Annotated in this window: 43 protein-coding genes and 2 tRNA genes (1 of these 45 cut by a window edge); 42 read left to right on the top strand and 3 right to left on the bottom strand. The window is 67.0% G+C overall.

The window, feature by feature from the left end; translation table 11 throughout:
* The 10 genes from E6K76_02300 to E6K76_02255 form a co-directional block, all read left to right on the top strand.
* Positions 1-400: type II secretion system protein (locus tag E6K76_02300; GenBank protein TMQ60483.1), on the top strand; the 400-nt coding region annotated here is incomplete at its 5' end.
* A 165-nt stretch (positions 401-565) separates the two neighbouring features.
* Complete coding sequence (locus E6K76_02295; GenBank protein ID TMQ60482.1) at positions 566-1,609, top strand: ABC transporter ATP-binding protein; 1,044 nt, start codon at positions 566-568, stop codon at positions 1,607-1,609.
* On the top strand, positions 1,606-2,373 hold the full coding sequence (locus E6K76_02290; GenBank protein ID TMQ60481.1) for an ABC transporter permease: 768 nt from the start codon (positions 1,606-1,608) through the stop codon (positions 2,371-2,373). The genes E6K76_02295 and E6K76_02290 overlap by 4 nt, the downstream gene beginning before the upstream one ends.
* Positions 2,370-3,032 (top strand): hypothetical protein, encoded by a 663-nt coding sequence (locus E6K76_02285; protein TMQ60480.1) that lies wholly within the window; start codon positions 2,370-2,372, stop codon positions 3,030-3,032. Before E6K76_02290 ends, E6K76_02285 begins: the two co-directional genes overlap by 4 nt.
* Positions 3,032-3,805 carry a prepilin peptidase gene (locus tag E6K76_02280; protein TMQ60479.1) on the top strand — a complete coding sequence of 258 codons (774 nt, stop codon included), beginning with the start codon at positions 3,032-3,034 and terminating at the stop codon, positions 3,803-3,805. Before E6K76_02285 ends, E6K76_02280 begins: the two co-directional genes overlap by 1 nt.
* A gap of 168 nt (positions 3,806-3,973) precedes the next feature.
* Positions 3,974-4,507: a prepilin-type N-terminal cleavage/methylation domain-containing protein gene (locus E6K76_02275; protein TMQ60478.1), complete on the top strand. Its 534-nt coding sequence runs from the start codon at positions 3,974-3,976 to the stop codon at positions 4,505-4,507.
* Positions 4,508-4,518: 11 nt separating this feature from the next.
* Complete coding sequence (locus E6K76_02270) at positions 4,519-4,902, top strand: hypothetical protein (protein TMQ60477.1); 384 nt, start codon at positions 4,519-4,521, stop codon at positions 4,900-4,902.
* On the top strand, positions 4,818-7,172 hold the full coding sequence (locus E6K76_02265; protein ID TMQ60476.1) for a prepilin-type N-terminal cleavage/methylation domain-containing protein: 2,355 nt from the start codon (positions 4,818-4,820) through the stop codon (positions 7,170-7,172). The genes E6K76_02270 and E6K76_02265 overlap by 85 nt, the downstream gene beginning before the upstream one ends.
* Positions 7,173-7,192: 20 nt before the next feature.
* A complete protein-coding gene (locus E6K76_02260) occupies positions 7,193-8,506 on the top strand; it encodes a hypothetical protein (protein ID TMQ60475.1) in 1,314 nt (437 codons plus the stop codon).
* Positions 8,507-8,538: 32 nt separating this feature from the next.
* Entirely contained in the window at positions 8,539-9,846 is a 1,308-nt protein-coding gene (locus E6K76_02255; GenBank protein ID TMQ60474.1) for a hypothetical protein, read from the top strand.
* Positions 9,847-9,926: 80 nt separating this feature from the next.
* On the opposite strand, the gene E6K76_02250 is transcribed toward E6K76_02255, so the two are convergent.
* Both E6K76_02250 and E6K76_02245 read right to left on the bottom strand, forming a co-directional pair.
* Positions 9,927-12,083: a hypothetical protein gene (locus E6K76_02250; GenBank protein TMQ60473.1), complete on the bottom strand. Its 2,157-nt coding sequence runs from the start codon at positions 12,081-12,083 to the stop codon at positions 9,927-9,929.
* Entirely contained in the window at positions 12,080-13,609 is a 1,530-nt protein-coding gene (locus tag E6K76_02245) for a DUF2723 domain-containing protein (protein TMQ60472.1), read from the bottom strand. Before E6K76_02245 ends, E6K76_02250 begins: the two co-directional genes overlap by 4 nt.
* Positions 13,610-13,847: 238 nt before the next feature.
* On the opposite strand from E6K76_02245, the gene pilM reads away from it, so the two are divergent.
* The 15 genes from pilM to E6K76_02170 all read left to right on the top strand — a co-directional run bounded on the left by pilM (position 13,848) and on the right by E6K76_02170 (position 26,601).
* Positions 13,848-14,960, top strand: coding sequence for a type IV pilus assembly protein PilM (gene pilM / locus E6K76_02240; protein TMQ60471.1), 1,113 nt, complete (start codon positions 13,848-13,850; stop codon positions 14,958-14,960).
* An 8-nt stretch (positions 14,961-14,968) separates the two neighbouring features.
* The gene (locus E6K76_02235; protein ID TMQ60470.1) at positions 14,969-15,517 is read left to right on the top strand and encodes a hypothetical protein; all 549 of its coding nucleotides are present in this window, start codon (positions 14,969-14,971) and stop codon (positions 15,515-15,517) included.
* A gap of 25 nt (positions 15,518-15,542) precedes the next feature.
* Positions 15,543-16,151: a hypothetical protein gene (locus E6K76_02230; protein TMQ60469.1), complete on the top strand. Its 609-nt coding sequence runs from the start codon at positions 15,543-15,545 to the stop codon at positions 16,149-16,151.
* Complete coding sequence (locus tag E6K76_02225) at positions 16,114-16,923, top strand: hypothetical protein (GenBank protein TMQ60468.1); 810 nt, start codon at positions 16,114-16,116, stop codon at positions 16,921-16,923. The genes E6K76_02230 and E6K76_02225 overlap by 38 nt, the downstream gene beginning before the upstream one ends.
* The gene (gene pilQ / locus E6K76_02220; GenBank protein TMQ60467.1) at positions 16,907-18,568 is read left to right on the top strand and encodes a type IV pilus secretin PilQ; all 1,662 of its coding nucleotides are present in this window, start codon (positions 16,907-16,909) and stop codon (positions 18,566-18,568) included. Before E6K76_02225 ends, pilQ begins: the two co-directional genes overlap by 17 nt.
* Before the next feature lie 97 nt (positions 18,569-18,665).
* Positions 18,666-19,214 carry a shikimate kinase gene (locus E6K76_02215; GenBank protein ID TMQ60466.1) on the top strand — a complete coding sequence of 183 codons (549 nt, stop codon included), beginning with the start codon at positions 18,666-18,668 and terminating at the stop codon, positions 19,212-19,214.
* Positions 19,193-19,753, top strand: coding sequence for a 16S rRNA (guanine(966)-N(2))-methyltransferase RsmD (gene rsmD / locus E6K76_02210; GenBank protein TMQ60465.1), 561 nt, complete (start codon positions 19,193-19,195; stop codon positions 19,751-19,753). Before E6K76_02215 ends, rsmD begins: the two co-directional genes overlap by 22 nt.
* A 22-nt stretch (positions 19,754-19,775) precedes the next feature.
* A complete protein-coding gene (gene coaD / locus E6K76_02205) occupies positions 19,776-20,261 on the top strand; it encodes a pantetheine-phosphate adenylyltransferase (GenBank protein ID TMQ60464.1) in 486 nt (161 codons plus the stop codon).
* Positions 20,258-21,448, top strand: a complete 1,191-nt coding sequence (locus E6K76_02200; protein TMQ60463.1) for a pyridoxal phosphate-dependent aminotransferase — start codon at positions 20,258-20,260, stop codon at positions 21,446-21,448. Before coaD ends, E6K76_02200 begins: the two co-directional genes overlap by 4 nt.
* 13 nt (positions 21,449-21,461) lie before the next feature.
* Positions 21,462-21,746, top strand: a complete 285-nt coding sequence (locus E6K76_02195; protein TMQ60462.1) for a zinc ribbon domain-containing protein — start codon at positions 21,462-21,464, stop codon at positions 21,744-21,746.
* Between the two features lie 168 nt (positions 21,747-21,914).
* Positions 21,915-22,994, top strand: a complete 1,080-nt coding sequence (locus E6K76_02190; GenBank protein TMQ60461.1) for an isocitrate/isopropylmalate dehydrogenase family protein — start codon at positions 21,915-21,917, stop codon at positions 22,992-22,994.
* 12 nt (positions 22,995-23,006) lie between these two features.
* Positions 23,007-24,065 carry a GTPase ObgE gene (gene obgE, locus E6K76_02185; GenBank protein TMQ60460.1) on the top strand — a complete coding sequence of 353 codons (1,059 nt, stop codon included), beginning with the start codon at positions 23,007-23,009 and terminating at the stop codon, positions 24,063-24,065.
* Complete coding sequence (locus E6K76_02180; GenBank protein ID TMQ60459.1) at positions 24,059-24,658, top strand: HEAT repeat domain-containing protein; 600 nt, start codon at positions 24,059-24,061, stop codon at positions 24,656-24,658. Before obgE ends, E6K76_02180 begins: the two co-directional genes overlap by 7 nt.
* Before the next feature lie 27 nt (positions 24,659-24,685).
* Positions 24,686-25,657, top strand: a complete 972-nt coding sequence (locus E6K76_02175; GenBank protein TMQ60458.1) for a DNA-processing protein DprA — start codon at positions 24,686-24,688, stop codon at positions 25,655-25,657.
* Positions 25,658-25,692: 35 nt separating this feature from the next.
* Positions 25,693-26,601: a lysophospholipid acyltransferase family protein gene (locus E6K76_02170; GenBank protein ID TMQ60457.1), complete on the top strand. Its 909-nt coding sequence runs from the start codon at positions 25,693-25,695 to the stop codon at positions 26,599-26,601.
* Here E6K76_02170 and E6K76_02165 read toward each other — a convergent pair.
* A complete protein-coding gene (locus E6K76_02165) occupies positions 26,591-26,893 on the bottom strand; it encodes a DUF3467 domain-containing protein (GenBank protein TMQ60456.1) in 303 nt (100 codons plus the stop codon). The two genes, E6K76_02170 and E6K76_02165, sit on opposite strands and share 11 nt — an antisense overlap.
* Before the next feature lie 132 nt (positions 26,894-27,025).
* On the opposite strand from E6K76_02165, the gene E6K76_02160 reads away from it, so the two are divergent.
* From E6K76_02160 to E6K76_02080, 17 genes are all read left to right on the top strand, one after another.
* Positions 27,026-29,251: a hypothetical protein gene (locus E6K76_02160; protein ID TMQ60455.1), complete on the top strand. Its 2,226-nt coding sequence runs from the start codon at positions 27,026-27,028 to the stop codon at positions 29,249-29,251.
* A 44-nt stretch (positions 29,252-29,295) separates the two neighbouring features.
* A tRNA-Phe gene (locus tag E6K76_02155) sits at positions 29,296-29,371 on the top strand.
* 51 nt (positions 29,372-29,422) lie between these two features.
* Positions 29,423-29,498 (top strand) — tRNA-Thr (locus E6K76_02150).
* 38 nt (positions 29,499-29,536) lie between these two features.
* Positions 29,537-30,994, top strand: coding sequence for a phosphoglucosamine mutase (gene glmM, locus E6K76_02145; protein TMQ60454.1), 1,458 nt, complete (start codon positions 29,537-29,539; stop codon positions 30,992-30,994).
* Positions 30,995-31,011: 17 nt separating this feature from the next.
* On the top strand, positions 31,012-32,838 hold the full coding sequence (glmS, locus tag E6K76_02140; GenBank protein ID TMQ60453.1) for a glutamine--fructose-6-phosphate transaminase (isomerizing): 1,827 nt from the start codon (positions 31,012-31,014) through the stop codon (positions 32,836-32,838).
* 11 nt (positions 32,839-32,849) lie between these two features.
* On the top strand, positions 32,850-33,236 hold the full coding sequence (locus tag E6K76_02135) for a RidA family protein (GenBank protein ID TMQ60489.1): 387 nt from the start codon (positions 32,850-32,852) through the stop codon (positions 33,234-33,236).
* Positions 33,233-34,288 (top strand): selenide, water dikinase SelD, encoded by a 1,056-nt coding sequence (gene selD, locus E6K76_02130; protein TMQ60452.1) that lies wholly within the window; start codon positions 33,233-33,235, stop codon positions 34,286-34,288. Before E6K76_02135 ends, selD begins: the two co-directional genes overlap by 4 nt.
* A 130-nt stretch (positions 34,289-34,418) precedes the next feature.
* Complete coding sequence (locus E6K76_02125; protein TMQ60451.1) at positions 34,419-34,694, top strand: hypothetical protein; 276 nt, start codon at positions 34,419-34,421, stop codon at positions 34,692-34,694.
* A gap of 299 nt (positions 34,695-34,993) precedes the next feature.
* Entirely contained in the window at positions 34,994-37,054 is a 2,061-nt protein-coding gene (lepA, locus tag E6K76_02120; protein ID TMQ60450.1) for an elongation factor 4, read from the top strand.
* A gap of 24 nt (positions 37,055-37,078) precedes the next feature.
* Positions 37,079-37,753 carry a signal peptidase I gene (gene lepB / locus E6K76_02115; GenBank protein TMQ60449.1) on the top strand — a complete coding sequence of 225 codons (675 nt, stop codon included), beginning with the start codon at positions 37,079-37,081 and terminating at the stop codon, positions 37,751-37,753.
* Positions 37,426-38,958 (top strand): radical SAM family heme chaperone HemW, encoded by a 1,533-nt coding sequence (gene hemW, locus E6K76_02110; protein TMQ60448.1) that lies wholly within the window; start codon positions 37,426-37,428, stop codon positions 38,956-38,958. Before lepB ends, hemW begins: the two co-directional genes overlap by 328 nt.
* 75 nt (positions 38,959-39,033) lie before the next feature.
* Positions 39,034-40,062 (top strand): heat-inducible transcription repressor HrcA, encoded by a 1,029-nt coding sequence (hrcA, locus tag E6K76_02105; protein TMQ60447.1) that lies wholly within the window; start codon positions 39,034-39,036, stop codon positions 40,060-40,062.
* Entirely contained in the window at positions 40,059-40,706 is a 648-nt protein-coding gene (locus E6K76_02100; protein ID TMQ60446.1) for a nucleotide exchange factor GrpE, read from the top strand. The genes hrcA and E6K76_02100 overlap by 4 nt, the downstream gene beginning before the upstream one ends.
* The gene (gene dnaJ / locus E6K76_02095) at positions 40,703-41,845 is read left to right on the top strand and encodes a molecular chaperone DnaJ (protein ID TMQ60445.1); all 1,143 of its coding nucleotides are present in this window, start codon (positions 40,703-40,705) and stop codon (positions 41,843-41,845) included. The genes E6K76_02100 and dnaJ overlap by 4 nt, the downstream gene beginning before the upstream one ends.
* A gap of 1 nt (position 41,846) precedes the next feature.
* A complete protein-coding gene (locus tag E6K76_02090) occupies positions 41,847-42,578 on the top strand; it encodes a 16S rRNA (uracil(1498)-N(3))-methyltransferase (GenBank protein TMQ60444.1) in 732 nt (243 codons plus the stop codon).
* A 131-nt stretch (positions 42,579-42,709) separates the two neighbouring features.
* Complete coding sequence (gene rpsU, locus E6K76_02085) at positions 42,710-42,901, top strand: 30S ribosomal protein S21 (protein ID TMQ60443.1); 192 nt, start codon at positions 42,710-42,712, stop codon at positions 42,899-42,901.
* A gap of 254 nt (positions 42,902-43,155) precedes the next feature.
* On the top strand, positions 43,156-43,506 hold the 5' end (the start) of the coding sequence (locus E6K76_02080; protein TMQ60442.1) for a hypothetical protein. The gene runs 1,977 nt beyond the window's last position; only the first 351 of its 2,328 coding nucleotides appear in the window; its start codon is at positions 43,156-43,158; its stop codon lies beyond the right edge, outside the window.

Below are 43,506 nucleotides of genomic sequence, written 5' to 3'. Positions count from 1 at the left end.
CAATCAGAAAGGCTTTACGCTGATCGAGCTGATGATCGTGGTTGTGATCATCGGGATTCTCGCGGCGATCGCGATTCCGAACTTCATCGCCATGCAGGACCGCGCACGCGAAGCCAGCGTGAAGGCGAACATGCATAGCTTCCAGCTGGCGATCGAAGACTTCGCGGTCAAGAACACCGGCACCTATCCGGTGGCCGCGGACAACGCCGCCGTCCTCGCCAACTTCCCGAGCGGTGCTTGGCCCAAGAACCCGTTCACCGGCGCGAACAGCGCCGCGACGTGGGGCGCGGACCCGGGAGCTCAGGGGATCTTCGGTGCGAACCCGGCCGCGACGACCGGCTACACGATCAAGGGCTACGGCAAGACGGCGCTTCTGTCTCTGACGTTGACCAACGGCTAATCGCCGATCAGGTAGCGGGCGGCAGATCGCGGACCAACGCGACTGCCGCCTTTTCATTTTCATTCACGATAGCCGGGTTGGGAAGCCGTTCCAGGCGCGTGGCATGGCATTTGCGATGCGCCCGCGTGGCATGGGGAACGAAGACTCCGGGGGGAACTCGCGACGATGAGCCGAGACCGGGACGACTCGCGCGGTTGGGCGGCCGAGGTGGCCGCACGGAGCCCGCTCAAGGAAGTGGCGCCGCTTCCGAGAATTGAATTGGATGGCGTTTCCAAGGTCTACCGGGACCCGATGACGTTGAGACCGTTCACCGCGGTCGACGGCGTCTCGATCCGCCTGGAAGAGGGCGAGATCTTCGGCCTCCTGGGGCCCAACGGTGCCGGGAAGACCTCCACCATCAAGATGATCCTCGGGCTGACCCGGCCCACACGCGGGACGATTCGGCTCGAAGGCCGCGATCCTCAGGATCCCGCGGCGCGGAAACGCCTCGGGTACCTTCCCGAGAATCCCTGCTTCTACGACCATCTCACCGCGCGGGAATATCTGGGGCTCGTCGGCGCGCTGTTCGGCATTGAGGCCCGAATCGCGCGCGCGCGCGCGGAGGCCCTCCTGGAGCGGCTGGGGCTGGGCGAGCATGCCCGAAAGCCGCTTCGCAAGTTCTCGAAGGGAATGACGCAGCGCCTGGGACTCTGCCAGGCGCTTCTGAACGAGCCTGGCGTCCTCGTCCTGGACGAGCCGATGTCGGGACTGGATCCGATCGGCCGCTCCGATGTGAAACACATCCTGAGGGAAGAGCGCGACCGCGGCGCCACGATTCTCATGACCTCGCACGTGCTGGCCGAGACGGAGACGCTCTGCGATCGCATTGCGATCCTCCATCACGGTCGCGTTCTCGAGATGGGATCGGTCAAGGGTATCCTCGAATCCGATGTTCTCGAGTGGGAAATCACCGTCGAGGCCCTCCCCGAGGAGAGAGGCTCGCTTCTGCGCGCGGCCGGGCACCGCGTGGATTCCGTAGGCTCCTGCTGGATCGTGCGCGTCCAAGATTCCGGGGCCTTGCAAGAAATCCTCCGCGCTCTGACCGAGGAGCGGGTGGTCGTCCGCGCCGTCGAGCCGCGGCGGCAAAGCCTCGAGGAATACTTCGTGCGCGCGCTCGAAGCCGACGGCGCGGGAAGCGGCCCCGGAACGAAAGGCCCGGGTCGCCGATGAGCCGCGTCGTTGCCATCGCGCGCAACACGCTCCGGGAGGTCATGCGCGAGCGGGTCGTCCTCATCCTGGCCCTCTTCGGCTTGGCGCTCGTGATCGGCTCCCAGGCGCTCTCCCCGCTCGCTCTGGGCGAAGGTCGCAAGGTCGTGATCGACTTCGGGCTGGCGGGGTCCACACTCTTGGCGACCCTCCTCACCGTGTTCCTCGGCTCGAGCCTTCTTCACAAGGAGCTCGAGCGCCGGACCGTCTATGCCATCCTCGCCAAGCCGATCCGCCGGGAAGAATTCCTGGTCGGAAAGTTCCTGGGGCTTTGGTTCACGACGTCGATGCTCCTCGCCTCCATGGCCGGCATCCTGGCCGCGGTCGTCACCGTCGCGTACGGCTCCACGCCATGGACGGTTTTCGGCGCCGTCGGGCTCAGCGTCATGGAGCTCTCGATCGTGACCGCCGTCGTCGTCTTGTTCTCCTCGTTTACGACACCGGCTCTGACCGCGTTCTTCGCGGTCGCCGCCTTGGTTGCGGGCCACTTCGCCGAGGACCTGCGTTACTTCGTGTCGCAGGGCGCCCCGGCGGGGATCCAGGCGCTGGCCCAGGCGGTGTACTGGATGCTTCCGCACCTGGGGGTCTTCAATGCGCGCGGACTCGTGGTGCACGGCATCGCCGTGGAGCCGGAACGGCTCGCGTTCGCTTTCGCGTACGGTCTCCTGTACGCAAGCGGGGTCATGATCGTCGCGGCCACCATTTTCCGCCGGCGGGAGTTCCGTTGATCCCCAAGATCGATCGAGGCCTGCTCGCGGGGCTCGCGCTGGCGACGCTCTTCGTGGCGTCCGCGGCGCTCGTGCAGCGAGCCGCGCAACCCCGGCTGGGGAAGGTCCGGGAGGAGGAGCTTCTCTATTATCCGTCCGGATTCATGGTCCGCCAGGCGGCGATGGGCTATGAAACCGCTGCGGCCGATATCGCGTGGCTGCGCGGCATCCAGTATTACGGCGAGCACCGGCTCTCCGACCAGAAATTCGACATGATCGGCCACGTGATGGACATCGTGACCGAGTTGGATCCGCGGTTCGTCCAGCCGTACGTGTTCGGAGCCTTCGTGCTCGCGCAGGAGATGAAGAAACCCCAGCGCGGGCTCGAGCTCCTGAAACGCGGCCTGAGCGCGAACCCCACCGATTGGAAGCTCGCCTTCGAGATCGGATTTCTTCATTACGTCTGCCGGCAAGACGCTGCCTCCGCGGCGCGCTATTTCACATGGGCGAGCCGCATGCCGGGCCATGATGAGTACGTCGAACGCTTCGCCGCGTTCGCCAATCAGCGGGCCGGCAACACCGGCATGGCGATTCTCCTCTGGAAGCACGTGTTCGCGACGGGGAACAAATACATGCGGGAAGTGGCGGGACGCGAGCTGCGACGATTGGAGGCGATGTGATGGAGGCCGGACGTTGGATCCAGGCGTCGGCGTTCGCCACCGGCCTCGTCCTCGGGAGCTTCCTCAACGTCGTGATCGCGAGGCTGCCGCGCGGTGAGTCGATCGTGAATCCCGCGTCGCGTTGCCCCCGCTGCAAGAAGGGGATCCTTCCCTGGGACAACGTGCCGGTGCTCTCGTTCGTGTTCCTCGGAGGGCGATGCCGCCATTGCCGGAGGCCGATCTCGTGGCGGTACCCGGCCGTGGAGCTTCTCTCGGGGCTCCTGCTCTGGCTGCTCGTCCAACGTGTGGAAACCCCGCTCCTGCTCGTGCCCCAGGCCGCGTTCCTCCTGGCGCTCCTCGCGATCGCGTGGATCGATCTCGACACGCAAACGATTCCCGACGTCGTCACGATTCCGGGCGTGGGCTTGGGCCTGGCCGCGAGTCTCTTCGCGCCGCCGGGACTCGCGGGCGCCCTCCTGGGCGCGGTCTGCGGAGGGGCGAGCCTTTGGCTCGTGGGCGCGCTCTACGAGCGCTCGACGGGCGTGCCGGGAATGGGAGGGGGCGACGTGAAGCTTGCCGCGATGATGGGCGCGTTCCTGGGAGTGGGCGGCGTCTTCGGCGCGATCTTCCTCGCGTCGCTCGCGGGCTCGGTTTTCGGGATCCTGCTCATCGCGCGCGGCAAAGGCTCGCGGCGCACCGCGATTCCCTTTGGAACCTTCCTCGCGCCCGCCGCGATCGCGCTCTGCCTCTACGGGGATTCCCTCTTTCGGCTGTACCGGTCGTTCCTGCCTTGAAGACTGTGCAATCTGCAAAGACTTGCCCCTTCCGGCCCGTCCGGGAACTGGCTGAGACGAGCCATGCCGCTGATGAAAGCCACCCTCGGAAGCGCTTGAGCCGGCGTAGGACCGGACCGGGACGTGACTTGAGCGCTGGCATGTCCCTTGCGTTCTAAGGTCGTACGAATGATCGTCCCGGGTCAGGAGGGTCCCCACATGTCGCCGTTCAATTTCAGAACGGCATCACGCCGCGGTGATGAAGCCGGATTCACGCTCACCGAGCTCATGGTGGTGCTCGTGATATTTGGAATCATGACGGCGGTGGCGCTCCCCGGACTCAACAAGTTCCTGCGCAGCGTGGATTTGAACGGCCAGGTTCAGCAGACCGCGACGATGGCCCGGGTGGTCCGGCAGCGCGCGATCACCGAAAACAACAATTACGTCTTCTACTGGGACGACACGGTGCAAGGTTTCGGATGGTACGACGACGACAACAACAACGGGGTCAAGGACGTGACCGAAAAGCGGAAGGACCCCGTCGCCTATCCGGCGTGGATCACGGTGGCGAATTCCGGAACCAACCCGTTCGCCTCGCCGATCACGACCTTCTTCCCGAACGGCAGCGCGAGCCAATCCGGAACCTGCATCTTCACCAATTCGGACGGCTACAGCCGGTCGCTCTCCGTCGTTCGGCCAACCGGGATGGTGACCGTCCAATGACGGGGCGCGCGATGCGACGGCACACGAAGAGATCGAATCGAACGGGCGACGGCGGATTCAGTCTCATCGAGGTCGTCTTCGCGTTGACCTTCCTGGCCGTCGGCATCCTGGCGGTCGCCGCCATGATCCCCGCGGGAACGCGCGGCGTGACGCAGAGCCGCGTGCTCACGTCGGGACTCATGACGGCGCAGGTGAAGCTGGAGGATCTCAAGGGAAAGCCGTTCGCGGCCCTCACGGTCGGCACCTTCACCGACACGACATCCGTGTTCACCCGGACCTGGACGGTGACCGACTCCGTGCCCATGGCCGGATGCAAGAAAATCGACGTCACGGCGCGGTGGAACGATTCGCACGGCGCCCAGACAGCTCAGCTGAGCAGCTACGTGACCCAGTGATGCGGCAGGGAGCGCCCGCAAACGAGGTGGAACCCGTGAATACCGAACGCGAGATACGCAGCTCAGGCTTCACCCTGGTCGAAATGATGGTGGCCTTGGTTCTCTTCACGGTCGTGATCGGCTCGATCTACTCGATCTACGTCCGCGGAGAGAAGTCCCAGCAGGTGGGCATCGAGCTTGCCGAGGCGACCCAGAACGCGCGGAGCGGAGTCGATCTGATCGCGCGGGAGCTGCGGTCCGCCGGCTACGGTGTGGATCCCGCGGTGCAGCCCGCGATCGTCACCGGGTCGCAGTACCGGGTCACCTTCGCCCTCGATTTGAACGGGAATCGCAAGATCGACATGGGTGAGGTGATCACCTACTTCCTCGACTCGAACACGAGCGACCCGATCGTCGCCTCGAGCCCGAATCCCTACGACTTCGTGCTCCGGCGCAGGATCGGCACCTCGGGCGATTCGCTCGCGACGCCCTCCGCCGGAACGGGCGAGATCGTCGCGTACGGTCTCACCCAGCGGACCGCCGATGCTGTGACGTCCAAGAACGTCCCGCTCTTCTCGTACAGGAACTCGGCGGGCGGCGCCCTCGAGCTGAAGGCGGGCACATCCGACGACCCGGCCGGCGTCTTCTTCGGGAAGACCGTGAGCAGCGCCGACTTGGGCAAGCCGCCCGCCCCGGGAGTCAAGAGCTCGGTGAAGACCATCGTCGTGAGCATGGTCACCGAGACCAAGCAGAAGAACATCGACAGCGGGACCTACGACCGCGTCAGCGTGGCGACCTCCGTCGAGCCGCGTAACTTCCCGTTCCTGGCGGAGGCCAACGCCTCCTACGCCGCGAACACCGGCGCGACAGGAACCGGTACCGGCACCGGCACGGGTACCGGCACCGGCACGGGCACAGGCACGGGTACCGGCACGGGCACAGGCACGGGGACCGGGACGGGCACGGGCACGGGCCTGCCGCCCAGCCAGCCGCCGATCCACCTTTCCACCGACCGCGTGCTCTCGATGGTGGTCACGGATCTGAACGAGCAGGACTCGCAGGAGGGCTCGGCCACGGTGGTGAACGGACAGCATGACCTCGACATCGTGGTCGGGACCAAGGCGAGCGGCGTGGCCAACATCCGCGTCTGGTGGAACGGGCAGCCCGGGAAATACACCGGCAACCGCTACTTCCAGGCCAACCAGAGCTACATGGGCAACGCCTCCTACGACGTGGCCGCGCTCGCCGCGGGCAACGTGGACAACTCCTCTCCCGCCGCGACCGACGTGGTGGCGGGCCTCATCAGCGGCACCGGCACCGGGCGGTTCCAGGTGTGGCAGAACCAGGCCTTCGGCGGCGTCACCGATACGCCCGGAAAGATCGGCGCCGTGGGGAATCCGACGACACCGAACGGAAGCTACTACGACAACCCCGGCACCGGAGAAGTGAAGGGCGTCGCGATCGCCGATCTCAACAAGGACGGCCATCCGGACGTCGTGCTCGGAACCAGGACCTCCGCCAGAAACGGCAAGGTGGAGGTCTGGTGGGGGAGCACGGCCGGCTCCGGCGTGTACAGCCACTCGACCGGGCAGGACGTCTACACCGCGAGCGGCGAGGTCCGGAGCGTCTCGGTGGCCGACATGAACGGAGACGGGTGGCCCGACATCGTCGTGGGGACCAAGACCGACAACGACGCCAATGATAAACAAGGGAGCGTGGACGTCTTCTTCAGCAACACGCTCTCCAACGTTCGCTTCACGACGGTGTACACCACCTCGGTCGGTGGCTCGGTCTACGGCGTCGGGACCGCCTTGATGGACAACGACAGCCGCCCGGACGTCGTGGTCGCCGTGAAGAACGGCGGCACCACAGGCAAGGTGGAGTTCTGGCGCAACAACGGAACGATGGCGGGGGCGCTCACGAAGAAAGACGAGGTCGCGACGCTGGGCCCCGCGACCGCGCTCGCGCTCGGGCCGCTCGTCTACAACAGCACGAACATCGATATCGCCGTCGGAACGGCCGGCGCCGGAGGCGGGACGCCCCCCGCGGTCCAGGCCTTCTTCTGCGACCCGGCGGCGGCGTCCGGGAACATCATCCCGAGCGTCCAGAGCTGGTCCGACGCCAACGCGGGAGGCGCCGTGAACGCGCTGGCGATCGCCCGGCTCGAATGCTCGCAGGATGTCCTGGCGCTCGACCCGGTGCCCGACATCGTGGCCGGCACCTCGACGGGAGCGAGCACCGGAGACATCGTGATCTACCTGAATCCGTATTCTTCGACCGTCCTTCCATGACGACAAAGGAGAGAAGCGCCATGCGGATCGTGAGAGGCGGGGCCAAGGGCCCCGCGGGGCCAGGGAAGCCGACCCACGGGGAGTCCGGGAACGCGATGGTCGTCGCGCTCCTGGTTCTGCTCATGCTCACGACGGCGGGCGTGGCCTACGTCGCGGTCACGAAGTCCGAGAAGCAGATCGCCGGCAACCAGATCACCGCGACCCAGGCGCTCTACGCCGCCGAAGCCGGGATCACCGAGGGTCTGCACCGGATGGCGTTCCCCGCCGAGTCGCTGAACTACATCGGCCCCGCGGGACTTCCGGTCGCGGGCTGGGGCCGCTACATCGTGATCGCCAACGGGCGGAGCGCGCTCGATCCCGACGGCCCGGCCCTCGAGACGGACGGGATGGACAACAACGAGAATACCCTCGTGGACGAGCCCGGCGAGCGATACCCGGAAGTGCTGACGAAGCAAATCGTGAACGCGAGCGCGCTGCGCTACCCGTATGTCCGCGTGGAGTACAAGACGCAGGGCGGCCAGCTGGTCCGCTTCGGAGACCCCGACCACAATCTCGTCACGCCTCCCGTGGAGAATCTCACCAACGGCGCCCCCGTGCTGCGTCTGACCGCACGGGGCAGGCAGGGAAACGCCGACAAGACCCTCGAAGCGGAAGCGGTGCGCTTCCCGCTCGTGCAGGTCGAGGGCGCCATCTGGACCGGAGGGAAGCTCGACTTCGACGGCAACGGATTTTTCGTGGACGGCCACGACCACCAGGCGACCGCGCCCCATGACACGCTTCCGGGGGCGTCGTCCGTGCCGGGTGTCCTATCCAGGGGACCCACGTCGGACGTGACGATCTCCGGCGCCCAGACGGACAACGTCTCAGGCCTTGGAGGCGACGGGAGCGTGAACCAATCCGCCTTCTCCTACGATTTCAACGCCATGTGGACTCAGTTCACCGCGATGGCGGACAACTCGTACACCGGCGATCAGGCCTGGACCTCCGGCAATACGGGCTTCGGCTCGCTGAACAATCCCAAGGTGACCGTCGTGGACGGCAACTTGAACGCCACGGGGATGTGGACCGGCGGCGGGATCCTCGTCGTGAACGGGAACCTCGACATGCGAGGCGGCTCGGAATTCACGGGGATCGTCATCGTCCTGGGCGACATGGATCTTGCGGGCGGAGGCCCCGCGGATGTGGCGCACATCATCGGCGGGGTCATCTACCAGAGCACGGTCATCAACGCCTCGAGGGTCCACGGCTCGGCGGACGTCTTTTTCTCGACCGAGGCGATCAACGCGGTCCAAACGCTGGCCAGATACAGTCTCGCATGGTGGCGGGAGCGCTGACCCAGGGACGGGGTACCGAAGGGGTGAGCACCATGGTTCGCAACCACCGCTCCATCGCGACGAGCGCGCGGCCCGACGCGGGCAACGCGATGATCGTCGCGCTCCTGATCCTGTTCCTCATGACCTCGCTCGGGATCTCCTACGTCGCGGTCACCAAGGGCGACAAGCAGATCGCCGGCAACCAGATGACCGCCGCCCAGGCGTTCGAGTACGCGGAGGCGGGAATCAGCGAATCGCTCCTGCGCATGTCCGACCCGAACGCGAAGCCTCCCGGGACCTACATCGGGGAGACGCCGCCGGGCGGCACCCCCGGGTGGGGCATCTACATCGTGAACGACCCGGGCAACTCGGGCCTCGATCCACAGTACAACGCCACCCTGAGCGACGGGCTGGACAACGATACCGACGCCGCCATTGACGAAGGGAGCGAGCACTATTCCGAGACGGGCTCGAAGCAATTCACCCTCCCCCTGGCCAGCCGGCTCGACTACCCCTGGACCAAGGTGCGGTACAAGCTGAACGGGGCGAACCAGGTTCTGCTCTTCGGGGACCACGACAACGACCCCACGACGCCCCCGCGGGAAAACACGGTGAGCGGGTTCCCGGAGCTGATCGTCACGGCCGCCGGCCGGAAGGGCGTCGGGGCGAAGACCGTCACGGTCGAGGCCGTCAAGTGGCCGCTCCCTCCGATCCAAGGCTCGGTCTATTCCGAAGGGGAGATCGGCTTCTCGGGCAACTCATTCTACGTCGACGGACACGATCACGATTTCGCAGCCCCGTACGACACGATCCCCGGAGGCACCTCGCTCCCCGGGATCTCGTCTCCGAACAACGCCGGCGCGATCGCGGGGAACCTAAACAACAACCAGGAGGATAATGTCCAGGGGTCGGGTGCCGATCCCAGCGTCCGGACCTCCGCGGTGAATCTCGACATCGCGGCGATCGCGGCGCAGTGGGCCCAGGTCGCGGACCTCACGTATCCCGCCAACCCCAATCCCGACCTCTCGACCTGGGGATCCATCGGGGACCTCAAGGTGGTGCACGTCCAGGGCGATCTCGACATCACCGGAAACGTCAGCGCGGCGGGAGTGCTGGTCGTGGACGGCGACTTCCATCTCGGGGGCGACTTCAACTACAGCGGCCTCGTCATCGTTCTCGGGGACGCGGACCTCAAGGGTGGCGGTAACTCGCAGAACATCGTGGGCGGGTTGATGGTTCAAGGCAAGCTCACCGGCTCCTCGAACCTAAAGGGCAACATCAAGGTGATCTACTCGAGCGCCATGATCAACCAGCTCTACTCGCTGACGCGCTACGAGATCTCCTCCTGGATCGACCAATAGGCGGCATCGCTCGGATCGGTCTCGCGCGGGGTCGGCCTCGGCCGGCCCCGCGTTTCGTTTCGGGCGGGTCCCCGCTCTCGCTATTGAAAGACCCAGTAGTGAAACGGCGCGTAGTCCCCGCCGTCCTTGGGGTCCTCGCGCCGGATCTCGATCTCGGGCCGCGCCCGCCCGATGAGCCTGCCGGGAATCCGGAACGCGGGCTCGATCCACGCGGTCTCCGATCGGGGGATCGTCCACCAGCCGGCCGTGGCCCCGTCCACGCTCACCCTGAGCCGGTTCGGAAACCAGGCGTCCGTCCGCATCACCAACGCGAGGTCCCTGCCGGCCACGGCGCTCACGCGGAATCGCTCCCAACCGAAGACTTTTCTTCCCGCGTCCGCGATCGGCCTCGTGGGGCGGTCGGCGTAGGCGTATTGCCGGAGGACGTCGCGCGGGAGCACGGAAGGATGGCTCCGCCACCGCGATCTCCTCTCGTCGTACTCGTACCCGTAGGGCTTCCAAGCATGGCGCTGTTCGTCCTCGAGCCATGCGAGGTCGATCGAATCGCGAAGCCTCATGCCCGCGATCTCCGGATGCGGGAGGACCATCGAGTCCGCGGGCGCAACGTCGATCCACTCGGCGGGATAGACGACCTTGTCGTCCTGCCCGCAGATCGTGTTGTACCCCAGGTGCGCGCGGAAGCTCTCCGGACCCAGGACCCCGCTCGATTTGAGATAGGGAAACCACTCCGGATAGATCGCGAAATAGGTCGGTAGTCTTCCGGGAGGGAGCCGTCTCAGCTTCTCGAACATGCACCCGATCCCCGAGCGATAGACCTTGGCAAAGCCTTCGGTCGTGAGCCCCAGCAGGTCCAGGGTCGATCGGTTCCCGTAGTAGGCGATCGCGCCTGCGTCGTTCATTCCCACGATGGCGTCTCGGGGAAGATTCTGCGCGATCCAGCGCCCGACCCGCACCTGCTGGTGGAGGATGTTCTCGCAGTTGTGCCCGTAGAACCGGACCACCCTGTCGTACTCCTCCGTCATGTTGGGCGCCCACGCCACGAGAGGCACCCCGACGATGAGCGCCGCCAAAGGGGCCCCGAGGCGGCGCGGGAGGCGGGCCCACGCGAGCGTCGCGGCGCGGGCGAGCCCGGCCGCGTAGCACGCAAGAACGACCGGATAGAAGCCCTGCTGGTAGCGATAGAGGTGCACCGACCAGGCGACCGGGAGCGAGTCGACGATGACCGCCGCCGGAAAGAGAAGGAAGAGAACGCGGCCGTCGGACCAGGGGCGGCGGCGGGGAAAGAACGAGAGAGCCGCGAAGAGGAAGACCGCGGCGGCGCTCGGAATCCAGTCCCGGGGAAGCGCGATCGCGCCCAGCTCGAGCTCAAGCCAGGAGAGATACGCCTTCACGATGGAGAGCCACACACCCGGTGATTCGATCAGGAACTTGTGACGGACGTCGGGATGCGGCTCCGAGAAGATCGACTTCGCCTGGGAGCTCGTGGATTCGATGGACCCGGAGACGGCGAGGTTGACGAGGAACGGAAGCGCGGCGGCCGCGAAGGGGATGAGGAGCGCGGGGCTCAGGAAGTGGGGGCCGCGGTCCGCGCGGGAGGCCCGCCACCGGTCGTGCGCCATGACGAGGCCCAGCACGCCGCACAAGATGGCCCCCTCCGGCCGGGATGCGGCGAGGAGGAAGAGAAGCCAGCGAAGCCGCGGGAACGTGGCCTCCTCGCGCTCGTTCAGGTAGAGGACCAGGGCCCCGAGAAGGACCGAGCCGTAGAGGGCGATCTCCATCCCGCTCATGTAGCCCCACAAGAGATAGGGGTTTCCCAGGAAGAGCGCGACCGCGAGGAGCATGCCGAGGCTCCCCGCGAGCAAACGTCCGAGGCGGGCCAGGAGGAGCGCGCTCGCAAGGAGCGCCACCGCCCCGAGCGCGAGCGCCCAGGCGATCGCCAGCGTGGGCCCCGAGTGCAGCCAATGCGGTGGGGCGAGCAGGAACGGCCAGAGAAGGCTCGTCGCTCCGGTGGTCGGGGCGTTCCCCCGGGTGTATACGAAGGGATGGCCTTCCGCGATGGCTCTTGCGTACTGCAGATAGATGAAGCTGTCGTCGAGCGGAAGCGAGAGCTCCCCGCCGGTGATGAATCGCTCGGCGCGAAGCAGCCGGCCGATCTGGTAGGAGAAGAACGCGACCGAGAAAAGTCCGATCAGGAGCGTCGCGCGCCCGCGCGCGAATCGGCGAAGCCCGTCGATCACCGAGCCGCCTCCCGCACGCGGTACAGCGGGAGGCGGGCGTCCCCCACCCGCTCGGTGCGGAAGATCGGCAGAAGCCCCGGGTCCTCACGCGTGAGGTAGATCGGCCGCTTGCGGATATTGCGCGCGATCAGGCGATTCATCATGAGATCCAGGTCGCCCGGATAGCCGGGGACGGAAAGCGTGCGATCGTGACGCGCGAGGTGATGCAGGTACCACGGCCAGACGAGGAGGTACTTGTACGCCACGACGAGGTCGGGGCGGCTCTTCTTGAAGTCGGTCGCTTTGTAAAACCAGAGCGAGAACGTGCGCCCGTCGTACTCGCTCACGATCAGCGCGTTAGGCTCCACGGCAGACAGGTTGTGCTGGGCGTAGAGATAGGGGGTCAAGTCCCCGGACGCATCGACCCGTTTCCAGTTCGACGCGAAGCCGAGGAGCGCTCCGCCAGCGAGGGCGGCGATCGAAGCGCCGCGCACCGCCGCGCGCCAGCGCGGCACGTTCCAGAGAGAGGCCCACCCCGAGCCGGCCAGGGCCGCCGCGATCCACGCCGCGGGCATCCAGTAGCCCACATCGTCCCCGATCGCGTAGACGGAGAGCAGGACGAGCGAGGCGAGGAAGGCGGTCCAGACCGCGGCGGCGGTCCCGGGACGGCGGATCAGCGCGAACAGGATCCCGACTCCCAACAGGGCGACCCCCCACCCGAAATCGACTCCCCAGCGTCCGGGGATCAGGTGCCGCATGGCCTCCGGCAGGCCTCTCGCGAAGAAGTTCCTCCCGTATTGGGCCCCGCTCAGGACCCACCAGAGCCGCCCCGGCGTGACCGGCGCCCCCCACGAAAATTCCGGATTTTGGGACGCCCGGACCGGCAAGAAAAGATCCAGCGTCAGCCCCCAGAAGGCGAGAACGGGCAAAAGAAGCGCACCCGAGGGGCCGATCTTATTCTCGCGGGAGAACCGCCAAATCCCGACGAGAAGCGCGGGTGCGGCGGCGAGCAGGAGCAGGTGATTGGTCAGCCCGAGGCCGAAGAGGTAGCTCGCGAGGAACAGGTAGCGGACGTCCCCGCGCTCTTCGGCGTTCACGAGCAGCCAGAGAATCGCTCCAAGGAACGCGGCGTTCAGCGTGTAGACCTCGGCGAGAACGCTCTGGCTCCAGGCGCCGCGCGAGGACGCATAGAGAAGCGCGAGGAAGCACCCGCTGAGCACGGCGCCGAGGCCGCGCCCTTCGGGCGGCGACAGGGAGTAGGCGAGCCTGACGAGGAAGTAGACGCTCGCCGCGCCGGCGATCGCCGCGATCAGGTTGATCCGGAAGGCGGTCGTCCCGAGTGGAAGGAACGTGGCGAGCCGCCCGAGCAGCACGAAAAGCGGATACCCGGTCGGGTGGGGGATACCGAGCGTCGCGGAAGCCGCGAGCAAATCGCCCGAGTCCTCCCCGAGATTCAGCCAAGCGACCGTGGGGGAGAGCGTCAGGGCGTAGGCCCAGAGCGCTGCGAGGGCGGCGACCCAGGCGGCACCCTGGACGCTTCGATGCATGAACGCACCGTAGCAAAGCGCCTCTCCGCGGGTCAACGACCCCGGAGGATCGGCGGTCGGCCGTGCGAAGAGAGATGGCGCGCTTGGAGCCGGTGGTTCGGAGGACGGCTCAGAGATGGCCGCCCGTGCGTGATGCAATGGCGGGTCGGGCCCGCATGGCAAAGCGCGCGGGGGTGGGAACGGCGTCGTAAGCTCTTATGTAGTTACGACTTACGTTGCAGATGGCGCGGTCCGTGGCATGGAACTTGCTCAAATTGGTCCCCGCGGACCGCTGCGTCAAGTACGCGGGGCGCCAATCTCATCCACACACATGGAGCGGATCATGTTCGGTAAGAAGAAGAGCACGGTAGGGCTCGACATCGGATCCAGCTCGATCAAGGTCGTCGAGATCGCGCGTGACCGCTCCGGGGATCGGCTGATCAACTTCGGCGTCTCGGAACCGCTTTCGGAAGCGATCGTGGACGGAGAGATCATGGATCGCCAGCTGGTCCAGGAGGCGATCGCGAATCTTCTCGAGTCCCGTCAGATCAAGAACCGCGTCGTCGCGACCGCCGTTTCGGGCCGCGCGGTCATCGTAAAGAAGATTCTGATGGACCGCTTGAGCGAGGAGGACGCGAAAGAGGCGATCCAGTGGGAGGCGGAGCAGCACGTCCCCTACGACATCAACGACGTCTCGCTCGATTTCCAGATCATCAATCCCAACGTCGACCAGAAAAAGATGCAGGTCCTTCTAGTGGCCGCGAAGAAGGAGATGATCCAGAACCACGCCGACATCATCCGGGAGGCGGGCTTGAACCCGGTCATCATCGACGTGGACTCCTTCGCGATCCAAAACGCCGTCGAGGCAAATTACGACTTGCGGCCGGACGAGGTCATCGCGCTTGTGAACATCGGAGCCGAGATCACCAACGTGAACATCGTCGAGAATCAAGTACCGCACTTCACGAAAGACCTCTCGGTCGGCTCGAACGCTTTCGTCGAGGGAATCCAGCGCCGGTACAACGTGAGCCAGGCGGAAGCGCTGAACGCGCTCCGCGGCCGCGGGGATCAGGCCATCGACGTCGCTCCGATCATCCAGGCCGCGTGCGAGGATCTCTCGGTGCAGCTCGACCGGGCGATCGCCTACTTGAAGTCCTCCGGCGAAACCGAGCGGGTCGATCGGATTCTCCTTTCGGGCGGATCGGCCCGCGTGCCGGGGCTCAAGGAGTTTCTGAACACGAGGCATCACGTGCCCGTGGAGGTCGTGAATCCGCTCCAGAAGCTGAGCTACGACGCGGCCCTCTTCAACGGCGATGACGTCGAGAGCGTGGCCCCGGTGCTCACCGTCGCCATCGGCCTCGCGCTTCGATAGGGGGACCCATGATTCGCATCAACCTATTGCCCCGGGAAGAACGCCAGACACGGCGGGCGCTCCAGCTGCCGAAGATCGGCTCGCTCATGCCCGTCTTGGTGCTCCTCCTGGTCATCGCGCTCTTCGGCGCGATCTCGGTGTTCCAGGCGCTGCAGATCGGGCGCCTGAAGGCGGACATCGCCCGGGCGGAGCAGGAGGCGGCGAAGCTCAAGCCGCAGATCCAGACCATCCAGGAGCTCACGCAAAAGCGCGAGGAGCTTCAGCGGCGCTTGAACGTGATCGCGGATCTGGACAAGACACGGCTCCAGCGCGTGAAGCTCGTCGACGAGCTGTCGCGTTGCGTGCCGGAGCACCTGTGGCTCACGAGCTACGAGGAGACGAGCAACAAAGTCCAGATCGAGGGCGTGACATTCTCGAACCTACTGGTTGCCGATTTCATGACGCGCCTCGAGGCGAGCCCGCTCTACGGAAGCGTGGACCTGCTCGTGGCGGAGAAGGGCACGATCGATCAGCGCAACGTGGTGAAATTCAAAGTCACCGCGTTGATGACCTTGTAGCCCGAGCGGCGCGCGGGGGAGGACGATGGACCTCAAGGATCCGAAGACCCAGAAGCTGATTCTGATCGGAGCCGGGATCGGCATCCTGGTCTACTTCTACATCATCGCGGATTACGTTCCGTTCAACTACCGGGCGCGCGCGAAGGAAATCGGCAAGCTGAAAGGGGAGTACACCCAGAAGATGAGCGAGCTGACGAAGGCGCAGCAGCTCGTGAACCGGCTTCCGGAGCTCAAGAAGGAGTTCGAGCTCCTGAACCAGCGTTGGATGGTGGCCCAGGAGCTGCTGCCGACCCAGAAGGAGGTCGCGAGCCTTCTTCGCAAGGTGACGATCGCGGGGCAGGAGTCGGGCGTGCATTTCCTGCTCTTCAAGCCCGGTGATCCCAAGGCGTCGACGTACTTCACCGAAAATCCAGTGCAGGTTTCGGTGACCGGCGGATTCCATCGAGCCGGAGCATTCCTGGGCGAGATTTCGGACCTGAGCCGGTTGGTGAACGTCTCGCAGCTCAAGCTGAAGGGCTTTGACAAGGGCGATCTCGACGAAACCGTGCAGGCCGATTTCGTCGCGACCGCGTACACGCTGGCCGAGGGGACTCTCAATGAATCAGCCAAGCAGTCTGGCTCTGTCACAAAGTAAGTTCTTTCAAAGCCGCCTCGGCATCCTTCTCTTGGCGCTGGTCGGGCTCGCGATCGCGGCCGGCATTTACTTGATGAAGCGGCAGGAGCCGCCGGTGCTGCCGACGCCCGCCACATCCCCGGCGGCCCAGGCGCTTCCCCGTCCGAAGCCCGTGACCTACGGCCCGCCCGCCCCCGCGTGGGCGCGGACCGACATTCCGTACGGACCGGCTTCGCCCGCCGAGTTTCTGACGACCGCGGCACCGACCCCGGCCGCCGGCGCCCCGGACGCGGTGACCCCGGCCCAGCCGCTGAATCCCGACGCGGCGGGAGCGGCCGAGGCGCCCGCGCCGGCGGCGGCGGTGCCGGGGCAGGCGCCCGCGCCCGGCGCGGCCATCGGATCCGTGCTCTCGGGGGAGATTCCGAAATCCGTGGACGCCAGCGTTCTCTTCGCGCGCGAGCGCTACGAGTACATCGGCGGCGGCCGGCGCGATCCGTTCCAATCGCTCATCGAAGGGAGATATCAGACCCAGACGGCGGACGGATCCCTCATCGACGTGGGGGACATCCACCTCGTGGGCATCATGTGGGGCTCCTCGGACAAGTTCGCGCTGGTGGAAGACAGCCGCGGACGCGGTTTCGTGCTTCGCGTGGGAGACCCGGTCGTGAACGGGTATATCTCGGGGATCAGCAAGAGCGAGCTGCAGGTGGTGCAGAACGCCTTCGGCGAATCCCAATCGCTGTCGATCCGCCTGCAAACCAAAGAGGGTGACAAGAATGCGACTCGAAACTAGCTTCGCGCGCACGGGCCGCTGGGGCGGCCGGATCGCGGCGCTGACGGCGGCCCTTCTTACGGTCGCCTCCCCGGCGTTCGCGGCAACCGTCAAGAGCGTCTCGATGAAGGAAGCGGGTTCCGCGACGCAGGTCGTCATCGAGGGGGATGCCCCGCTCAACTATCACGATTTCACGCTCGAATCGCCGGACCGGATCGTCGTGGACTGTCCGGGATCGCAGCTCAGCTTCAGCGAGCGCTCCTGGTCGGGACGCGAGGGGTCCTCGATCAAGGCGGTCCGCGCGAGCGAAATGGGCTGGGGCAAGGAAGCTGGAGCCCGGATCGTCGTGGATCTCTCGCAGGCTTCCTCCTACGCCCTGAGCAGCGTCGGGAACAATCTCGTGCTCGCGGTCGAGGTGCCTCAGACTCCGAGCTCGAAGGAGCCGGCGATGCCGGCTGATTCCGACCACATGCAGCCCAGCGACGGGCGGCGGATGTCGCTCGATGTCCAGGGCGCCGACATCCAGACCGTGCTGAGAAGCCTCTCCGAGTTCAGCGGCAAGAACATCGTCGCGAGCAAGGAAGTGAAGGGGGAAGTCACGCTGAGGCTCCGCAACGTGCCGTGGCGCCACGCGCTCGACATCGTGCTCAAGTCCCAGGGGCTCGGCATGGTCGAGACCGGCCAGACGATCCTCGTCTCGAACCTCGACACGCTGCGCAAGGAAGAGCTGGAACGGCGCACGGCGGAGCGCTCGCAGGAGGAGCTCCTGCCGCTCGAGACCCGCATCCTGCCGGTGAATTACGCGAACTCGAAAGAAATGGCGCGGTCGGTGGAGAAGACCCTGACCAAGCGCGGGCACATCGAGGTGGACGATCGTTCGAATTCGCTCATCGTGACCGACATCGCGGACCGCCTCGACCAGGTCGACGCCATGGTGCGCAATCTCGATACGAGAACGCCCCAGGTGGAGATCGTGGCCCGGCTCGTGGACGTGGACGCTTCGGCGACGCGCGATCTGGGCATCAGCTGGGGAGCGCACAACCTCGACCTCTTCGACGCGGGCGCCAGCGAGAACGCGGACGTGAACGCGGCCGACGTAACGAATCCCGCCGGGCTTGTCAGGCTCGGAACGATCAAGGCGTTCGGCACCTTCGACGCGACCCTCCAGGCGCTCGAGAGCCAGAACAAGGCGAACATCATCTCCAACCCGCGCATCACGACGGTGAACAACCGCGAAGCCTCGGTCGTGGTCGGCAAGCAGATCCCGCTTATCGTCCAGGACTTCGCGGGGAACGCCGTGACGCAGCTCACGACGATCGGAATCAAGCTCAGCGTGACGCCGCACATCAATACGGGGAACAGGATCACCATGGACGTCCATCCGGAAGTGTCGGACCTGGCGTCCCAGGCGACGGTGCAGGGAGGCATTATCATCAACACGACCATGGCCGACACGCGCGTGATGGTGAACGACGGCGAGACGGCGGTGATCGGCGGCCTCATCCGGAGCAACGAGAGCACGACGAAGCGCGGCGTTCCGGTCCTCATGGATGTGCCGCTCCTCGGAAATCTCTTCCGCTCCAATTCCACGACGCATCAGAAGCGGGAGCTCCTCATCTTCGTGACGCCGAAGATTCTGGGCGAGGGTGTGACGCCGAAGGGTTAAGGCCGGCGCGCCGCTTTCGCGGGCGGCGGACACGGGGTATACTGCGGGGTCCTTCACGGGAAGGACCCCGTTTTCATTTCACCGTCGAGGAGAGTCCCTGGTCGCGCGCATCGCTCTGATCGGCTTGCCGGGCGCTGGAAAGAGCACCCTGGCGCCGCTCCTCGCGGGGCGCTTGGGATTCGAGAGCGTCGATCTGGACCGGGAGATCGAGCGCCTCGCGGGCGCCACCGTGCCCGCGATTCTCGATGCGGAAGGAGAGGAGCGCTTTCGGGATTTGGAATCGGGGGCGTTGGCGCGGGCGCTCGACGGAAGCCGCCCGCGCGTGGTGGCGTGCGGCGGGGGAATCCTGGGCCGTGTCCGGAACCGGGCGCTCCTGAAAGAGAGGGCGCGCGTCGTGTGGCTTCGCGTCGAGCCGGAGACGGCGGCGGCGCGTCTCGGCGCGGCGGGCTCGCCGGAGCGGCCGCTCCTGCGCGGCGCGCCGCTCGCGCAGCGCCTGAGCGAGCTTCTTGCCGCGCGGGCGGAGGCCTACGCCGAGGCGGCCGACGCTTCGGTCGAGACCGGAGGATCCGGTCCCGAGGAAGTCGCCGATCGCATCGTGGCGCTCCTTCCCGCGTTTCAGGCACGATGGGGTTCGTCCGAATCGTAGGGGGCGATCTCCGCGGGCGCCGGATCCGGGTGCCCGATCGCGGGGTTCGCCCGACGGCCGCGCGGACCCGGGAGGCGGTGTTCGACGTGCTGGGGCCGCGCGCGGTCCAGCGGGCGCGGGTTCTCGACCTCTACGCGGGGACGGGCGCCCTCGGAATCGAGGCGCTGAGCCGCGGCGCCGCGGAGGCCACGTTCCTCGAGCGCAACCGGGCCGTCGCGAGGGCGCTGAGGGAAAACCTGGCAAGGCTGGGCCTCTCCGATCGGGCGTCGGTGCAGGAGGCCGATCTCTCGAGGGTCGAGCTGCCGCCGGGGGTCCTGGGTCCGTTCGATCTCGTGTTCCTGGACCCTCCCTACGAAGGAGGCGCCGGACCGCGCTGGCTCGAGCGCCTCGCGGATCTTCCGTGGCCCGAGGAGGGCGGGCTCGTCGTATACGAGCGACAGAAGGGAACCGAGGCACGGGAACCGCCCGCATTCCAGCTCGCGACCGAGCGGACCTATTCCGATACCACGGTCGCGTTCTATCGCGCCCGTTGCAAGTGAACCTCGAGCCGAAAGGAGGCGCATGAGAGGCGCAGTGTTCGCCGGGACGTTCGACCCGGTCACGAACGGGCATCTGGACCTGATGCAGCGGGCGATCCGGATGTTCGATTCCTTGACCGTCGCGGTCGCCGAGCGCGCCGAGAAGGGCGTGATTTTCACCCAGGCGGAGCGCGTGGAAATGATCCGCGAGGCCTCCTCCTCGCTCGGCCGGATCACGGTCGAGCCGTTCGCGGGGCTTCTCGTCGACTTCGCGAAGCAGCGGAAGATTCCGATCCTGGTCCGGGGGCTTCGCTTCATCTCCGATTTCGAATACGAATTCCAGATGGCGCTCATGAACCGTCGGCTGCACGACGAGATCGAGACCGTGTTCCTGATGCCGAGCGAAACCTATACGTATCTGAACGCCTCGCTCGTGAAGGAGATCGCGCGATACGGCGGAGCGATCGAGGGACTCGTGCCCCCGAACGTGGCGGCGCGCCTCCGCGAGCGCTTGAGGCAGGCGCGATGAAGGGAGGGCGCGTCTCCGCCCGCGTGCGCGCGTTGAAGCCCTCGGAGACCCTGGCGCTCGGAGCCCGGGCGCGCGAGCTCAAGGCGCAAGGGCATTCGGTCATTTCCTTCGCGGCCGGGGAACCGGACTTCGACACTCCCGAGGATGTCCGGGAGGCGGGCATTCAGGCGATCCGCGCGGGTCACACCCGCTATACCGCGGTCGGAGGCGTGGCGGAGCTGCGCGCGGCCATCGCCGAGAATCTCAAGCGCGAAAACGGGCTCGAGTACACGCCGTCGCAGATTGTGGTCTCGAACGGCGCGAAGCACGCGATCTGGAACGCGATCTTCACGGTGGTCGAGCCGGGGGACGAGGTGCTCTGCCCGGTGCCGTACTGGGTCACGTTCCCCGAGCTGGTTCGGCTCGCGGGGGGCGAGCCGGTCTTCGTTCCTCCCAGGCACGGAAGCATGAAGATCGGCGCGGAGGAGCTCGAGAGGGCGATCACCCCCCGGTCCAAGCTCCTCGTCCTGAACAGCCCCAACAATCCATCGGGCGCCGTCTATTCGCGGGAAGAGCTCGTGGGGCTCGGGGAGGTGGTGCGCCGCAGCGGGCTCTACGTTCTCTCCGACGAAATCTACGAGCAGCTCGTATTCGGGAACGCGCGTCACGTGAGCATCGCTTCGCTTCACCCGGATCTTCACGACCGCACCGTCGTGATCGGGGGCGTCTCGAAGACCTGGGCGATGACCGGGTGGCGAATCGGATTCGCGGCCGCGCCCGCCGACCTGGCCGAGGGCATGGAGCGGCTTCAGGGTCAATCGACCTCGAATCCCGCGGCCGTCTCCCAGTTCGCGGCGCTCCGCGCGTTCACCGGCCCCCGGGACTCCATCCGGATGATGCGGGAATGTTTCGCGCGCCGCCGCGATACGATCACCGGGCGGCTCGGCCGCATCCGAGGCGTCCGGCTTGCGGCGCCCGACGGGGCCTTCTATGCTTTTCCGGACATGAGCGAACGAATCCGCTCGGCCCGGAACGGTGTGACGAACTCGGCGGAGCTCAGCGATTTTCTGATCGACGAAGCCCGGATCGTTTGCGTCCCGGGCTCCGCCTTCGGCATGGAAGGACACCTGCGTCTTTCCTACGCCATCGCCGATCGCGAACTCGAGGAGGGGCTCAACCGGCTCGAGACCGCGCTGGACAGGATGTGAGAGGAGAGGGTTGATGCCGACGTACGAATACGAATGCGAGAAGTGCCGACACCGATTCGAGGTGTTCCAATCGATGACCGAGCCGCCGCGAAAGCGGTGCCCGAAATGCCGCGGCAAGGTCCGGCGGCTGCTCGGCGGGGGCGCCGGGATCGTCTTCAAGGGCAGCGGTTTTTACACGACCGACTACCGATCCCCCTCCTATAAAGAACAGAAGCGCAAGGAGTCAGGCGAGCCGGCTAAGCCAAAAGGTGAATCCAAGGACCGCGATCGGAAGCCGCGCCGAGCGCCGGAGTCGTAAGGCTTTTCCTTTGACTCACTTCCTCCGCTTTTGGTAGCGTCGCGGCGCTCATGCGACGCTTCAGGGTCCTCGTGAAATACCGCCCCGTCTTCCCCGATCGGAAGCACGCATGCGACATGAATTCAATTAGTTACAATCCAAGACTAAGCTGAAATCGAGAGGGGGCCGATGGCGCATCGCGTGACGCTGATCCCGGGCGACGGGACCGGGCCCGAGATCACGGAGGCCACGCGCCGCGTCCTCGAAGCGACCGGCGTTGCCTTCGAGTGGGACGTGCAACACGCGGGGCTCGAGGTCTTCAAGAAAGAGGGCACCCCGCTCCCGGATCGCGTGCTCGATTCGCTCCGCCGCACCAAGCTCGGGCTCAAGGGTCCGATCACGACCCCCGTCGGAACCGGATTCCGGAGCGTGAACGTTTCGCTCCGAAAGGAGCTGGACCTCTACGCGTGCATCCGACCGTGCAAGACCTACCCGGGCGTCCGGTCCCGATACGACAGGATCGATCTCGTGATCGTGCGCGAAAACACGGAGGACCTCTACGCGGGCATCGAGTTCGAGCGGGGGAGCAAGGGCGCGGCCGCTCTGCGCGAGCTGGTCCTGTCCGAGTCGAGGAGGGAAATTCCGGAAGACGCCGGGATCTCGATCAAGCCGATCAGCGTCGCCGCCACCGAGCGCATCGTGCGGCACGCCTTCGCATACGCGAACAAGAACGGACGGAACAAGGTGACGGCGGTTCACAAGGCCAACATCATGAAGTTCTCGGACGGGCTCTTTCTCGACGTGGCGCGCAAGACCGCGCGCGAATTTCCCGACATCGCGTTCGAGGATCGCATCGTCGACAACATGTGCATGCAGCTCGTTCAGACCCCTGAGAATTACGACGTGCTCGTGCTCCCGAATCTCTACGGCGACATCCTGTCGGACCTCGGGGCGGGGCTGATCGGGGGGTTGGGCGTCGCGCCCGGGGCGAACCTCGGCGACACGGCGGCGCTCTTCGAGCCGACCCACGGGAGCGCGCCGCGTTACGCGGGCCAGGACAAGGTGAACCCGTTCGGAATGATCCTGAGCGGGATGCTTCTGCTTCGCCATATCAACGAACGCGAGGCGGCCGACCGGCTGGAGAGGGCGGTCGCGCAGGTGATCCGGGAGGGCGGGAAGGTGACCTACGACATGAAGCCGAAGCGGGACGATCCGACCGCGGTGGGAACCCGCGCCGCCGCGGATGCGGTGATCGACGCGCTTCGGTAGGGCGGGGCGCGCGTGTTCGCCGATCGGGCGTCGATCGCGGTCATCGGCGGCCGCGGCGGCTCGGGGTGTGTGAGCTTTCGTCGCGAGAAATACGTGCCGAAGGGAGGGCCGGACGGGGGGGATGGGGGAGACGGCGGAAGCGTGATCCTCGTCGTGAACGAGCACATGCGCACGCTTCTCGATTTCCAATTTCGGGCGCGATTCGAGGCGGAGTCGGGCGCGCACGGATCGGGAAACAAGAAGAGCGGCCGCTCGGGCCAGGACGTCACGGTGGCGGTCCCCCCGGGCACCCTCGTGCACGACGAGTTGAGCGGAGATCTTCTTGTCGATCTGGTCGCGCCGGGGGCGCGGTTTGTGGCCGCGAAGGGGGGACGGGGCGGACGCGGGAACGCGCGGTTCGCGACGTCCACGCGGCAGGCGCCCCGAAAAGCGGAGCCGGGAGGGGCGGGGGAGGAGCGGAAGCTTCTCCTCGAGCTTCGGCTCATCGCCGACGTCGGCATCGTGGGCTTCCCCAATGTCGGGAAGTCGACGCTCCTCGCGCGTGTGAGCGCGGCGCGGCCCAAGATCGCGGACTACCCGTTCACGACACTCGAGCCGCATCTGGGCCTCGTGCGCGCGCGCGAGGACCAGAGCTTCGTGATGGCCGATCTCCCGGGACTCATCGAGGGGGCGCATCAGGGGAAGGGGCTCGGGCATGAGTTCCTGCGGCACATTCAAAGGACGCGGACCATCCTGATCCTCGTGGATAGCATGTCGTCGGATCCCGCCAAGGACCTGGCGACGCTGAAACGGGAACTAAGGGAGTACAGCGAGGATTTAACGAGAAAGCCCACGGTCGTCGCGATGAGCCGCTCGGACCTCAGGGGAGAGGTGGCGCGCGGCGGCCCGCCGTTCCCTCTCGAGGGGGCGCGGTGGGGCGGGTGGATCTCGGGCGTGACCGGGACGGGAGTGGACGATCTCGTCGCGGCTGTTTGGGAAGTGTTGATCGCGGCCGGCGCCGAGACGCCAGCGGAAGGGCGGGTCGGCGGCGACCCTCGTGTCGCCGGAACGAAGGAGCGAGAACCATGGTAGCCAAGGATGTCACCCGGCTCTGGGAGGAGTTGAGGCACAGGGACGCGGAGGAAAAGCTCGGATGGATCACGCAGCTCGCGCAGAATCCAACCGAGGAGTCCATCGAAGTGCTCCTCGATGTGTTGCAGCAGGAGAGCTGGTTTCTGAGGGATCAGGCCGCGCGGGTGCTTGCCACGATGGGGGAGTCGGTGCTGGAGCCCCTCGTCCAGTACCTGGGCTCCGGTCTCTGGTACACGCGCGCCTCGGCGGTTCTGGCGCTCGGCCGTATGGGGAATCCACGTGCCGCGGCCCCGCTCGTGGAGATGCTCAAGGACCCGAATCGCACGGTACGCGACGCGGTCTGGGACGCGCTGCTTCTCCTCTGCCGGAATGAGCTCGCGACGCGGGAGCTCGCCCAAGCCTTCGAAACGCTCCCCGAGCGTGCGAAGCGGTTCGCGCTCGACGGCCTCGTGGAACGGGACCCCGAGGTCGCGGGGCGGGTCCTGCTCCACATGGAGGACCGGGCGGGCGAGGCCGACGCGGGGGGCGCCGCGGCCGCGGGTGACCCGCTCGGCGTCGGCGAGCCGGACGAAGCGAAGCAGGCCGCACGCTGAGCGCTCCTCGGCGCGCGGGGAGGTCCGGTGGAGGGGTGGAGGGAGCCCAAGGCGCGGCCCCACGTCCGCGCGCTTCATTCGTCGGATGAGGAGTACCCTCATCGCCTCCGCGCGCTTCGGCCGCCGCCACCCCGGGTGTTTCTCCTCGGAGCCTGGAATCACGACGGCCCGTGGGTCGCCATCGTGGGAGCGCGGAACGCGACCGAGGACGGCATCGACGTCGCGCGCTCCCTCGCCCGGTCGATGGTTGCGCGCGGCGCCGCCGTGGTGAGCGGCCTCGCGCGCGGGATCGATGCCGCGGCGCATGAAGGGGCCCTCGACGCAGGCGGGCTGAGCGGGGCGGTGCTGGGGACCGCCATCGATCAGGCGTATCCCCGCGAGAACGCGGTCCTCCAGGCAAGACTCTCTCGTTCGCTCGGGCTCATGAGCGAGATTTCCCCCGGCGCCCCTGCCACGCGCGGCACCTTCGCGACCCGAAACCGGCTGCTCGCCGCGATCGCGGATGTCGTCGTGGTGGTGCAAGGACGCGCGAGGAGCGGATCGCTCATCACAGCGGGCGAGGCCGCGCGTCTCGGCCGGCCGGTCGCCGCGCTCCCATGGGATTGCCGTGAGCCTTTGGGCGAAGCCCCTCACGCGTTGATCCGCCAGGGGATCGCGAAGCTTGTCCGAAACGCGGACGACGTGCTCGAGCTCATCCCGGCAGTCAGGGGCGGCGCGCGAGCGCCCCACCGCGCCGGGCGGGGTGAGGCTTTTGCGAGCCCGGGGCCGGGCGCGAGGAGCGCGTCGCGCGTCGCCCCCGGGAGCCTCGAAGAGCTCGCTCCTGCCGAAGCGGCGCTCTACCGCGCGCTGCGCGAACGCCCCCTCCCGCTCGATCACCTCGCCCAATCGGCATCGCTCACCGCCTCCGAGCTGGCCGCCGCGCTCCTGGCGCTCGAGCTCTCGGGCCTCGCGCGGCGGACGCCCGGCGGCCTCGCGCGGAAGATCCGCCGCGCGGTCTGAGATGATCCCTCGCGCGCCCTCGCTCCCCTCCTGAGATGGGCCGCTCGCCGCTTCGTCCGCTTCGCCAAAAGCTCGAGGTCGCGGCGCTTCATTCCATCGGTCTCCTGGCTCGGGTCCTGCCGTTTCGGTGGACGAGCGCGATCGGCGCCGCCCTGGGCCTCGCCGCGTTCGCGGTGATGGGCCGCCGCAGGCGCATCGCGATCGAGAACATCACCGCCGCGTTCGGACCCGACGTCGCGGGGAAGCCCGCCCGCGAGCTGGCGCGCAGGACGTTCGTCCAGATCGGACGCTCGTTCATGGAATTCCTCGCGCTCCCGCGCCTCGGACACGAAGGAATCCTCCACCGCGTGGAGCTGATCGGATTCGAGCCCACCCTCGAGTGGGCGCGGCAGGGGAAGGGCGCGGTGATGGTCACCGCGCACTACGGGAATTGGGAGCTATGCGGCGCGGCGCTGCGCGCGGCGGGCGGGCCCATGCGCTACCTGCTTCCGCCGCAGAGCAATCGGGGAAGCGACGAGTATTTCGACCGCATTCGGGCCCGGCTTGGAATCGAGGCGGTAAAAATCGGCTACGGGATGAGGGGGGCGCTCAAGGCGCTTCGCCAGGGCGCATTTCTGGGAATGCTCCCCGACCAGGACGCGCGCCGCGTCGGAATTCATGTGCCCTTTTTCGGACGGCCCGCGTCCACGCACACCGGGCCGGCGCGTCTGGCGTACCGGGCCGGCTGCCCGATCGCGATCGGCTTGATCGAGCGGGAGCCGGGCGCGCGCTTCCGATCGCGTCTCGTGGCGACGCTCGCTCCCGATCCCTCGACGGAGGAGTCGATCGAGGTCGAGCGGCTCACGCGCGCGATCAACGAGGCGATCGAAGCCGCGGTGCGCCGGCGCCCCGACCACTGGTACTGGCTTCACCGCCGCTGGAAGACTCCGCCGCCTACGTCGTAAATCCGATGTCCTTGCTCGGTGCCTCGAACGTCTTGATCTTCCCGAACTGGTCCTCGTACTTCTTGATGTTGGTCTCGAGCGCCGCCAGGAGGGAGCGCACGTTGGGCGGGGTCATGACCACCCGAGCGAAAACTCGGCTCTTCGGACTTCCGGGAAGGATGCGGGCGAAGTCGAGCACGAATTCGGAAAGCGAGTGGCTGATCACCACGAAGTTCGAGTAGATCCCTTCGGCTTCCTTCTCGCCCAATTCCATGTTGATGGACCCGGGCGCTCCCTGCGACTTTGCCTCCATTCCTAATCCTCCTTTTCCCAAGAAGTTACACCGAAATTGCCGTCTCAAGATATCGCCTAACCTGCCGTAAATCAACCTGATAGGGGTGGGCGTGCGGGGGGACATCCGGATCATTCCACGGGAGGGGGCGCGATGGGTGCCAGGCGGGCGTCGGGCTCGGCGCGGATCGAGGAGCAAATCGTCGCCGCGTGGAAGCGCTACGCCGACCGAAAGTCCCAGGGCTCGCAGCGCGTTGCCGAGGGAGTCTGCTACCTCTCGCCGCGGCCCTGTCCGTTCGACGCGAGGCCGAACTTCGAGACCCGCTTCGGCCAGGACTGCATCCACTGCTCCCGCCTGCAGGACGCCGCGGAGGCAGTGCATGCCCTGCCCGGCGGGGCGGCCGGCGCGATCCCCACGTTGGGTCTCCTCCTTCACTTTCTCGAGGAGGAAGCGCGGATGGTCCGCCTCGAGCAACAGGACGGGCTCGAGGAAGAGGGGGTGCGTTACCGCACCGCTGGATTTCTCTTTCGCTCCATCCCCTTCATGCACGTGGCGCTCACGCACGAACGGATCGGGCGACTTCTCCTCGCGGCGATCGGGGGCGCGTTCGCGGAGGAAGTGGATACGATTCTTCTCTTCAAGATGGTCCCCGACGGCACGGCGCTCGAGCTCCAGGGTTCCTACCGCCGCGCGGACCGCGATGAGCCCGACGCTCCCGTTCCCCCCAACCTCGATCTGGAAGCGTTCGAAGAGGAGGGAGGATTTGACGGTGAGGTGTTCGCGCCGCTCCGGGAGGAGCGCCTCGCCCTCGATCGGGACCGCGACCTCCTCGCGGATGCGATTTTCGACGGCCGTGCCTCGTCGATCGCCAGCCCGCAGCGCGAGCTGAGGCTCCCGGAACGCGTCGTGGAATCCCTCCCGGACGGACCGGTCGCCATCCTCCCCCTGTTCGGCCGGGAACGAGTGCTCGGCGTGCTCCTCGTCTCCCAGGCGGCGGGCTATGCGGGCTGGACGAGCGATCAGGTCGAGCTCCTGAGCGCGATTGCCGCGCAGGCCGGGATCGCGTTCGAAGGGAACGCCGTGCTGGACGTGTCGCGGCGGCGCGGCGCCGCGGTCCGGGCCGCGATCGACTTTAGCCGCGCGGCGGGACGGCCGGCGCGGCCGGAAACGCGGGCCGAGCTCGCGCTCAAGGTGCTCCTGAGCGCGACCCAAGCCGGGGGCGGCCTGGCGTGGATCCAAGGCGAGGAGGGCTCGCCCGAGCTCGCGCATGTTCACGGGGTCGATCCCGGGGCGACGCAGGATCTTTCGAAGCTCGGGGCCTGGATCATCCAGTGGTTCGAGGCGGACGGGAAGCCGCTCGTCGCGGACGCCGTGAGCGAGGATCCGCGTTTCTCGGGAACCATCCCGGAGGATTGGCGTTGCCTCCTCGCAGCGCCGATTCACGAGACGAACCGGATTTCCGGCGCGATCCTCGTGTTCAACAAATCGGGCGGGACCCAAGAGGTTCCGGCGTCGTTCGATGCGGAGGACGCCATGATCGCCGATCTCGTCGCGTCGATCGCCTCGCTCGCGGACACGCGCTCCTCGCAGGAGGAGACCCTCCGGATGAAGGACCGGCGCCTCCACGAAGTCGAGGCGCAGCTTCGCCACGCCGAGAAGCTGGCGGTCGTGGGGGAGCGGGGCGTTCAGGTCGCGCAGGACGTCCGCAACCCCGTCGCCGCGATCACCGGGTTCGCCAAGCGTGTCCTGAAGAGCCTGACGCCGAAGGACCCCAATCGTGAATATCTCGAGATCATCCTGCGTGAAACCGAGCGCTTGGAGCGCGTGTTGAGCGAGCAGGTGGCGCTCGCGCAGATGACCCGGCCCCGCTTGAAGCTCGAAAACCTGAATACGCTCGTCCAGGAGGTGCTGCAGTCGCAGGCGGAGGACCTGGTGCGTCGGCGCGTCCGGCTCCTCAAGCGTCTGGCGCCCGACGTGCCCACCCTTCTCCTCGACAACGAAAAGATGCGACAGGTGCTCGTGAACGTCCTGAGCTACGCGCTCCATTCCGTGCCGAGCGGCGGCCGGCTGCGTGTCGAGACACGCGCGGCGCAGGGCGCGGTGCAGGCCGAGGTCGCGCACGACGGGCCGAAGGCCGCGGGGGAGGTGCTCGATCGGCTCTTCGTTCCCTTCTCGACCTCACGCCGCTACGGCGCGGGCGTCGGCCTCGCGATGGCCTACCAGATCGTGCGGGAGCACGGCGGCGAAATCCGCGCGCGGAGCGAGGGGGACTGGAGCAGCATTGTCACGATCTATCTTCCAACCCGCGAGAACGACGATCGACGCAGGAAGCCCGACCGGCGCGATGGGCGCTCCGATCGCCGCCGCCGGCTCGCCTAGCCGTTGACCCAAGGCAGTGCCTCATGATAACTTCCCCGTCCGGCGCGACCCTAGCTCAGTTGGTAGAGCACCACGCTGAAAACGTGGGTGTCCGCAGTTCGATTCTGCGGGGTCGCACCATTCATTTTCGCCGGTCCTTCACGGCAGAGCATCGCGTCTCTCGAAAACCAAGCTGGTGTAGCTCAGCTGGTAGAGCAACGCACTCGTAATGCGTAGGTCAGCGGTTCGATTCCGCTCACCAGCTCCATTCCCGGGCCGGCCGACCCGCACACTCGGCCGCATGTCATGACGACAAACCGCCACGCCGCGCGCCCCCATGCGGGGGACGCGGCGGGGGGAGCGCGGGAATCGAAACCTCCCGCCTCCGATCCTCTGCAAGGCCTCATGGTCGGCCCCTCCGGGGTTCGCGGGATTGTGGGGGAAACCCTCACGCCCGACGTCGTCCTCCGGGTCGCGGGCGCGCACGCCTTCTTCCTCGATCCCGGTCCCGTGGTCGTCGGACGCGACACGCGTCCGAGCGGCGCGTGGGTCTCGCACCTTGTGCAGGCGGCGCTCCTCGCGTCGGGTCACGATGTCGTGGACGTGGGGATCGCGCCCACGCCCACCATTCTCTTTGCGATCCGGCACCACGGAGCCTCCGGCGGCGTTGCGATCACGGCGAGCCACAACCCGGCCCCTTGGAACGCGCTCAAGCTGTTCGGACCGGGCGGGACGTTCCTCGCGCCGGCACAATCGGAGGAGGTGGCGCGTCGCGCTAGGGTGGGGGTCCGCGCGTGGGCCCCTCACACGGAAGTGGGATCGACCCGGGAGGACAAGGACGCGATCCGCCGCCATCGCGACGCGATCCTGGCGCTCGACGGTTTCGATCGGCCCCGGATTCGAAACCGCCGCTTTCGGGTCGTGGTGGACGCGACAAACGGAGCCGGCTGGGAGGCGACCCCCGCCCTGCTCGAAGCGATGGGCTGCGAGGTGGAGCGGCTCTTTTGCGAGCCGAGCGGCCGATTCCCCCGGGGGGCGGAGCCGCTCCCCGAAAATCTCGGCGCGCTCGGCGAGCGGGTGCGCGCGACCGGGGCCGCGGTCGGGTTCGCGAACGACCCCGATGCCGACCGGCTCGCGATCGTGGACGAGCGGGGCGAGCCGATCGGCGAGGAGCGGACGCTTCAGATCGCGGTCGATTGGGCGCTCGCGCGTCGCCCGGGCCCGGTGGCGGTGAACGCTTCCACCTCGATCGGCGTGGATTGGATCGCCCGGCGATACGGCGCCCCGGTGCACCGGACGAAGGTGGGGGAGGCTCACGTCGCGCAGAAGCTGATCGAGATCGGAGGCGTGATCGGCGGGGAGGGGAACGGCGGCGTCATCTATCCGGCGCTGCACGCGACCCGCGACGGTCTCCTGGCCGCGGCGATCGCGGTCGATTGGCTCGCGCGCGACCCGCGGTCCTTGAGCCGGCGCCTTGCCGAGCTGCCGGCGGTCCTGATGGTCAAGCGCAAGCTCGATCTCAGCCTCACCGACGCGGCCGCTCTCTCGGAGGAGCTTCGCCGGGAGTTCCCCGACGGAGCGCGCAATGTTCTGGACGGGGAAAAGTACGTCTGGGAAGATTCTTGGGTGCAGGTACGCGCTTCAGGCACGGAGCCCATCGTGCGAATCCTGGCGGAGGCGCGGAGCCGGGAGGACGCCGAGGCGTTGGCGGGCCGTGCCGGTCGAGCGATCGAGCGCTCTCAAGCCCGCCCTCGATCGCATTAGGGGGGAGACCCGGGAACATGTGCGGAATCGTAGGTTACGTCGGTTCGCAGGATTCGTTGCCGATCTTGCTGGAAGGCTTGAAGCGGCTCGAGTATCGCGGCTACGACTCTGCGGGGGTCGCCATTCTGAACGGCCAGGGCCTCGTGGTGGAGAAGTCGGCCGGCAAGATTGCCGTCCTGGAAGGCCTCCTGAAGGGATCGAAGCCTCGCGGATGTCTCGGGATCGCGCACACCCGCTGGGCTACGCACGGCCAGCCGACCACGGTCAACGCCCACCCGCATATCGACTGCAAGGGCAATATCGCGGTCGCCCACAACGGAATCATCGAGAACTACGCCACCCTCAAGAAGAAGCTCGAGCAGGAAGGGCATCGCTTCACCACCGACACCGATACCGAGACCATCGCGCACCTGATCGAGAAGTATTTCGAGGGTAATTTGGAGCGTGCCGTGGCCGCAGCGCTCCAGCATGTCACCGGAACCTACGGCATCGCGGTCATCGCGCGGGAAGATCCCGGAAAGATCGTGGGCGCGCGGCACGGGAGCCCGCTCGTCGTCGGAATTTGCGATTCCGAGTACGTCCTCGCGTCCGACGTCTCCGCGATCATCCGGCATACGAATCAAGTGGTGTATCTGGACGACGAGGAAATGGTCGTCCTCACCCCGAGGGGAATCCACACCTCCACGATCCGGGAGGAGACCGTTTCGAAACGCGTCGAGACCGTCGACTGGGATCTCGAGAAGATCGAGAAGGCCGGCTACGCGCACTTCATGCTGAAGGAGATTTTCGAGCAGCCGCAGTCGCTCCGGAACACGCTGCGCGGACGCCTGCTTGCCGAGGAGGGCACGTCGCGCCTGGGCGGGCTCAACATGTCGCCGGCGGAGCTGCGCGCGATCACCCGCGTGGTCATCACCGCGTGCGGGACCTCGTGGCACGCCGGAATGATCGGCGAATACCTGATCGAGGAGCTGGCGCGGATTCCGGTCGAAGTGGAGTACGCCTCGGAATTCCGCTATCGGAATCCGATCCTGGAACCCGGGACCGTGGTGATCGCGGTCAGCCAGTCGGGCGAGACCGCCGACACCCTCGCCGCGATGCGGGAGGCCAAACGGAGAGGCGCGCGGGTGCTCGGCGTCTGCAACGTGGTCGGAAGCACGATCGCGCGCGAGTCGGGCGGCGGCGTGTACATCCACGCGGGACCGGAGATCGGCGTGGCGTCCACCAAGGCGTTCACGTCGCAGGTCGCGGCCCTCACGCTCCTGACCCTGTACCTCGGCCGTCTGGGTGAGCTGTCGCCCGAGCTGGGAGCCGAGCTGACGCGCGAGCTCGCCTCGATCCCCGGGAAGATCGAGCGCATCCTGGCCGATGCCGACAAGGTCAAGGCGATCGCGAAGGCCTACGCCCACCACAACAACTTCCTCTACTTGGGGCGCGGATACAACTTCCCGGTGGCGCTCGAGGGGGCCCTGAAGCTCAAGGAGATTTCGTACATCCACGCCGAAGGCTACCCCGCCGCCGAAATGAAGCACGGTCCGATCGCGCTCATCGATGAGAACATGCCGGTCGTTTTCATCTGCACGCAGGATTCGGCCTACGAAAAGGTCCTGAACAACATGGAGGAGGTGCGCGCGCGGCGAGGCAAGATCATCGCGATCGCCTCCGAAGGGGACGAGCACGTCGCGACCAAGGCGGACCACGTCATTTACATCCCGCGCGCGCTCGGACCGCTCACGCCGCTCCTCTCGGTCCTGCCCCTCCAGCTGCTCGCGTACTACATCGCGGTCGAGCGCGGCTGCGACGTGGACCAGCCTCGCAACCTGGCCAAGAGCGTCACGGTCGAGTGAGCCGGGAGCCGCTGACGGCCATCCAGACGCCGCACGCGCCGGCGGCGATCGGCCCCTACGCGCAGGGGCGGACGGGGTCGCTCTCGGGTCGCTGGATCGTTTCCTCCGGCCAGGTGGGCCTCGATCCGGCGACGGGGAAGCTCGTACCCGGGGGGGTGGGGGCGGAAACCGAGCGCGCTCTCCAGAATCTCGACGCGGTCCTGAACGCCGCCCATGCGGGGCTGGGCGATGTCGTCAAGACCACGGTGTTCCTGGCCGACATGGGCGACTTCGCCGCCATGAACGAGGTGTACGGCCGCTTTTTCCCGGAGCCCAAGCCCGCGCGCAGCACGGTCGCGGTCCGCTCGCTGCCCCGCGACGCGAGGGTCGAAATCGAGGCCTGGGCGTTCCTCCCGTGAATCAGGCACGAAACGAAGCCGTCCGATTGACCGAGCAGGTCTCCTGCGCCGGCTGCGCCGCCAAGTTGAGCCCGCTCGATTTGAGGGACGTGCTCTCCGCCCTCCCCGCCGCTCCGAGATCGAAGGGCGTGCTGGTCGGCCCGGAGACCTGGGACGACGCCGGGGTGTTCCGAATCTCCGCGACCCGCGCGCTCGTGCAGACGGTGGATTTCTTCACGCCCATGGTCAACGATCCATTCGACTTCGGGCGGATCGCCGCGGCGAACGCGCTGAGCGACGTCTACGCGATGGGCGGGACGCCGATGACGGCCCTCTCGATCGTCTGTTATCCGGAATCGGGGGACATGAAGGTTCTCGGCGAGATCCTTCGCGGCGGCGCGGAACTGTTGAAGCAGGCACGCGTCGCGCTCATGGGAGGACATTCCGTGCGCGACAAGGAGATGAAGTTCGGCTTCGCGGTCACCGGGGAGGTCCACCCGAAGCGAATCATCTCGAATGCGGGGGCGGCGAGCGGAGATATGCTCGTTCTGACCAAGCCCCTGGGCGTCGGCATCCTGGCGACCGCGCTCAAGCAGCGGCTTCTCACGGAAGCGACGATCCGGCTCATGACCACCCAGATGGCGACGCTGAACCGCGCCGCCGGCGAAGCCATGCAGGCCGTGGGGGTGAGCGCGGCGACCGACGTGACCGGCTTCGGTCTCTTGGGCCACGCGCTGAACGTGGCGCGAGCCAGCCGGAAGACGATCCGGATCTGGAGCGCGGCGGTTCCGGTGCTGCCGGGGGTGCTGGAATTCGCTGCCCGGGGTGTGGCCCCCGGAGGACTGATGACCAACGCGGCGTATACAACGCCCGACGTGACCTTCGACGCCGGCGTGCCCGAACCGCTCCGAAAGGTGCTCGTCGATCCACAGACCTCGGGAGGTCTCCTGATCGCGGTCCGTCCTTCACGCGCGACCGCGCTCATGCGGAGGCTCACGCGGGGGAGGGTGTCCGCCACGGTGGTAGGGGAAGTTCTTCCCCGTCGAACGCGGTGGCTCGAGGTGGCGGCGTGACACGCTGCTCGGGGACGGATGGGTTCTGGTGGACTCCGAGGACTTCAAATCCTTTTGTCGGGCGCTCATAACGTCCGAGGTGGGTTCGATTCCCACACGTTCCCGCCAACACGATTCGAGGTGAGAGACGATGAAAGATTTCCTCCATTCGCTCCTCTCATTCAACTGGGGCGATCCACGCGTGCTCGGGTTCCTGGTTGCGGTCGTCATCGTCGCGTTGGCCCGGAAGTGGTCGTTCGTGATCCTGATCGTTCTGATCGTCACGCTGGCCGAAGGGCTCCAATATCTGCTGGGGCACTCCTCCTTGGGACACGATTTCACCCACGGCGTCGTGATCGGGGTCTATGGATTCGGCGGGCTGCTTCTTCTCTTCCTTGCGATCGCTCACGCCTTCACCAAGGAGTAGCGCGGCGCTCGTGCTCGCGGCGTTCCTGGTCGCCGGCGGCGCGGCCACGGCCCTCGCGGCCGCTCCACAGAGCACCGGGCCGGCGCCGGGCCGCGCGGATTCGCTCCGCCATCGATCGCGTCCGTTCCTCGTCATGCTCCGGTCGGCCGCCGTGCCGGGCTGGGGGCAACTGTACAATCATAAGTACTTGAAGGCGGTGGGGGTGGTCGCCGGCGAGGGGCTCTTGGCATACCAGGCGTGGAACGAATTCAAGAAGGAGAACGACGCGGTGGATCACCTGGACGCCATTGCCGCGGCCGATGCTGAGGCCGGAGTGGACTACAGCCTGGATCCCGCCTACCTGTCCGCCGACCAGGACCGGGAAGCGCACCGGAACCGGAAAATCAATTGGATCTGGTGGGGCGTCGCCGCGCATCTCCTGTCCACGGTCGACGCGTTCGTCGACGCCCACCTCGCCACCTTCGAGGCGGATTTCGGCCCTTCCGAAGCGGTCCGGGACCCAGGGGAGAGACCCCGCATCACGCTCGCCGTCCGGACCCGGTTCTGATCCCCCTCCTGTGATTCCGCGCTCCCTCGTCCGGAACTTCTGCATCATCGCGCACATCGACCACGGGAAATCGACGCTGGCCGACCGGCTGCTCGAGATCACGAACACGATTCCTCGAGGCAAGATGAAGGATCAGGTTCTCGACAACATGGACTTGGAGCGGGAGAAGGGGATCACGATCAAGTCCCACGCGATCGCCATGGAGTACCGAGCGCGGGATGGGAGGACGTACCAGCTGAACCTGATCGATACCCCCGGACACGTCGATTTCACGTATGAGGTCTCGCGGAGCCTCGCGGCATGCGAGGGCGCGATCCTGGTCGTGGACGCTTCCCAGGGCATCGAGGCGCAGACCCTCTCGAATCTCTTCCTCGCTCTGGATCAGAAGCTCAGCATCGTGCCCGTCGTGAACAAGATCGACTTGCCCGCGGCCCACCCGGACGACGCCGCGCTCGAGATGGCCCACCTGCTTCACGTGGAGCCCGAGGACGTGATCCGCGTCTCGGCGAAGGAGGGACGCAACATCGAGGCGCTTCTGGAAGCGGTCATCGAGCGGATCCCGGCTCCGGAGGATCGGAGCGGGGATCCGCTCCAGGCCCTGATCTTCGATTCCGTATTCGATCAGTTCCGCGGCGTGATCGTGTACGTGCGGCTCGTGCGCGGCGTCATTCGCGCCGGAGATTCGATCCGGTTCCATTCCACGGGGAAGACCCACGAAGTGCTCGAGGTTGGGGTGCTGCGCCTGGGGCTGGAGCCGCGGGAGGAGCTTTGGGCCGGGGACGTGGGATACGTGATCGCGAACGTGAAGGTGGTCGCGGACGCGAAGGTTGGCGACACGATCACGAACGCGTCGGACCCGGGCGCGGAAGCGCTGCCGGGATACCGGCCGGTGAAGCCGATGGTGTTTTCGGGGCTGTACCCGATCGACGCCGAGAGCTACGAGTCGCTCAAGGAATCGCTCGCGAAGCTTCAGCTGAACGACGCCTCGCTCACGTTCGAGCCCGAGACGTCGCTCGCCCTCGGGTTCGGCTTCCGCTGCGGGTTTCTCGGATTGCTCCACATGGAGATCATCCAGGAGCGACTCACCCGCGAGTACGGCGTCAACCTGATCGCGACCGTCCCGAGCGTCGAGTACCGCGTGACGAAGACGGACGGCGAGGTCCTGCTCGTCGAAAACCCCGCTCTCCTTCCGCCGGCGAACCAGATCGAGCAGATCGAGGAGCCCTACGTGAGGGCCCAGATCGTGGTGCCGGCGGACTATGTGGGGAACATCATGAAGCTCGCGCAGGACCGTCGGGGCATCTTCGTCGGGATGGAGTTTCCGGACGAAGCCCGCGCCCACATCACCTACGAGCTTCCGCTCGCCGAGATCGTCCTCGACTTCTACGACAGGCTCAAATCGATCAGCAGGGGCTATGCGTCCCTGGACTACGAGTTCTCGGGGATGAAGCCGGCGGATCTTGTGCGGATGGATCTGCTCCTGAACGGCGAGCCGGTGGACGCGCTCTCGGTCATCGTGCACCGCGAGAAGGCGTATGAATGGGGTCGCGACGTTTCGGCGAAGCTCAAGGAGCTGATTCCCCGGCAGATGTTTCCGATCGCGGTTCAAGCCGCGATCGGAAACCATGTCATCGCGCGGGAGACCATCCCCGCGATGCGGAAGAACGTCCTCGCGAAGTGCTACGGTGGCGACATCACGCGGAAACGAAAGCTTCTCGAGAAACAGCGCGAGGGCAAGAAACGTATGAAGCAAGTGGGTACCGTCCGGATTCCGCAAGAGGCGTTTCTCGCGGTCCTGCGCGTGGAACGATAGGGGCTTCCCGTGGGAGGTGATCGAATGGAGAGCGCGAGGGTGGCGACCAAAGCGAAGTCGAGGCGTGCCGCTCGAACCAAGTCCACGCTGCGGGAATACGTCGAAGCGATCGTCCTCGCCGTTCTGCTCACGGTGGTGATCCGCGGGCTCGTCGTCCAGGCGTTCCGCATCCCGACCGGCTCGATGGAGAACACGCTTCTGGTCGGAGACTTTCTCTTCGTGAACAAGCTCGTCTACGGCTCCGAGATCGACATCGGCCTCGCGGGCCATCGAATCGTCTATTACCGCTTCCCGGCGATCCGGCAGCCGCACCGAGGGGACGTCATCGTGTTCCGCTACCCCGACGACCCCAGCCGGGACTTCATCAAACGATGCGTGGCGGTGGAGGGCCAGACGATCGAGATCAAGGACAAGGTGCTCTACGTCGACGGCACCCCCCAGAGGGAGCCCTACGTCATCCACTCCGACGAGCGGATTCTGCCTCGAGAGATCAGCGGACGGGACAACTTCGGCCCCTTCGTCGTGCCGAAGGGGCACATCTTCATGATGGGGGACAACCGCGACAACAGTCACGACAGCCGCTTCTGGGGCCCGCTCCCGCTGAATCTGATCAAGGGGAAGGCGATGATCCTCTACTGGTCGTGGGACGCCGAGAGGAGCATGCCTCGGTTCAACCGCCTCTTCCACCCGGTGCGCTGACCGTGGAATACGGCCTCTACATCCATCTGCCTTACTGCCGCAGCATTTGCCCCTATTGCGATTTCGTGAAGGCGCCGCTGCACCACGCGGAGCCGGAACGGCTTCTCGCGGCGCTCGTCCGCGAATGGGAGCGCGCGCAGCCGGCGGATGGCGGGGCGTGGAGCCGGCCGCGGACGATCTACGTGGGCGGGGGCACGCCCACCGCGCTTTCGCCCGCGGCGCTCGGCCGGTTTCTCGCCTGGATCCGCGGGGCGTGGGATCTGAGCCGCGTGCGCGAGTTCACGGTCGAGGCGAACCCCGAGGGGCTCACTCCGGAGAAGCTGTCGATCCTGTTCGAGGGGGGCGTAGGCCGCCTGAGCCTCGGCGTCCAGTCGCTCGAGGCCGCGGCGCTCCGCTCCCTGGGCCGCATCCACACCGCGGAATCCGCCCTCCGCGCGCTGGCGCTCACCCGGCGGGCGGGGTTTCGGAACGTCTCGATCGATCTCATGTACGGCGTCCCCGGCGAGACGGCGGAGGGATTCCGCGCGGGCCTCAGGCGGCTCGTGGGGCTGGGCGTGCCGCACGTCTCAGCCTATCCGCTCCAGCTCGAGGAGGGAACCCCGCTTCACGCCAAGGCGGAGCGCGGCGCGGTCACGGTTCCCGGCGAGGAAGAGGTGTTCCGCCGCTATGAGGACCTGGTCGCGATCCTCACGGGCGCGGGCTACCGGCATTACGAGGTCTCGAACTTCGCCCTGCCGGGATATCGCTCGCGTCACAACGAGGGGTATTGGACGAGACGGCCCTATCTCGGCCTTGGCCCCGGCGCGCATTCCTTCGACGGCCGCTCCCGCTGGCGGAACGAAGAGTCGATCCCGCGCTACTTCGATCGCGTGGAATCCGGGGAGCTGCCCCGGGTGGAGCAACGCGTGCTCTCCGAGACCGAGGCATCGGAGGAGGCGATCTTCCTCGGGCTGCGAAGGGCTCGAGGGCTTAGGGTCTCACGGCATCTCGCGCGATTTTCCGACGCGAAGATCGCGGCGTGGAGGCTTTGGGCCGAGGAGGGGCATGCGGTCCAAGCCTCGCCCCCCGGGCGCCTCCGGCCGAGCGATCAGGGGCTCTTCCTCGCGCACGACCTCGCGAGCGAGCTCTTCGCGCGGACCGATCCGCCCGGCCCCGGAGGTCCGCCGCAAGGCGCTGCGGTGTCATCGCATACCCCTTCCGCTTGACACCAAAGCCCCAGGGCTGATAGCGTTCGGCCCGGGTTAGCACTTGACGTCTGCGAGTGCCAACCAACCCGACCTATGGTTAGGCCCGACCTGGACGAGCGGCATCGCCGGATCCTCAAATTCGTGGTAGAGAGCCACGTCATGAGGGCAGAGCCGGTCGGCTCGCAGTATGTCCGCATGGCGTACCACTTGAGCATCTCTCCAGCGACCATCCGAAACGCGATGAAACGCCTCGAGGCAGAAGGCCTCCTGGATCATCCGCACACATCGGCCGGCCGCGTACCCACCGAGACCGGCTATCGCTACTACGTCGATTCGCTGATCGAGCCCGAGCCGATCGCGCCGGCGACGAAACGCGCGCTGGACAAGGCTCTCGATCGCCGCGCTCCGGCCGCCGAAGACCTCCAAGGGCTCGCGACCCGAGTCCTGGCGAAGAGCTCGGGACAGCTCGCGATGGTGGCCGTGCGGCCGTGGGTGGAGCTGCCGATCGTCCAGAGCCTCGATCTGGTCGCGCTCGAGGAGGGGGTGATCCTTCTCGCGCTCGGGGAGCGCGGCGAGCGCGTTTCCTCCACGACCTGGCGGCCGTCCGGGGGGGGCGACGCGGCGACCCTCCGGCTCGCGGTGCGATGGATCGCCGAGCGTTTGCCCATTCGGGACCCCGCCGCATGCGCGGCGGTGGCCCGCGCCGCGCGCGAGGAAGCACCCGCGCCCGCGGCGCCGCTGATCGTCGACGCGCTCCGCCGAACGTGCAAGTTGCTCGAGACGCTGAGACGCCCCGAGGTCCGCATCGGGGGCGCCGAGAACATCGCCTCGCAGCCGGAGTTTCAGTCCGCAGATCGCCTCCGCGGCCTCGTGGCGCTGCTCGCCGAGCCGGAGCCTTTGACGCGCGCCCTGGGCGCCTTCACGGGTACCGGAGGCGCCCGGGTGACGATCGGCCGCGAGCTGGGGGAGGGGCCGATGCGGGCCTGCTCGCTCGTCGGCACCGGGATCGCGTCGAGCCGGCTCCACGGATCGTTGGGCGTGCTGGGGCCGGTCCGCATGCCGTATCCTAGACTCCTTTCGCTCGTATCCTACGTGGGGGACCGGCTCGCGGATTTCGCATGAATCGGAAAAAGGATCAGACACCCGAGCACCCGGACGTCGAGATCGCGCCGGAGGGGCGCGCGAAGGCCCCCGAGACAGGGACGCCCGCGGCGGCCGAGGGGCCGAGGCCAGCGCTCGTGGAGGATCCCGCGCGGCTCTTCGCCGAGCTCGAGCGCGCGCGCGCGCGGGAAGACGAGCTGATGCGCGCGCTCGCCGAGCTCACCAACATGAACCGTCGCCGCAAGCAGGACATGGAGACGGCCGTCCTCGCGGCGCGGGAATCGTGGCTCCGCGGCATCCTCCCGGTCCTCGATGACATCGACCGGTCGCTCGAGGCATCCAAAGATCGCGAAGGGGATCCTTTTCGCTCCGGCGTCCTCCTGATCCGCGACCGTCTCTGGCAAACGCTCGAGAAGGAGGGGGTGGAGGAGATCCGGGCGTTGGGGGAGCGGTTCGATCCCGAGCTTCACGACGCGAAGGCGCAACGGCCGAGCGGAAGCCATCCGCTCGGCACGGTGCTCGAGGTGCTGGTTCCGGGATACCTCTTCAAAGGACGCGTGCTGCGCCACGCCCAGGTCGTCGTTGCGGGATCGCCCGCGCCCAACCGGTCCGCGCAAGGAATGGAAGGGAACGCGGCGCCGGGCGCCGGGGAGGTTGAGTTCTGACGACGCGCCGGGATTATTACGAGATCTTGGGCGTTCCCCGTACGGCGACGGACGACGAGCTCAAGAAGGCCTACCGGCAGCTCGCGATGAAATTCCACCCGGACCGAAATCCAGGCGATAAGAAGGCCGAAGAGAGCTTCAAGGAGGTCGCCGAGGCGTACGAAGTCCTCCACGATCCCGAAAAGCGCGCGCGCTACGACCGGTTCGGACACGCCGCGGGCGCCCCCGCCGGCGGGGGAGGGGCCGAGTTCGAAGGCTTCGACCTCGCGGACGCCCTGCGCGCGTTCATGCGCGACTTCGGAGGTATGGGGGGCGGGTTCGGGGAGGTATTCGAGTCGCAGATGGGCGGGCGGCGCGCCGGCCCGAGCGAGCGCCGCGGGCGGAACCTTGAAATCCGCCTTCCACTCACGCTGGAGGAGATCGCCACCGGCGTGGAGAAGCGGATCAAGATCCGTCGCATGGGAACCTGCGCGGTGTGCGGCGGCACCGGGGCGAAGGCGGGCACCTCGAAGCGCACGTGCCCCGTCTGCGGCGGCTCGGGCCAGGTCCGCGCCGTGCAAAGGTCGCTCTTCGGCCAGCTCATCAGCGTGACCACGTGCGACCGATGCCAAGGCGAGGGAGCGGTGATCGAGGATCCGTGCCCCACGTGCTCCGGCGAAGGGCGCGTCCGGGTTCAAGAAGAGATCACGATCCGCGTGCCGCCCGGTGTGATGACCGGAAACTACATCCCGCTTCGGAGGCTGGGCGACGCGGGGGTCCGCGGCGGGCCGGCGGGGGATCTCATCGCCCACATCGAGGAAATCGAGCATCCGGTTTTCGCGCGGGACGGCGAGGACCTCATCGTCGAGGTCCCGATCAGCATTGCCCGCGCGGCGCTCGGCGGAAAAATCGAAGTGCCCACGCTCGGGGGCAGGGCCAAGGTGGATATCCCGCAGGGGATCCAGTCGGGTCAGGTGCTTCGGTTGCGCGGCAAGGGTCTCAAGAGCCTCAAGCGCGCCGGCTCGGGCGACCTCCTCGTCCAGGTGACCGTCCACACCCCGACCAAGCCCTCGGAGCGCGGCAGGAAGCTCTTCATGGAATTGGAGGAGCTGCCCGAAGCCAAGGTTCCGCCACCGCACCGTCCGCGGAACGGCGGCTGAATTGGTCGAGCGCCGGCGCCCGGACACCCTGTTCTGGGTGGACCCGGCCTCCGTCGGGTCGGATCGCTTGAAGCTGAGCCCCGAGGAATCGCACCACCTCCTCCACGTACATCGCGCCAAAGCCGGGACGCCGTTTCAGGCGATCGACGGGGAAGGCTCCTACTTCGAGTGTGTGCTCGAGTCGACCGAGCGTCGCGCCGCCATTGGCAGGATCGTGGGACGCCGTGAGGGAGTGGGCGAGCTCGCGCGCACCATCGTGGCCTTGGTGGGCCTGCCGGCCTCGGGCGATGTCGAGCAGGTCGTGGCGCACGGCGTTCCGCTCGGGGTGAGCGCCTTCGACTTCGTCGTCTGCGAGCGGAGCGGGCGGGGGGCCCTCAAAGCGCAGCGCCTCTCGCGGCTCGGCCGGATCGCCCGGGCCGGGCTCAAGCAATCCCTCCGGACCCGGCTTCCCGAGATCCGCTCGTCCGGCTCCCTCGGCGAGGCCCTGAGGCATCTGCCATCGGGGCTCCGCTTCGCCGCCGATCCCGAAGGGGGGGAACCGGCCATGGCCCTCGTGAGAAGCTCGGAAGATCCTGTCACGCTGGCGGTTGGGCCTCCGGGGGGATTTGCCAGCGAGGAGCGCCGATTGCTCCAGGCCGAGCATTTTTCAGTTATCTCATTAGGTCCTAGCAGGTTAACCACCGAGACCGCGGCGTTGGCCCTCATTAGCTTGGCGCGGAACTCACTGCGATGATGGGAGTTAGCTTTGTGTTGACAGACCCTCCCGCTCGGGGTATCTTGATTAGTGTTAGGCGTATGCTGCCCACCTAGGCAGTAACGGAGGACCAAGCGGACCCAAACCAGGGTTAGGAGGCGATTCATAGGATGCCCGGCATCAGGGTAAAGGAAGGTGAATCCTTCGAGAGTGCCCTTCGCCGGTTCAAGAAGAAGTGCGAGAAGGCAGGAGTTCTCGCCGATTTGCGACGTCACCAGCACTTCGAGAAACCGAGCGAGCGGAGGAAGCGCAAGCTGAACGCCGCCAAGAGAAAGATGATGGCCCGGATGAAAGCGGAGTAGCGCTCCGGACATCGGCAGCAACGCGGGAGATCGGCGGGGGCCGGTTTCCCGCTTACCCACTTGGGCCGAAGCTTCGTCACCGACACCGCACTTCCGGACGAACAGACATCACAAACTCTCGTACGCGCGAGCCCTCGGGGTGCCCGGTTCCCTTGGAATCCGGCCCTCCGAGTCACGCGCAACAAGTTCTGGAGTTCCCCGCCGTCCTCGAGACGATAGCGGGGCGGACCCGCTCGGCCCCCGGACGGGAGCGTGTGCTCGCGATCCGGTGCCAGGCGCGGCTGGACGACGCGCGCCGAGACCAGGAGCTTTACGGCGATTTGATCTCGCTTATAGGGACAGGGGATGAGCCCCCCGCCGGCGCGCCGCCCGACGTGAGGTCCCTCCTCGAGCAGCTGGAAACCGAAGGTGCCCTCCTCAGCGGGGAGGAGCTATGGCAACTGCGCCTCCTTCTCGACCAGACGGGCTTCGCGCACGCATGGCTCCGAAAAAACCGCAGGGACACGCCGGGGCTTTCGAGGCTCCTGGGTGAGCTCACGCCGCTTCCGGCGCTCCATCGCGAGCTGGGCCGGACGCTCGAGCCCTCCGGCGACGTGCGGGACGAC

The sequence above is a fragment of the Candidatus Eisenbacteria bacterium genome, from assembly GCA_005893275.1.
GTDB lineage: Bacteria > Eisenbacteria > RBG-16-71-46 > SZUA-252 > SZUA-252 > WS-7.
Note: the sequence above shows the minus strand (reverse complement) of the source record. Positions and strands in the feature narration are given on the sequence as shown.

Excerpts from the sequence above, each read along its gene's own strand:
- E6K76_02255 (TMQ60474.1), top strand. The coding sequence starts at position 8,539 with ATGGTTCGCAACCACCGCTCCATCGCGACGAGCGCGCGGCCCGACGCG.
- E6K76_02170 (TMQ60457.1), top strand. The coding sequence starts at position 25,693 with ATGGGCCGCTCGCCGCTTCGTCCGCTTCGCCAAAAGCTCGAGGTCGCG.
- coaD (TMQ60464.1), top strand. The coding sequence starts at position 19,776 with ATGAGAGGCGCAGTGTTCGCCGGGACGTTCGACCCGGTCACGAACGGG.
- E6K76_02280 (TMQ60479.1), top strand. The coding sequence starts at position 3,032 with ATGGAGGCCGGACGTTGGATCCAGGCGTCGGCGTTCGCCACCGGCCTC.
- rpsU (TMQ60443.1), top strand. The coding sequence starts at position 42,710 with ATGCCCGGCATCAGGGTAAAGGAAGGTGAATCCTTCGAGAGTGCCCTT.
- E6K76_02165 (TMQ60456.1), bottom strand. The coding sequence starts at position 26,893 with ATGGAGGCAAAGTCGCAGGGAGCGCCCGGGTCCATCAACATGGAATTG.
- hemW (TMQ60448.1), top strand. The coding sequence starts at position 37,426 with ATGCGTGGCGGTGGAGGGCCAGACGATCGAGATCAAGGACAAGGTGCT.
- lepA (TMQ60450.1), top strand. The coding sequence starts at position 34,994 with ATGCTGAGGCCGGAGTGGACTACAGCCTGGATCCCGCCTACCTGTCCG.
- E6K76_02180 (TMQ60459.1), top strand. The coding sequence starts at position 24,059 with ATGGTAGCCAAGGATGTCACCCGGCTCTGGGAGGAGTTGAGGCACAGG.
- E6K76_02195 (TMQ60462.1), top strand. The coding sequence starts at position 21,462 with ATGCCGACGTACGAATACGAATGCGAGAAGTGCCGACACCGATTCGAG.
- E6K76_02230 (TMQ60469.1), top strand. The coding sequence starts at position 15,543 with ATGGACCTCAAGGATCCGAAGACCCAGAAGCTGATTCTGATCGGAGCC.
- E6K76_02265 (TMQ60476.1), top strand. The coding sequence starts at position 4,818 with ATGCAAGAAAATCGACGTCACGGCGCGGTGGAACGATTCGCACGGCGC.
- pilM (TMQ60471.1), top strand. The coding sequence starts at position 13,848 with ATGGAACTTGCTCAAATTGGTCCCCGCGGACCGCTGCGTCAAGTACGC.
- E6K76_02100 (TMQ60446.1), top strand. The coding sequence starts at position 40,059 with ATGAATCGGAAAAAGGATCAGACACCCGAGCACCCGGACGTCGAGATC.
- E6K76_02260 (TMQ60475.1), top strand. The coding sequence starts at position 7,193 with ATGCGGATCGTGAGAGGCGGGGCCAAGGGCCCCGCGGGGCCAGGGAAG.
- E6K76_02190 (TMQ60461.1), top strand. The coding sequence starts at position 21,915 with ATGGCGCATCGCGTGACGCTGATCCCGGGCGACGGGACCGGGCCCGAG.
- E6K76_02125 (TMQ60451.1), top strand. The coding sequence starts at position 34,419 with ATGAAAGATTTCCTCCATTCGCTCCTCTCATTCAACTGGGGCGATCCA.
- E6K76_02295 (TMQ60482.1), top strand. The coding sequence starts at position 566 with ATGAGCCGAGACCGGGACGACTCGCGCGGTTGGGCGGCCGAGGTGGCC.
- glmS (TMQ60453.1), top strand. The coding sequence starts at position 31,012 with ATGTGCGGAATCGTAGGTTACGTCGGTTCGCAGGATTCGTTGCCGATC.
- E6K76_02270 (TMQ60477.1), top strand. The coding sequence starts at position 4,519 with ATGCGACGGCACACGAAGAGATCGAATCGAACGGGCGACGGCGGATTC.
- glmM (TMQ60454.1), top strand. The coding sequence starts at position 29,537 with ATGACGACAAACCGCCACGCCGCGCGCCCCCATGCGGGGGACGCGGCG.
- pilQ (TMQ60467.1), top strand. The coding sequence starts at position 16,907 with ATGCGACTCGAAACTAGCTTCGCGCGCACGGGCCGCTGGGGCGGCCGG.
- E6K76_02160 (TMQ60455.1), top strand. The coding sequence starts at position 27,026 with ATGGGTGCCAGGCGGGCGTCGGGCTCGGCGCGGATCGAGGAGCAAATC.
- lepB (TMQ60449.1), top strand. The coding sequence starts at position 37,079 with ATGGAGAGCGCGAGGGTGGCGACCAAAGCGAAGTCGAGGCGTGCCGCT.
- E6K76_02235 (TMQ60470.1), top strand. The coding sequence starts at position 14,969 with ATGATTCGCATCAACCTATTGCCCCGGGAAGAACGCCAGACACGGCGG.
- E6K76_02290 (TMQ60481.1), top strand. The coding sequence starts at position 1,606 with ATGAGCCGCGTCGTTGCCATCGCGCGCAACACGCTCCGGGAGGTCATG.
- rsmD (TMQ60465.1), top strand. The coding sequence starts at position 19,193 with ATGGGGTTCGTCCGAATCGTAGGGGGCGATCTCCGCGGGCGCCGGATC.
- E6K76_02275 (TMQ60478.1), top strand. The coding sequence starts at position 3,974 with ATGATCGTCCCGGGTCAGGAGGGTCCCCACATGTCGCCGTTCAATTTC.
- E6K76_02225 (TMQ60468.1), top strand. The coding sequence starts at position 16,114 with ATGAATCAGCCAAGCAGTCTGGCTCTGTCACAAAGTAAGTTCTTTCAA.
- E6K76_02200 (TMQ60463.1), top strand. The coding sequence starts at position 20,258 with ATGAAGGGAGGGCGCGTCTCCGCCCGCGTGCGCGCGTTGAAGCCCTCG.
- hrcA (TMQ60447.1), top strand. The coding sequence starts at position 39,034 with ATGGTTAGGCCCGACCTGGACGAGCGGCATCGCCGGATCCTCAAATTC.
- E6K76_02245 (TMQ60472.1), bottom strand. The coding sequence starts at position 13,609 with ATGCATCGAAGCGTCCAGGGTGCCGCCTGGGTCGCCGCCCTCGCAGCG.